At 67.7% G+C, this 43,051-nt stretch carries 34 protein-coding genes and 1 riboswitch; of the genes, 16 read left to right on the top strand and 18 right to left on the bottom strand.

Annotation, left to right across the window (positions count from 1 at the left end; all coding sequences use genetic code 11):
* Positions 1–47 precede the first annotated feature (47 nt).
* From VI08_RS11345 to VI08_RS11315, 7 genes are all read right to left on the bottom strand, one after another.
* Positions 48–656, bottom strand: coding sequence for a hypothetical protein (locus VI08_RS11345; RefSeq protein ID WP_045829694.1), 609 nt, complete (start codon positions 654–656; stop codon positions 48–50).
* Positions 657–758: 102 nt separating this feature from the next.
* A complete protein-coding gene (gene queF / locus VI08_RS11340) occupies positions 759–1,586 on the bottom strand; it encodes an NADPH-dependent 7-cyano-7-deazaguanine reductase QueF (protein WP_045829693.1) in 828 nt (275 codons plus the stop codon).
* Positions 1,587–1,608: 22 nt separating this feature from the next.
* Positions 1,609–2,601, bottom strand: a complete 993-nt coding sequence (locus tag VI08_RS11335; protein WP_045829692.1) for an aldo/keto reductase — start codon at positions 2,599–2,601, stop codon at positions 1,609–1,611.
* On the bottom strand, positions 2,598–3,005 hold the full coding sequence (locus tag VI08_RS11330; protein WP_045829691.1) for a MerR family transcriptional regulator: 408 nt from the start codon (positions 3,003–3,005) through the stop codon (positions 2,598–2,600). The genes VI08_RS11335 and VI08_RS11330 overlap by 4 nt, the downstream gene beginning before the upstream one ends.
* Positions 3,006–3,154: 149 nt before the next feature.
* Positions 3,155–3,562, bottom strand: a complete 408-nt coding sequence (locus VI08_RS11325; RefSeq protein WP_232309531.1) for an acyl-CoA thioesterase — start codon at positions 3,560–3,562, stop codon at positions 3,155–3,157.
* Between the two features lie 135 nt (positions 3,563–3,697).
* Positions 3,698–4,726 (bottom strand): ribonucleotide-diphosphate reductase subunit beta, encoded by a 1,029-nt coding sequence (locus VI08_RS11320; protein WP_045829690.1) that lies wholly within the window; start codon positions 4,724–4,726, stop codon positions 3,698–3,700.
* 113 nt (positions 4,727–4,839) lie between these two features.
* Positions 4,840–7,359: a ribonucleoside-diphosphate reductase subunit alpha gene (locus VI08_RS11315; protein WP_045829708.1), complete on the bottom strand. Its 2,520-nt coding sequence runs from the start codon at positions 7,357–7,359 to the stop codon at positions 4,840–4,842.
* Positions 7,360–7,519: 160 nt separating this feature from the next.
* A riboswitch (cobalamin riboswitch) is annotated at positions 7,520–7,735 on the bottom strand.
* Positions 7,736–7,913: 178 nt separating this feature from the next.
* Here VI08_RS11315 and VI08_RS11310 point away from each other — a divergent pair.
* Positions 7,914–9,857: a response regulator gene (locus tag VI08_RS11310; RefSeq protein WP_052697841.1), complete on the top strand. Its 1,944-nt coding sequence runs from the start codon at positions 7,914–7,916 to the stop codon at positions 9,855–9,857.
* Positions 9,858–9,866: 9 nt separating this feature from the next.
* Here the strand turns inward: VI08_RS11310 and VI08_RS11305 are convergent, their stop codons facing one another.
* Complete coding sequence (locus VI08_RS11305; protein WP_045829689.1) at positions 9,867–10,382, bottom strand: DUF2501 domain-containing protein; 516 nt, start codon at positions 10,380–10,382, stop codon at positions 9,867–9,869.
* A 109-nt stretch (positions 10,383–10,491) separates the two neighbouring features.
* Here VI08_RS11305 and VI08_RS11300 point away from each other — a divergent pair, with 109 nt between their 5' ends.
* The 4 genes from VI08_RS11300 to VI08_RS11285 all read left to right on the top strand — a co-directional run bounded on the left by VI08_RS11300 (position 10,492) and on the right by VI08_RS11285 (position 18,325).
* The gene (locus VI08_RS11300) at positions 10,492–13,038 is read left to right on the top strand and encodes a family 78 glycoside hydrolase catalytic domain (protein WP_052697840.1); all 2,547 of its coding nucleotides are present in this window, start codon (positions 10,492–10,494) and stop codon (positions 13,036–13,038) included.
* A 91-nt stretch (positions 13,039–13,129) separates the two neighbouring features.
* The gene (locus VI08_RS11295) at positions 13,130–14,794 is read left to right on the top strand and encodes a methyl-accepting chemotaxis protein (RefSeq protein ID WP_045829705.1); all 1,665 of its coding nucleotides are present in this window, start codon (positions 13,130–13,132) and stop codon (positions 14,792–14,794) included.
* 109 nt (positions 14,795–14,903) lie between these two features.
* A complete protein-coding gene (locus VI08_RS11290) occupies positions 14,904–15,746 on the top strand; it encodes an NAD(P)H-binding protein (protein ID WP_045829688.1) in 843 nt (280 codons plus the stop codon).
* A 152-nt stretch (positions 15,747–15,898) separates the two neighbouring features.
* On the top strand, positions 15,899–18,325 hold the full coding sequence (locus tag VI08_RS11285; RefSeq protein WP_232309530.1) for a membrane-bound PQQ-dependent dehydrogenase, glucose/quinate/shikimate family: 2,427 nt from the start codon (positions 15,899–15,901) through the stop codon (positions 18,323–18,325).
* 73 nt (positions 18,326–18,398) lie between these two features.
* Here VI08_RS11285 and VI08_RS11280 read toward each other — a convergent pair whose 3' ends face one another.
* Positions 18,399–19,604 (bottom strand): MFS transporter, encoded by a 1,206-nt coding sequence (locus tag VI08_RS11280; protein ID WP_045829686.1) that lies wholly within the window; start codon positions 19,602–19,604, stop codon positions 18,399–18,401.
* A gap of 98 nt (positions 19,605–19,702) precedes the next feature.
* Between VI08_RS11280 and VI08_RS11275 the strand changes: the two genes are divergently transcribed.
* On the top strand, positions 19,703–20,470 hold the full coding sequence (locus VI08_RS11275; protein ID WP_045829685.1) for an AraC family transcriptional regulator: 768 nt from the start codon (positions 19,703–19,705) through the stop codon (positions 20,468–20,470).
* On the opposite strand, the gene VI08_RS11270 is transcribed toward VI08_RS11275, so the two are convergent.
* Positions 20,455–20,958, bottom strand: coding sequence for a gluconokinase (locus VI08_RS11270; protein WP_045829684.1), 504 nt, complete (start codon positions 20,956–20,958; stop codon positions 20,455–20,457). The two genes, VI08_RS11275 and VI08_RS11270, sit on opposite strands and share 16 nt — an antisense overlap.
* An 86-nt stretch (positions 20,959–21,044) precedes the next feature.
* Between VI08_RS11270 and ltaE the strand changes: the two genes are divergently transcribed.
* Positions 21,045–22,058, top strand: a complete 1,014-nt coding sequence (gene ltaE / locus VI08_RS11265; RefSeq protein WP_045829683.1) for a low-specificity L-threonine aldolase — start codon at positions 21,045–21,047, stop codon at positions 22,056–22,058.
* 61 nt (positions 22,059–22,119) lie between these two features.
* On the opposite strand, the gene VI08_RS11260 is transcribed toward ltaE, so the two are convergent.
* From VI08_RS11260 to VI08_RS11245, 4 genes are all read right to left on the bottom strand, one after another.
* Complete coding sequence (locus VI08_RS11260) at positions 22,120–22,890, bottom strand: N-acetylmuramoyl-L-alanine amidase (protein WP_045829682.1); 771 nt, start codon at positions 22,888–22,890, stop codon at positions 22,120–22,122.
* Positions 22,887–23,336 carry a hypothetical protein gene (locus tag VI08_RS11255; RefSeq protein ID WP_045829681.1) on the bottom strand — a complete coding sequence of 150 codons (450 nt, stop codon included), beginning with the start codon at positions 23,334–23,336 and terminating at the stop codon, positions 22,887–22,889. Before VI08_RS11255 ends, VI08_RS11260 begins: the two co-directional genes overlap by 4 nt.
* A gap of 91 nt (positions 23,337–23,427) precedes the next feature.
* On the bottom strand, positions 23,428–24,546 hold the full coding sequence (gene zapE / locus VI08_RS11250; RefSeq protein ID WP_045829680.1) for a cell division protein ZapE: 1,119 nt from the start codon (positions 24,544–24,546) through the stop codon (positions 23,428–23,430).
* Positions 24,543–25,244 carry an alpha/beta hydrolase gene (locus VI08_RS11245; RefSeq protein ID WP_045829704.1) on the bottom strand — a complete coding sequence of 234 codons (702 nt, stop codon included), beginning with the start codon at positions 25,242–25,244 and terminating at the stop codon, positions 24,543–24,545. Before VI08_RS11245 ends, zapE begins: the two co-directional genes overlap by 4 nt.
* A gap of 21 nt (positions 25,245–25,265) precedes the next feature.
* Here VI08_RS11245 and VI08_RS11240 point away from each other — a divergent pair, with 21 nt between their 5' ends.
* Positions 25,266–25,856, top strand: a complete 591-nt coding sequence (locus VI08_RS11240; RefSeq protein ID WP_045829679.1) for an ACP phosphodiesterase — start codon at positions 25,266–25,268, stop codon at positions 25,854–25,856.
* A 36-nt stretch (positions 25,857–25,892) separates the two neighbouring features.
* Here VI08_RS11240 and VI08_RS11235 read toward each other — a convergent pair whose 3' ends face one another.
* Entirely contained in the window at positions 25,893–26,426 is a 534-nt protein-coding gene (locus tag VI08_RS11235) for a c-type cytochrome (RefSeq protein WP_045829678.1), read from the bottom strand.
* A 286-nt stretch (positions 26,427–26,712) separates the two neighbouring features.
* Here VI08_RS11235 and VI08_RS11230 point away from each other — a divergent pair, with 286 nt between their 5' ends.
* The 6 genes from VI08_RS11230 (at position 26,713) to VI08_RS11205 (ending at position 38,902) form a co-directional block, all read left to right on the top strand.
* Positions 26,713–27,969 carry an efflux RND transporter periplasmic adaptor subunit gene (locus VI08_RS11230; protein WP_045829677.1) on the top strand — a complete coding sequence of 419 codons (1,257 nt, stop codon included), beginning with the start codon at positions 26,713–26,715 and terminating at the stop codon, positions 27,967–27,969.
* A 73-nt stretch (positions 27,970–28,042) separates the two neighbouring features.
* The gene (locus tag VI08_RS11225; protein WP_045829676.1) at positions 28,043–31,285 is read left to right on the top strand and encodes an efflux RND transporter permease subunit; all 3,243 of its coding nucleotides are present in this window, start codon (positions 28,043–28,045) and stop codon (positions 31,283–31,285) included.
* Between the two features lie 115 nt (positions 31,286–31,400).
* Positions 31,401–34,523, top strand: coding sequence for an efflux RND transporter permease subunit (locus VI08_RS11220; RefSeq protein WP_045829675.1), 3,123 nt, complete (start codon positions 31,401–31,403; stop codon positions 34,521–34,523).
* Positions 34,524–34,575: 52 nt separating this feature from the next.
* Entirely contained in the window at positions 34,576–35,670 is a 1,095-nt protein-coding gene (locus tag VI08_RS11215) for a type IV toxin-antitoxin system AbiEi family antitoxin (protein WP_084621452.1), read from the top strand.
* A complete protein-coding gene (locus VI08_RS11210) occupies positions 35,663–36,505 on the top strand; it encodes a nucleotidyl transferase AbiEii/AbiGii toxin family protein (RefSeq protein WP_084621451.1) in 843 nt (280 codons plus the stop codon). Before VI08_RS11215 ends, VI08_RS11210 begins: the two co-directional genes overlap by 8 nt.
* Positions 36,506–36,670: 165 nt before the next feature.
* The gene (locus VI08_RS11205) at positions 36,671–38,902 is read left to right on the top strand and encodes an NADP-dependent isocitrate dehydrogenase (protein ID WP_045829674.1); all 2,232 of its coding nucleotides are present in this window, start codon (positions 36,671–36,673) and stop codon (positions 38,900–38,902) included.
* A 53-nt stretch (positions 38,903–38,955) separates the two neighbouring features.
* Here the strand turns inward: VI08_RS11205 and VI08_RS11200 are convergent, their stop codons facing one another.
* From VI08_RS11200 to VI08_RS11190, 3 genes are all read right to left on the bottom strand, one after another.
* On the bottom strand, positions 38,956–40,206 hold the full coding sequence (locus tag VI08_RS11200) for an SGNH/GDSL hydrolase family protein (protein WP_045829673.1): 1,251 nt from the start codon (positions 40,204–40,206) through the stop codon (positions 38,956–38,958).
* A 109-nt stretch (positions 40,207–40,315) separates the two neighbouring features.
* Positions 40,316–41,263 carry an aldo/keto reductase gene (locus VI08_RS11195; protein WP_045829672.1) on the bottom strand — a complete coding sequence of 316 codons (948 nt, stop codon included), beginning with the start codon at positions 41,261–41,263 and terminating at the stop codon, positions 40,316–40,318.
* Positions 41,264–41,338: 75 nt separating this feature from the next.
* Entirely contained in the window at positions 41,339–41,545 is a 207-nt protein-coding gene (locus tag VI08_RS11190; RefSeq protein ID WP_045829671.1) for a hypothetical protein, read from the bottom strand.
* Positions 41,546–41,666: 121 nt separating this feature from the next.
* Between VI08_RS11190 and VI08_RS11185 the strand changes: the two genes are divergently transcribed.
* Positions 41,667–42,575 (top strand): LysR substrate-binding domain-containing protein, encoded by a 909-nt coding sequence (locus VI08_RS11185; RefSeq protein WP_045829670.1) that lies wholly within the window; start codon positions 41,667–41,669, stop codon positions 42,573–42,575.
* Between the two features lie 260 nt (positions 42,576–42,835).
* Positions 42,836–43,012, top strand: coding sequence for a hypothetical protein (locus tag VI08_RS21770; protein ID WP_157006647.1), 177 nt, complete (start codon positions 42,836–42,838; stop codon positions 43,010–43,012).
* Positions 43,013–43,051 lie beyond the last annotated feature (39 nt).

Raw genomic sequence — 43,051 nt, 5'->3', positions numbered from 1 at the left:
AGGGCGCGGCATATGCCGCGCCCTTTTTCATCACCACGTGTGGTGGCTTACTTCTTCTTGATGTCGAATGCCGTGTCGCCGGCCGGCTTGCCGTTGAGCGAGATGGCGACCTTGTACTTGCCTTCCGGCCACTCGTTCGGGTTCTGGATCTTGAACGTGGTGACGGCCGGGCCATCGGTGCTGATCGACTGGCTGATGTCGCTGACCGTGGTGGTGGTCTCGCCATCCTGGAAGGTCCACTTCGCGTTCAGCGTGGCGCCGGCGCTGGTGCCTTCGGTGGCGACCGAGGCGTAGATGGTCTTTTCGTTCGGGGCGAAGGCGGTCTTGGCCTTGGCGACCTTCTTGTCGGCGCCGACGGCGCTGCCGAGGGTGACCGTGCCCACCTTCAGGGTGTCGGCGGCGGCCGGGGCCGGGGCGGCGGACGGGGCGGCCGGGGTGGCGGCGGCAGCGGCGGCCGAGGTCGGCGAAGCCGGGGCGGCGGCCGGGGCCGTGCTGGCGGCGGCGGGCGCGGCGGTGGCGGTGCTGGCGGCGGCCGGGGCGGTCGACGAGGCGGCCGGGGCGTTGGTCTGCTCTTCCTTCTTGCCGCAGGCGGTGAGGACCAGGAGGCCGGCGAGGGTCGCCGTGGCGAGGACAGGCGTGCGGAAGGAAAGCTTCATGTCTGGATTCCGGAGTTAGAACGGTCGAATACGTGGGCGGGCAGGTTACAGGCTACACAACTAAAGGCAATACCAATGAAGAGTGCATGAATGCACGGTTCATCATTGGCGGGCGCCGCGCGGATTACCGGGCTGGGCGCCGGCGGCCGTGCTGCGGAAGGGGTTGATGTCCAGGCCGCCGCGGCGCGTGTAGCGCGCATAGACCGAGAGTTCGCGCGGGGCGCAGCGTTCGCGCAGGTCCATGAAGATGCGTTCCACGCATTGCTCGTGGAACTCGGTGTGCCGGCGGAACGAGACGAGGTAGCGAAGCAACCCGGCGCGGTCTATGGGCGCGCCCGTATAGCTCACCTGCACGCTGCCCCAGTCGGGCTGGCCGGTGACGGGGCAATTGGAGCGCAACAGGTGCGATACCAGCACCTCGCGGGCCTCGCCCCCGTGGGTGGCGAGGAAATCGGCGCGCGGCGGCCCGTAGCTGTCGAAGTCCAGGTCCTGGTCGTCGAGCAGCACGCCCTCGGGCTCGTGGAGCGGCTCGCCGTTCAGTTCCTCCGGCGCGCGTAGCACCACGGTGGCCGGGCCGCCGGCGGCGGCCGAGAGGTCGCGCGCCAGGGTGTCGGCGAGGACGTCGCGGCTGGCGATCGTTTCCTGCGCAAAGCTGTTCAGGTACAGCTTGAACGACTTGGATTCGATGATGTGGGGCGTGGTGGCCGGGAAGCGGAATTCCGCCACGGCCACCATGGGCTTGCCCCGCGGGCCGAGCCAGCTCAGTTCGTAACCGTTCCAGATATCGACGCCGTGGAACGGCAGGGCCGCGCCATCCACGCCGATCTCGTCGCGCTTGGCCTGGCGGGGGATGGGGAAGAGCAGGCTGGCATCGTAGCGGTCGGCGTACGTGGTGGCCTTGCCAAGGGGGGAGTGGTCAGGAGACGACATCCCCCCATTATACGGCCGTGGCTCAGGCGTTGATGGAGCCCATCATGTTGGCCTGGTAGCGGTCGCCCACCGCCGCATTGGGCGGAAACACCGCGTCGATCTCGGCCAGCTCGCTCTCGCTGAGCTTCACGTCCATGGCGCCCGCGTTCTCCTCGAGGTATTTCACCCGCTTGGTGCCGGGGATGGGCACGATATCCGGCCCGCGCGAGAGCACCCACGCAAGCGCCAGCTGGCCCGGCGTGCAGCCCTTGTCGGCCGCGAACTTCTTCACTTTTTCCACCAGGGCCAAATTCTTCGTGAAATTCTCGCCGGTGAAACGCGGGTTGTGCCGGCGGTAGTCGTCTTCGGCGAAGTCGTCGGGCTTCGTGATGGCCCCGGTGAGGAAACCGCGGCCCAGCGGGCTGTAGGCCACGAAGGCAATGCCATGCTCGCGGCAGGCGGCGAGCGTGCCGGTGGTCTCCGGGTCGCGCGTCCACAGCGAGTATTCGCTCTGCAGCGCGGTAATCGGGTGCACCTTCGCCGCCCGGGCGATGCTGGCGGCCGAGGCTTCGGAGAGGCCCAGGTGGCGTACCTTGCCTTCTTCCACCAGCTTCGCCATGGCGCCCACGGTCTCTTCGATCGGCACCTCGCGGTCGACACGGTGCTGGTAGTAGAGGTCGATGTAGTCGGTCTTCAGGCGGCGCAGGCTGCCCTCCACGGCCTGGCGCACGTACTCCGGCCTGCCGCTGACGCCGCGCGCCGCCGCGTTGTTCGGGTCGCGCACGATGCCGAACTTGGTGGCGAGGAACACCTTGTCGCGGCGCCCCTGCAGCACGCGGCCCAGCAGTTCTTCATTGGTATGCGGGCCGTAGGCGTCCGAGGTATCCCAGAACGTGATGCCCAGTTCCAGCGCGCGTTCCAGCGTGGCGATGTTCTGTGCTTCGTCGCCGGGGCCGTAGAACTCGCTCATGCCCATGCAGCCGAGGCCTTGCGCGGAAACGTCCGGGCCGTGTGCGCCGAGTTTGCGGGTGATCATGCTTGCTTCCTCCGGGGAGTGGGGGTGGCGATGGTTTCGCCGTACATGGAGCGGTAAAGGGCGATCTTTTCGTCCAGGCGGGCGATGGTCTCGGTGAGCGAGGCCAGCTCGTCGCGCATGTGCTGCGCGTGGCGCTCGAGCAGGTCGCCGCGTGCGCTGATGCTCTCGGGGGTTTCGCCGAGGCGGCGCAGGCGCGAATACTCCTGGATATCGCGCATCGGCATGCCCGTGGCGCGCAGGCGCAGCACGAACTGGATGGTGCGCATCTGGGCCTCGCCATAGATCCGCTGGCCACCCCGGCGCGGCACCGGGTCGATCAGGCCGATCTGTTCGTAATAACGCAGCGTATAGGCGGTGAGGCCGGTGGCGGTGGCCGCCTCGGCGATGGTCAGGGATAGGGTCATGGGGGAAGCGTACGGCTTAGAGTGCGCTCTAAGTCAACCCCGGATGACGCTTTCTCGCCCCTTGTGGGAGCGGGCTTGCCCGCGATGCCCTTATAGAAGCCTCCCCCGTGGGCGAAATCGCGCGCAAGCGCGCTCCCACAGGGCTGCCGTCAGCCGACGGGGAGCGATTCCACGGCCGTGGGCTTGTGGTTCTCGTCCAGGGCGATCATGACGAAGGTGCCGCGCGTGCAGAGCTCGCGCTCGCCGGTGATCAGGTCCTCGGTAAACATGGCGACATCCACGTTCATGGAGGTGCGGCCCACGGAGACCACGGTGGCGATCAGCTCGACCATCTGGCCCTTGCGCACCGGCACATGGAAATCCACCTGCTCGGAGCGTGCCGTGACCACCACCTTGCGCGAGTACCGCGAGGCGGCCAGGAAGGCGGCCTTGTCCATCCACGCCAGTGCCTGGCCGCCAAAGAGGGTGCCGAGGTGGTTGGTGTGGTCCGGGAATACGATCTCGAGGACACGGGCCTCGGTCGGGCGGGCGATGGGGAGCATGGTGGGCTTGGGCATGGTGGCGCCGATTTTACTGCATTGCAACAAGTCGTGCTGGGGCGTGCTGATGTAGGAGCCCACCCCTGTGGGCGACAGCTTTTCGCGAAGAGCTGTCGCCCACAGGGGTGGGCTCCTACAGCAGCCGCTGCGGGCCTAGAACGACTGGTCGAAAGCCACTTCGCCCTGGACGCCCACCTGATAGGACGAGACGCGGCGTTCGAAGAAGTTGGTCACTTCCTGGACATCCTGCAGGTCCATGAAATCGAATGGGTTCTTCGCGCCGTATTTCTTCGGCATGTCGAGCTGCACCAGGCGCTGGTCGGCGCAGTACTCGAGGTACTGGCGCATGTCGTTCACCGACAGGCCGGCCACTCCGCCAGAGAGCACGTCGGCCGCGAACTGCGTTTCGCAGGCGATGGCGTCTTCGAGCATCTCTTCCACCTGCAGGCGCATCTCGTCGTCGAACAGGTCGGGTTCTTCCTCGCGCACGGTGCGCACCACGTCGAAGGCGAACGCCATGTGGCCCGACTCGTCGCGGAACACCCAGTTGGTGCCCGAGGCAAGGCCATGCAACAGGCCGCGCGAGCGCAGGTAGTACACGTACGCGAACGCGGCGAAGAAGAACAGGCCCTCGATGCACGCGGCGAAGCAGATCAGGTTCAGCAGGAACTGGCGGCGGTGCTCGCGCGTTTCGAGGCGCTGCAGGTCCTGGATCGAGTCGATCCACTTGAAGCAGAACTCGCCCTTCTGGCGGATCGACGGGATCGTCTCGATCGCGGCAAACGCCTTGTTGCGCTCGGCCGGGTCGGGGATGTAGGTGTCGAGCAGCGTGAGGTAGAACTGCACATGCAGTGCTTCCTCATACAGCTGGCGCGACAGGAACATGCGTGCCTCGGGCGAGTTCACGTGCTGGTACAGGTTCAGCACCAGGTTGTTCGAGACGATGGTGTCGCCCGTGGCGAAGAACGCCACCAGGCGGTGGATGAGGTGGCGGTCCGCGTCCGACATCTTCGACTTCAGGTCGGTGGTATCGAGCGAGAAATCCACTTCCTCCACGGTCCACGTGTTGCGGATGGCCGCGCGGTACATCTCGTAGAACTTCGGGTAGCGCATCGGGCGCAGCGTCAGCTCGAAGCCCGGGTCGAGCAGGTGGCTGTCGCGGGTGATGGGGTGGGCGGACATATCGTTGCCTCTGGCATGCATTGGATCACCTGTAGGAGCCCACGCTGTGGGCGACAGTGTTTCGCTAGGAGCTGTCGCCCACGGGTGTGGGCTCCTACAGGGGGGCTAGTTCGTTACTGGCAGGCTTCGCAGTACTCGGGGTTCTCGAGCGAGCAGAACACCGCGGCTTCGGCCTGTTCCTGCGTGTTGGCCACCGGCGCCGTGGGCGCGGGGGCGCTGGCGGCGGCGGTCACCGTGGTCTTCGCGATGCGGGTGGCCGGGCGCGAGCGCAGGTAGTAGGTGGTCTTGATGCCGGCCTTCCACGCGTACATGTACATGGACGACAGCTGGCCGATGTTCGGGTTTTCCATGAACAGGTTCAGCGACTGGCTCTGGTCGATGTATGCGCCGCGGGCGGCGGCGAGGTCGATCAGCGCCTTCTGCGGCAGTTCCCACACGGTGCGGTACACGGCGCGCAGTTCCGCCGGGATGGCGGTGACGCCCTGCACCGAGCCTTCGGCCAGCTTGATCTGGTCGCGCACGTCGGCGGTCCACAGGCCCAGCGTCTTCAGTTCCTCCACCAGGTAGCGGTTCACCACCAGGAAATCGCCCGACAGCGTCTCGCGCTTGAACAGGTTCGATACCTGCGGCTCGATGCACTCGTAGCAACCGGCGATGGACGCGATGGTGGCGGTCGGCGCGATGGCGATAAGCAGCGAGTTGCGCAGCCCCTTGGCCTTGATGGCCTCGCGCAGCGCGGCCCAGCGTGCATCCTTGCCGTTGGGTGCCGCGGCCGGCCAGTAATCGAACTGCAGCTCGCCGTTGGCGGCGCGGCTCTCCTCGAAGCCCGGGTGGGCACCGTCGCGTTCGGCGATCTCGTTCGACTGCGACAGCGCGTGGAAGTAGATCTCCTCGGCGATGCGCGTGGACAGCGCCAGCGCCTCATCGGCATCAAAGCGCAGGCGCAGCTTGAAGAAAACGTCCTGCAGGCCCATCACGCCAAGGCCCACCGGGCGCCACTTCATGTTCGCCGTGCGCGCGGTATCGATCGGGTAGAAGTTCAGGTCGATGACGCGGTTGAGCTGGCGCACGGCCGTGCGCACGGTGGTGGCGAGCTTGTCGAAATCGAACGCGCCATCCACCACGTGGCGGGAGAGGTTGATCGAGCCGAGGTTGCACACCGCCGTCTCGCCCTGGTTCGTCACCTCGAGGATCTCGGTGCACAGGTTCGAGAGGTGGATGACGTTTTCCGGGCGCGCCGTCTGGTTGCTGGTGGCGTTGGAGCGGTCCTTGAAGGTCATCCAGCCGTTGCCCGTCTGGGCCAGCGAACGCAGCATGCGGGCGTAGAGCTCGCGCGCCTTCACCTTCTTCACGGCCAGGCCGTCGGCCTCGGCCTTCGCGTAAGCGGCCTCGAACGCCTCGCCCCAGGTATCGACGAAGTGCGGCACGATCTTCGGGTCGAACAGCGACCAGTCGCCGTCGGTCTCCACGCGGCGCATGAAGAGGTCGGGCACCCAGTTGGCGAGGTTGAGGTTGTGCGTGCGGCGCGCGTCGTCGCCGGTGTTCTCGCGCAGCTCGAGGAATTCCTCGATGTCGGCGTGCCAGCTTTCCAGGTAAACACAGGCCGCGCCCTTGCGCTTGCCGCCCTGGTTCACGGCGGCGACCGACGCATCCAGCGTCTTCAGCCACGGCACCAGGCCATTCGAGTGGCCGTTGGTGCCGCGGATGAGCGAGCCGCGCGAGCGGATGCGGGAGTACGCCAGGCCGATGCCGCCGGCGAACTTCGACAGCTGGGCCACGTCGCCGTACTTCGCGTAGATGGAGGCGAGGTCGTCCTGCGGCGAATCCAGCAGGAAGCACGACGACAGCTGCTCGTGCGCGGTGCCGGCGTTGAACAGCGTCGGCGAGCTGGCCAGGTATTCCAGCGACGACAGCATGCGGTACAGCTCCAGCGTCTCGCCGACCTCGTTGCCGCCCAGCGCGCAGGCGATGCGCATGAAGAAGTACTGCGGCGTCTCGATCACATGGCGCTTGGTCGGGTGGCGCAGCAGGTAGCGGTCGTACACCGTGCGCAGGCCGAAATACTCGAAGCGGCGCGAGGCGGTGAGGTCGATCGCGTCGTTGAGCTTGCGCGCGTTGGCCTGCACGAAGTCGCGCAGGCGGTGGTTGAGGATGCCCAGCTCCACGCCCAGGTTGATCGACTGCGAGAACGACTGGATATCCTGGCCACTCACTTCCTTGTCGACGAAGGCCGACAGCAGGCGGGCCGCAAGCTGGCCGTATTCGGGTTCCTCGGCGGTGAGCGCCGCGGCGGTGCGGATCGAGAGCTGGTCGAGCTCCTGGGTGGTGGCGCCGTCGTACAGGCCGCCGATGGTCTTCAGGGCGACGCGCATGGGGTCGACCGCGAACAGGCCATCGGCGCTGCGGGTCACCGCGCGCACGATCTTGTTCACGTCCACGGTTTCCTGGCCGCCGTTGCGCTTGGTGACGCGCATCTGGCCGGGGTTGTGCGGCGGGGTGAGGGCGAAGGCCGGCGGCGGCGCGTCCTGGCGGTAACCCGCGGCGGGGGCCTTGTCGGTGCTGGTGGTGGAGGGGGTGGCGGCCGCGTCGGCCGTCTCGGTGCGCTCGCGCGCTGCGGAATCCATCGTCGTCATACTGGCGTGCCCCAGGGCCTGGTCCAAACTCCCGTTCCCTCGGACGGGGCTAGGCCGCGGTGGCACCTTGGGCGGGAAAGCCGGGGACGAAGCCACGCAAGGGGGCTTCGGTCCGCGACGTGCTTCCCCGCGGAAGCCGTCACCACGAACCGGGGCCGCTTCGGGCCACCGGCTGCTGGCAGGTCTTCGGACTCGTGGACGAGGAGGGCTTGCGCCGACCGGCCTACCCGCCGCTTCCCAGCCCCCGGGGGGCCAGTGCATTGAACGGGGTCGTTTCCACTTACCGCTGCGGGGCAGTTCCGGATTCGCACCGGATTCCCTATTAAGTCCGACGGGCAGTCGCGCCGCCTCGGACACCAGCGGGACACACGATATAGGCCGCCTTGGGGCAGGTCAACACAAGATATAGGGGAATTTTTCCAATGCGCTGCTTGTTCAATGGCTTGTGTGAATCGTCGAACAGGGATGTGAAGGCGGCCTACACATTCGTTATCGGGCCCGGCGGCTAAGATTCCGGCTCGTTCGATCCCAAGACGCAGGAAACGCCCAGTCAGATGCCATCGACTTTCGCGCTGCAGGACCATGCGCTGCTCAGCCAATCGCTAGACGCCGTGCCCTTCGGGCTCGTCGCCCTGGCCCCCAACGGCGACACCCTCTACGCCAACGCATGGGCGCGTAGCCGCCTGCGCGAGGGGTTCATGCCGTTCTGGAACGCGGCCGGGCGCTCGGCGCTCGGGAACATGCTGCCCACGCTGGGTGCCCGCGGCATCCGTGACCTCGAGGTCACCGGCGTGGACGGCCTGGCGTGGCGCGTGGCCGTGGAAGCATGGGGTGGCGCGCCTGCGGGCGAAGGCACGGTGCTGGCCACGTTCCGCCCGGCCACCAGCGATGCCGCCTGGCTTGCCGGGCATGGCACGGCCGCCGTGGATATCACCCAGGACCAGCTGCGCCAGGCGCAGAAGATGGATGCCATCGGCAAGCTCACCGGTGGCGTGGCCCACGATTTCAACAACCTGCTGCAGGTCATCAGCGGCAACCTCCAGCTCCTGACCGCCGATGTCTCGGGCAACGCGCGCGCCGAGCGCCGCGTGGCCAACGCCATGGCCGGCGTCACCCGCGGCTCCAAGCTCGCGGCCCAGTTGCTGGCCTTCGGCCGCCGCCAGCCGCTGGCGCCCAAGGTGGTGAACATCGGCCGCTTCGTCCGCGACATGGACGACCTGCTGCGCCGCGCGCTGGGCGAGGCCATCGAGGTGGAAACCGTCATCGCCGGCGGCCTGTGGAACACGCTGGTGGACGTGGGCAACGTGGAGAACGCGTTGCTCAACCTGGCCATCAACGCGCGCGACGCGATGGAGGGCCAGGGCAAGCTCACCATCGAAGCCGGCAACGCGCTGCTCGACGAGGCGTATGCCAAGGCCCATGGCGACCTGCGCCCGGGCCAGTACGTGATGCTGGCGGTGACCGATACCGGCATGGGCATCGCGCCCGAGGTGCTGGCGCAGGTGTTCGAACCGTTCTTCACCACCAAGCCCGAGGGCCAGGGCACCGGCCTTGGCCTGTCGATGGTCTACGGCTTCGTGAAGCAATCCGGCGGCCACGTGAAGATCTACAGCGAGCCGGGCCATGGCACCACGGTGCGCATCTACCTGCCGCGCTCCACGCAGAGCGAGGACCGCCTCGTCGCCGTGGATGGCGGCGGGGTGCGCGGTGGCGACGAAACCATCCTCGTGGCCGAGGACGACGACGAAGTGCGCGAGACCGTGGTGGTCATGCTGGCCGACCTCGGCTACCGCGTGCTCAAGGCGCGCGACGCCGAGAGCGCCTTGTCGATCATCGACAGCGGCATCGCGATCGACCTGCTGTTCACCGACGTGGTGATGCCTGGCCCGTTGCGCAGCCCCGACCTGGCCCGCAAGGCCGTCGAGCGCCAGCCGCGCATGGCCGTGCTGTTCACCTCGGGCTACACCGAGAACGCCATTGTCCATGGCGGCCGCCTCGACGAGGGCGTGGAACTGCTCAGCAAGCCCTACACCCGCGAGGCGCTGGCGCGCCGCGTGCGCCACGTGCTGGCGCAGCGCGCACCGGCCACGCCGGTGGAAACGCCGCGCTCGCCTGCACCGTCGATGCCGCCGCCGCAGCAGCCCGCGCGCCTGCGCGTGCTGGTGGTGGAAGACGATGCGCTCATCCGCATGAGCATCGCCGAGATGCTCGAAAGCCGCGGCCACACCGTGTTCGAGGCGGGCGACGGCAACGAGGCCCTGCGCGTGCATGAAAACGAGGCTATCGACGTGTTGCTCGCCGACGTGGGCCTGCCGGGCATGAACGGGGTGGAAGTGGCCGAGCGCATGCGCGAGACACGCCCCGAACTGCCGGTGCTGTTCGCCACGGGCGACCAGACCGCGAATGGCGTGGTGCGCGATGCGCGGACGGCGGTGATCGTGAAGCCCTATGGCGTGGCCGACCTCACCGACGCCATCGGGCGCATCACGCGGGACTAGGCGCGGGGTTTACATCCCCACCAGCTTCTTGCCCTGTTTCAGCACGGCGTCGCAGGCCTTGTGCACCAGCTGGCCCTTCATGTCGCCGCTGTTGCCGCTATCGCCGCCGGTGAGGTTCACCGTCTTGCCATCGCCCGTGGTGAGCAGGCCCTTGGCCCCGTCGAGGTAGCCCTTGTCCTTGGTGGGGTCGGCGCTGGTGGTGGCGGTGCCCTTCTTCGACTTGCCGCCGAACTTGCCCAGCAGGCCCCCGGCCGAGCTGCCGCCCGCATCGGTGTTGGCCGCGTTCTGGTCGCCCGAGAGGCTGCCCAGCAGCTTGTCTTTCACGCCCGTGGCACCCGAGCTGCCGCCCAGGTAGTTGTTGTTGACGCAGTACTGGATGATGCCCGCGGCATTGCTGGCGCTGCCGGAACTCAACCCGCCACCGGCGCCGCCCATCAGGCCGCCGAGCTTGTCGAGCTGCATGGCGGGCGCGGCGGTGCTGGCGATGGCGAGGCACAGGGCGAGGCCGGCAAGGGAGGTCTTCATGACGATGGCTCCGGTTGGCTTGGGGTCGCTACTGTGTAGACCCGGCGGCGTTAGATGGATGTATGCGGGTATGCTCGGTGGTTGACGCTTCGCCACCGGGAACCGACCCTTGCCGCCACGCGCCCTGCTGCTCGCGCTCATCCTCGCGCCCACGCCCGCCCTCGCCGCCTCGCTCGCGCACCTTCGCGTGGAGCGCCTCGATACCCCGCTCTACGTCGATGCGGCCAAACCGCGCTTCGGCTGGGTGGTGCATGCCGGAAAGGACGGCACCGTGCAGCAGGGTTATCGCCTGCGCATCAGCCAGGGCGGCAAGGCCGTCTGGGATAGCGGCGAGGTAACCACGGCGCAGTCGTTCGACGTGCCCTATGGCGGCCCGCCGTTGCAACCGGGCGAACGCTACGACTGGCGCGTCGATGTGCGCACCAGCGAGGGCAACGCCACCGCGTCGGCGGCGTTCGGCACCGCGCTGGACGATGCCGGCTGGGGTGGCGCGCGGTGGATCGGCAAGGCGGATGCCGCGAGCCTGCCGGCGCCACTGCTGCGCCGCCCGTTCCATGTCGCGGGCCCGGTCGCGCGCGCCACGCTCTACGTGGCGGCGGGCGGTTACGCGGACATGACGCTGGATGGCAAGCCGGCCAGCGATGCCGTGCTCTCGCCCGGCTTCACCAACTATGCGAAGCGCGTGGAGGTGCTGGCCACCGACGTGGCGCTGGCACCGGGCGACCACGTGCTGGGCGCCGAGCTGGGCCGGGGGTTCTACGGCATGACCAACCCCAATGTATGGCATTGGGAAAAGGCGCCGTGGCACGGCCAGCCGCGGGTCAAGGCCGTCCTCGTCATCCAGTACAAGGACGGCACGGTGCAGCGCGTGCGCACCGATGCGGGCTGGCAGTTGGCCGACGGCCCCACGCGCCTCGACGACCTGTATGGCGGCGAGGCGTACGACGCGCGGGCCGCCGTGCCCCCGGCGTGGGCGGCCGCGGCCGAATTGCCCGCGCCCGCCGGCCGCCTCGTGCCGCAGATCGAGCAACCCATCCGCGTCACCGGCCGCCTCGATGCGGTGGAGGTGACCGAGCCGAAGCCGGGCGTCTATGTGTTCGCTTTCCCGCGCGTCATCGCCGGCTGGGCCGAATTCGACGTGGCGGGCCCCGCCGGCACCACCATCACCGCGCACTACGGCGAGAAGCTGCTGCCCGATGGCACGGTGGATGCGCGCGACGAGCACCACTACTTCAAGCACGGCTTCCAGACCGACAGCCTGACGCTCGACGGCCGGCGCACGCAGTGGCACCCGCGGTTCTCGTACAAGGGCTTCCGCTACGTGCAGGTGGACGGGTGGCCCGGCACGCCCACGAAGGAGGCGGTGAAGGCCGCGGTGGTGCACAACGATGTCGCGATCACCGGCCGTTTCGACAGCGCCAACGACCTGCTCAACTGGATACACCAGGCGGCGGTCGACACCATGCTCAACAACTTCTACGGCATCCCCACCGACACGCCGATGTACGAGAAGAACGGCTGGACGGGCGACGGCATGCTTGGCGCCGACATGTTCCTGCGCAATGTCGATGCCGGCGCGCTGTTGACGAAGTGGGAGCGTGACATCGCCGACACGCGCGGCACCGATGGCGCGCCGCTCGTCACCGCGCCGAACGCGGGCTGGGCGCTCGACGTGCATGCGCCCACGTGGCACTCCGCGTACATCCTCGTGCCATGGTCCATCTACACGTTCACCGGCGACCGCGCGCCCATCGACGAGCACCTCGACGGCATGGCGCGCTACGTGGCCATGGAGGACGCGCGCTCGCCCGGCGGCATCGCCAACACCGAGCTGGGCGACTGGGTCAGCCCGGAGACCGACCCCTCCGGCGAGAACGCGCCGGAAGACAAACGCGTTGCTGGCACGGCGTACCTCTACCGCATGGCGCGCGTGGTGGCCGACATGCAGCGGCTCGCCGGCACGCCGGCGCAGGCTGCGCGCTTCGACCGCATGGCCGATACCGTGCGCGATGCCTTCAACGCGCGCTTCCTCGACCGCGGCAAGGCGGTATACCGCGGCGACGGCGACCAGGGCTATCGCCAGGCGCACAACCTGCTGGCGCTGGGCTTCGGCATGGTGCCCGCCGACCTGCGTGGCCGCGTGGCCGCGCAGGTCGCCGCCGATGCGAAGGCGCGCGGCGACCACCTTGATACCGGTGCCCTGGCGACCAAGCTGATCCTGCCGGTGCTCACCGCCACCGGCCACGCCGACGAGGCGTGGGCCATCGCCAACCAGGTCACCTTCCCGAGCTGGGGCTTCTGGCGCGCCAACGGTGCCACCAGCCTGTGGGAGCACTGGAAGGCGGCGTCGCGGTCGCGCGGCCACTACTTCCTCGGCACCATCGACGACTGGCTGTTCGAGGATGTGGCCGGCCTGCGGCCGCTGTCGCCGGGCTGGAAGCGCATCGGCGTGCGGCCGGCGCTGACGGCCTGGCTCGACCACGCGTCGGCGTCGGTGATGACCCCTTACGGCGAGGCCTCGGTGGCCTGGCGTAAGGTCGGCGGCAAGGTGGTGGCCGAGGTCGAGGTACCCGTGGGTGCCGAGGCCGAGGTGGGCCTGCCGGGCGCCAAGCCCGTCGTGGTGGCCAGTGGCCACCACCGTCTCACGCTAAACTGACATCGCGCCCGGCCCATAAAGCGCCGCAGGAATTTGCCGATAAGCCACCTACGGGGTTGGTCTCGAGGGTGATGGTGGTATGTCGGTCGTCATGAATTGGTTCGGTCGCACGACGCTCAACGCGCGCGTGTGGATGGTGATGTCGATCGTTGTCCTCGGCCTGGGTGGCCAGGCCGTGATGTCGGCGCTCGAAAGCCGCGATGCGCAGATGCGCGGGCTGGAAAACTCGTTGCAGCAGCACGTCATGGCGGCCAGCGCCATCGCGGAGTCGTTCCACGCGCGCGCCGAAAAAGGCGAGATGGCCGATGCCGACGCACGCGCCGCCGCGCTTCGCGATATCGAGGCCATGCGCTGGGACAACGGCAGCGGCTACGTGTTCGCGTTTGATTCCACGCTGGCGCTGCGCATGCATCCGCTGCGCCACGGCGAGGTAGGCAAGAACATCCGCGAGGACGTGGACGGCAACGGCTTCCACCACTACGTGGCCATGCTCGAGGCCGACACCAGGGAAGGGCACGGCTTCACCCGCTACACGCAGGTGATGCCGAAGACGAAGGAACTGAAGGACAAGATCAGCTACTCCGGCTTCTACAAGCCGTGGGACCTGCACTTCATCTCCGGTGCCTATTTCTCCGACATCAACGCCGCGTTCCAGCAGCAGCTGCGCAACGACCTGCTGAAGTCGGGCCTCATCGCCGCGCTGGCGCTGTTCGTGGTGTGGTTCTCCATGCGCAGCATCCGCGCCACCATCGGTGGCGAACCGCGCGACGCGCAGCACATCGCCAGCCGCATCGCAGGCGGCGACCTGCGCCACGACGGCAGGGCCCATGATTTCGCGGCGGAAAGCCTGCTGGGTGCGCTGGAGCGCATGCGCGGCACGCTGGCCTCCATCGTGGCCGAGGTGCAGCAGGGCGCGCACGTGGTATCCACCACCGCGGGTGAGATCGCCCGCGGCAACGACGACCTGTCGCAGCGCACGCAGGAGCAGGCCTCCAGCCTGGAGGAAACCGCGGCCTCGATGGAGGAAATGACCGCGACGGTGAAGCAGAACGCGGAGAACGCCAACGCCGCCGACCGCCTGTCGCGCCACGCGCGCGGCGAGGCGGAGCAGGGTGGCGAGGTGGTGGCGCAGGCCATGGACGCCATGCGCGACATCGGCGATTCCAGCCGCCGCATCGCCGATATCGTGGGCATGATCGACGAGATCGCGTTCCAGACCAATCTGCTTGCGCTCAACGCCGCCGTGGAAGCGGCGCGTGCCGGCGAACAGGGCCGTGGCTTCGCGGTGGTGGCCGCGGAGGTGCGCCGCCTGGCCCAGTCCAGCGCCGCCGCCTCGAAGCAGATCAAGGCGCTCATCACCGAAAGCGGCGAGCGCGTGGAAGCCGGCAGCGAACTCGTGTCGCGTTCCGCCGATGCGCTGCGCGATATCGTGGGCAGCGTGAAGAAGGTCACCGACATCGTCGCCGAGATCGCCGCGGCCAGCGCCGAGCAATCCGCCGGCGTCGACCAGGTGAACGTGGCCATCGCGCAGATCGACCAGGTGACGCAGGAGAACGCGGCGCTGGTGGAAGAGGCTGCGGCCGCCGCCAAGTCCATGCAGGACCAGGCGCAGTCATTGCGCGACCAGGTGGCGTTCTTCACGGTCGATGGCGGGGCACCCGTCGCCGTCGCCACGGCGCCCGCCGCGCACGACCTGCGCTTCGGCCAGAAGCAGGCCGCACCCGCCGATGCCTCGGCATGGGTGGAATTCGCCTGACGAAGAATCGTGATCGAAAGTCATCAATAAGCTGAGATAAAGTCGCTTCACTCACGACTGCCGCGCGCCTAGCCTGTGCTCCGTCCCTTCTGAAAGACGGAGCCATGCCATGTACGCCATCACCGGAATCACCGGCCAGGTCGGTGCCTCGCTCGCCGAGGCCCTGCGCGCCGCCCACAAGCCTTTCCGCGCCATCGTCCGCGATGCCGCCAAGGCCAGCCGCTTCGAGCACGCGGCCATCGCCGAGCTCGACGACACCGCCGCCCTGGCCCAGGCCTTCGAGGGCGCCGAGGCCGTGTTCATCCTGCTGCCGCCGCTGTTCGATCCCACGCCGGGGTTCCCCGAATCCACCCGCACCATCGCGTCGATCAAGGCCGCGCTGGCCGCCGCGCGCCCCGATCGCGTGGTGGTGTTGTCGACCATCGGTGCCGATGCGACGGAAGAGAACCTGCTCTCGCAACTTGGCCACATGGAGAAGGCGCTGGGCGAACTGCCCATGCCGGTCGCGTTCTTGCGTGCCGCGTGGTTCATGGAGAACAGCCAGTGGGACGTCGCCCAGGCCCGCGACACCGGCGTCATCGACAGCTACCTGCAGCCGCTCGACCGTCGCATCGCCATGGTCGCGACGCGGGATATCGGCCAGCGCGCCGCGGCATTGCTGGGTGAGCACTGGGACGGCGTCCGCATCGTCGAACTCGAAGGCCCCACGCGCACCAGCCCCAACGACATCGCCGCCGCGCTGGCCGAGGCCCTCGGCCGCGACGTGGTCGCCCGCGTCGTCCCGCGCGAGACATGGGAGGCCCGCTTCCGCGAGCAGGGCATGCAGCATCCCGGCCCGCGCATGCGCATGGTCGATGGGTTCAATGAGGGCTGGATTGATTTTGGCCCGGGGGCGACGAAGGGGGTGGTGACGCTTGGGGAGGTGATCCGCGAGTTGGTTCCTCGGGGCTAGTGCCTGTCGCGCGCAAGCGCGCTCCTACAAGAGCGGGAGCGACCCCTGCACCACGGCTTCACGCTCGCGATCACACTCTGCCGCACGGGGAAACACCGCCAACCCATGTGAGGTCGCCAGTGATCAGGGCCCGTAGGTTCCATCCCGCCACGTTGTTCACGGCGTTCGTTTTCGTCCTCGCGGGCGCGGCCATGCTGTACGGCGGCGCCCGGCTCGTCGAGGCCGGTGGTTCGCCGTATTTTACGATCGCCGGCGCGTGGCTCTTGCTGGTGGCGCTGTTGCTGGCCGTGCGCGTGCGCTTCGCCGTGCCGCTCTACACGCTGTTCCTGCTGGGCAGCACCGGATGGGCGGTGTGGGAGGTGGGTTTCGACTGGTGGCAGCTGCTGCCGCGACTGGATGTGTGGTTCGCGCTGGGCCTGTGGCTGTGGCTGCCCTGGCCACGCCGCGGCCTCAGCCGCGACCCATACCTTGAAACCGCGCGCGGCACCGGCGGCGGTTTCCTGTTCGTCGGCCTGCTCATCGTTGCCATCGTCGGCGTCGTCGCCGTCGCCATGCCGGTGCCCGACCTGAAGGGCGAGCTGCCCATGGCGGATGTTTCCGGCCCCCAGGGCGATCGCGCCTCGCTCGCCGACGGCGATTGGGTCGATTACGGCGGCTCCGCGTGGGGCCAGCGTTATTCGCCGTTGAAGCAGATCACCCCGGAAAACGTCGCCCAGCTGCAGGTGGCGTGGAAAATCCAGACCGGCGACATGCCCGGCCCCGGCGACCCGACCGAAACCACGGCGGAGAACACGCCGTTGAAGGTGGGCGATACGGTGTTCCTGTGCACGCCGCACAGCCGCGTCATCGCGGTGGACGCCACCACGGGGCAGAAGCGCTGGGAGTTCGATCCGAAGATCCAGAGCCCGGTGGGCTTCAAGCACTGGGAGCACATGACCTGCCGCGGCGTGTCGTACCACGACGACGCACGTTACGCGGCCGCGCTGATCCCCGCGCCCGCCACCACGGCGGCCGGCGTGCCCGCGCCGGCATCCACCGCGCCGCTGCCCACCAACGTGCTGGCCGCGGGCACATGCCCGCGCCGCCTGTTCCTGCCCACGGCCGATGCGCGCCTCATCGCGCTCAACGCCGACAACGGCCAGGTGTGCGACGACTTCGGCAACAAGGGCACCGTCGACCTGCGCGCCAACATCGGCCCGTTCACGCCGGGCGGCTACTACTCGACGTCGCCGCCGGCGGTGACGAAGGACCTTGTCATCATCGGCGGCCACGTCACCGACGATGAATCGACCAACGAGCCCTCGGGCGTCATCCGTGCGTTCGACGTGCACGATGGCCACCTCGTATGGAACTGGGACCCGGGCAAGCCCGACGACACCACCCCCATCGCCGCCGACGGCACCTATACGCGCAACGCGCCGAACATGTGGTCGCTCTTCAGCGTCGACGAGAACCTCGGCATGGTGTACCTGCCGATGGGCAACCAGACACCCGACCAGTTCGCGGGTGGCCGCACGCCCACCTCGGAGAAATACGGCGCCGGCCTGGTCGCGCTCGATATCGCCAGCGGCAAGGTCAAGTGGAACTACCAGTTCACCCACCACGACCTGTGGGACATGGACGTGGGCGGCCAGCCCAGCCTGGTGGACCTCACCACGGACAAGGGCGTGAAGCCGGCGATCATCGCATCGACGAAGCAGGGCAGCCTGTACGTCCTCGACCGCCGCGACGGCACGCCCATCGTGCCCATCCGCGAAGTGCCGCGCCCACAGGGTGCCGTCGAAGGCGACCACGCGGCCCCCACCCAGCCGATGTCGGACATGAACATGGCGCCGCCCGACCTGCGCGAGCCGGATATGTGGGGCACCACGCCGTTCGACATGCTGTGGTGCCGCGTGCGCTTCCGCTCGTTGCGCTACGACGGCATGTACACGCCACCCTCGTTGCAGGGCTCGCTGGTGTATCCAGGCAACTTCGGTGTTTTCGACTGGGGCGGTGTCTCGGTCGACCCGACACGGCAGCTGCTGCTCGCGAATCCCAGCTACATGGCCTTCCAGTCGAAGCTGATCCCGAAGGACCAGCTGGCGCACATGGAGGTCGTCGAAGCAAAGAGTGAAACGCAGGGCATCAAGAAGGCCGAAGGCATCCCCTACGCCATCGAGCTGAACCCGTTCCTGTCGCCGCTGGGCATCCCCTGCCAGGCACCGCCGTGGGGTTATGTAGCGGGCGTGGACCTGCGCAGCGGCAAGACGATGTGGAAGCACCGCAACGGCACCATCGTCGACAGCGCGCCGCTGCCGATCCCCATGCCGCTGGGCGTGCCCAGCATGGGCGGCATGGTGACGACCGCAGGCGGCGTCACGTTCCTCAGCGGCACGCTGGACTACTACCTGCGCGCCTACGACGTGCACACGGGCCGCAAGCTCTGGGAGTCGCGCCTGCCCGCGGGCGGCCAGGCCACGCCGATGACGTATGCGGACAAGGATGGGCGGCAGTACGTGCTTGTCGTCGCCGGCGGGCATGGGTCGCTGGGGACGAAGCAGGGGGATTGGGTTATCGCGTACGCCTTGCCCAAATAGGCGCATCGCGCGCAAGCGCGCTCCCACAACGCATCGACACACCCCGTGGGAGCGCGCTTGCGCGCGATAGCTCTTATTTTTTCGGGTTAGGAAGAAACGCCGCCAACAACCCAATCAACGGCAGGAACGCGCAGATCTGGTACACGGCATCGATGCCGTAGTGATCCGCCAGCTCGCCTAGCACCGCGGCGCCGATGCCGCCCATGCCGAACGAGAAGCCGAAGAACAGGCCGGAGATCATCCCCACCTTCCCCGGCACCAGCTCCTGCGCGAACACCACGATGGCGGGGAACGCCGAGGCGAGGATGAGGCCGATCGCGATCGTGAGCGGTGCCGTCCAGGCCAGGCTCGCGTGCGGCAGCAGCAGCGTGAAGGGCAGCGTGCCGAGGATCGAGAACCAGATGACGCGCTTGCGGCCCACGCGGTCGCCGATGGGGCCGCCCGCGACGGTGCCGACGGCCACGGCGCCGAGGAACACGAACAGGTGCAGCTGCGCGGTTTCCACCGAGACGCTGAATTTGTGGATGAGGTAGAACGTGAAGTAGCTCGTCAGGCTGGCGAGGTACACGTACTTGGAGAAGATCAGCGCCAGCAGCACGGCGATGCCGCGGGTGGCGTCGCGTGCCGGTGGTGCGCTCGCCGTGTGCGCGGCGTGCGCGGCCTGCAGCCGTGGCAGGCCGTGGTGGCGGTACCACTGGCCCACGTTCCACAGGATGGCGCACGAGAGCAGCGCCAGCAGCGCGAAGAAGGCCAGGCTCGACTGGCCCCAGCGCACGACCACCACCGCGGCGGCCAGCGGGCCCAGCGCCTGGCCGGCGTTGCCGCCCACCTGGAACAGCGACTGCGCGAGGCCATGCTTGCCGCCCGAGGCCATGCGCGCCACGCGCGAGGATTCAGGGTGGAACACCGACGAGCCCATGCCAAGCAATGCGGCACCCGCGAGCAGCACCGGGTACGCGTGCGCTTGCGACAACACCACCAGCCCCGCGAGCGAGAACAGCGTGCCACCGGGCAGGGCGAGCGGCGTGGGGCGGCGGTCGGCATACAGGCCGATCAGCGGCTGCAGGATCGAGGCGGTGATCTGGTAGGTGAGCGTGATCAGGCCCACCTGGCCGAAATCGAGGTGGAAGTCGCTTTTCAGTGCCGGGTAGATGGCCGGCAACAGCGACTGCATCATGTCGTTGAGCAGGTGGCAGAAACTGATGGCGAAGATGACGCCATACACGGTGGGGGTCGCGGCGCGGTTGCCCGGCGCCGCCGCGCTTGCGGGGGCAGACATGGGACGGTCCTGGGGAACGGGATGCCTTATGAGACCACGGCGCTGCGTGGCCCGCGCTAGAATGCGGGTCAGAAGCCTTTGAGTTTGGGACAGCCGCTATGCCGCCCAGTGATGCCATCGCTTTCGAGGCGACGCCGCGCCCGGTCGTATCGCGGGGCGGCACCTACCCGCCCGCGTTCGAGCTGGCGACGCACCAGCATCGCCGCGGCCAGCTGCTTTATGCCTCCGAGGGCACCGTCGCCATCACCACGCCGTTCGGCGCCTGGATCGCACCGCCCGAGCGCGCGGTATGGATCCCTTCGGGCACCCCGCACGCGGTAAGGATGATCGGCGCCGTGAACACGCGCAGCGTCTACATCGAGCCCGAGGTCACGGGCGAGGCCGGGCAGGCGTGCCGCGTCATCGCGGTATCGCCCCTGCTGCGCGCGCTGCTGGTGGAGGCTGTGCTCGTTCCACGCGAATACGACGTGGGCGGCCGCGACGGGCTGCTCATGGCGCTGCTGGTGGAGGAGGTCAACCGGGCACCCAGCGTGCCGCTGGCGCTGCCGCTGCCCATGGATGCCGGCCTCGCGGCCTTGAGCGCCGCGTTCCTCGAGCACCCCAGCGTGGCCGAGGGCATCGATGCCTGGGCCGCCGCGCTGGGTATGCACCGGCGCAGCTTCACCCGCCTGTTCCGCCGTGAAACCGGCATGAGCTTCGCCCGCTGGCGCCAGCAGGCGTGCCTGCTCGCCGCGCTGCCAAAGCTCGCCTCGGGCGAACCGGTGACAGAGGTGGCGCTCGACCTCGGCTACGAAAGCGCCACCAGCTTCTCGACGATGTTCCGCCGCGCGCTGGGCAAGCCGCCGTCGGATTACCGCGCCGCCTGAGCGCAGCCGGCGCGGATCACTTTCTCCACGATGGCCGCGGGCGAATCGGTGATCTCCACCCAGGCGGCTTCGTCATGCGTGGGTTCCTCCAGCGTGGCGAGCTGGCTGTCGAGCAGGGCGGGGTTGAAGAAGTGCCCCGGCCGCTGGCCCAGCCGCGCGGCCAGTACCTCGCGCGTGCCGTGCAGGTAGACGAAGCGCACGTCGTCGTGGCCGCCGCGCAGGAACACGCGGTAGCGCCGCTTCAGCGCCGAGCAGGCCAGCACCAGCGATTGCCGGCGCTCGCGGTGCGCGTCCATGGTCGCGACGATGGCTTCGAGCCAGGGCTGGCGGTCGGCGTCGTCGAGCGGGGTGCCGCGGGCCATCTTGTCGCGGTTGGCCTGGGGGTGCAGGGTGTCGCCGTCGATGAAGGGCAGCCCGAGATGGGCGGCGAGGTCGCCGCCGATCGTGCTCTTGCCACTGCCCGAGACGCCCATGACGATGGTGATCATCCATGGAGCATGGCGTGCGGTGGGCCACGGAATCGTGAACGGGCTGGCGTACCATCCACGGCTGGCCCCACCACGTCACCAAGCCCATGCGAACCATCGACCTGCGCAGCGATACCGTCACCCAGCCCACCGAGGCCATGCGCGAGGCGATGCTGCGCGCGCCGGTCGGCGATGACGTGTACGGCGAAGACCCCACGGTGAACGCCCTGCAGGACCGCCTCGCGGCCGATCTCGGCTTTGCCGCGGCGCTGTTCGTGCCTACCGGCACGCAAAGCAACCTGCTGGCGCTGATGGGCCACTGCGAGCGCGGCGACGAATACATCGTGGGCGCCGATGCGCACACCTACCGTTTCGAAGGCGGTGGCGCCGCGGTGCTCGGTTCCATCCAGCCGCAGCCGATACCGCAGGCGGCCGACGGCACCTTGCCGCTCGACAAGGTGGAGGCGGCCATCAAGCCCGTGGACCCGCACTTCGCGCGCTCGAAGCTGCTGGCGCTGGAGAACACCTGGCATGGCCGTGCGCTGCCGTTCGGGTACATGGCGGCCGCCCGCGAGCTCGCCACCCGCCGCCACCTCGGCCTGCATCTCGATGGCGCGCGCCTGTACAACGCCGCCACCGCCTACGGCCGCCCCGCGCGCGACGTGGCGGCCGGCTTCGACAGCGTCTCGGTCTGCCTGTCGAAGGGCCTGGGGGCGCCGGTGGGTTCCGTCTTGCTGGGCAGCGCCGAACTTATCGAGCGCGCGCGCCGGTGGCGCAAGGTGGCCGGCGGTGGCTGGCGCCAGGCCGGCATGCTGGCCGCCGCGGCCATGCACGCGCTGGACCACCACGTGGGGCGCCTGGCCGACGACCACGCGCGCGCCAGCCGCCTGGCCGAGGCGCTCGGCGCCATCGACGGCCTCACGTTGCAGGGCTGCCATACCAACATGGTGTTCGTGGACGTGCCCGCCGCGCGCCTGAAAGACCTCGCGAAGCACACCGCCGCGAAGGGCATCCGCCTCAGCATCGGCTACCTGCCGTCGATCCGCCTGGTAACCCACCTCGACATCGACGACGAAGGCATCGACCGCACCATCGACGCCTTCAAAACCTTCGCCTACTAACCCGGCCACCAACCTGTGGCTGACCCACCACCCTGTGGGAGCGCGCTTGCGCGCGATGCTTCTACCGAGGCGCCATCAACTTCCGCTGCAACGAATAAAGGATCGCCGCATCGGTGTTATCCAGCACATCCGTCTCCATCGCCCTGAAATGCCGATGGAACGCGATGATGGCGGTACGCGGGTTCGATACGTCGTACCCCACCAGCCGCATGGCGGCCAGGCTGTCGAAGCCCGGCGGCGCCGGCACCAGCGGCGCGTCGTACCACAGGCCGAAGCCATAGCTGGCCAGCGTGGCCCACGGGAACTGCACGCTTGGGTCGTCCTTGCGGCCCGGTGCGATATCGCCATGCGCGACGATGGCCGTCTTCGGGATGCCCTGGCGCGCGGTGATGTCGGCCAGCAGGCGGACCAGCGCCTGGATCTGCGGTTGCGTGAACGGAGAATGCCCGTCGTTATCGATCTCGATGCCGATGGACGAGGAATTGATGTCGGTCATGTCGCCCCAGTGGGCGGCGCCGGCGTGCCACGCGCGCTCGCCTTCGTCCACGAGCTGGTCGATATGGCCATCCATCTCAACGAGGTAGTGCGCGCTGACCTCGCCCTGGCTGTTGCGCGTCTTGAGGACGCGGAGCGATTGCGCCGCGTCGCCGATGGACGTGTGGTGCAGCACGATGAGTTGCGCCTTGCGCGCGTTGAAGTTGGGCGACGGCGACCACTGGGCCAGCGTGCTGCGCTGGGGTGCCACCCGGGGGCCGCTGGCGCAGCCGGCCAGGGTGGCGAGGATGAGTGCCACCGCCACGAGGCGAGGCCAGGTGGCGGGGCGGGCGGTCACGCGTCCTCGACCTTGAAATCGGCGCTGGTGATGACCCATTCGATGCGGTCGCCACCGGGCTCGCCGACATCGTCGCCGGTGGCGACGACGATCTGCAGGTCGATGCAGTCGCGGCCGTCGCTGAGCCACTCGGTTTCGTCCTCGACGACGAGGCCGACGTTGTGCAGCACGTCGCGCAGCGTGCGGATATCGGTGTTCTTCAGTTCCATGCCATCGTAGGCCAGCGTGCCGCCGAGCACTTCGATGTCGCGGAGCTTGCCATCGAGGAAGCGCAGGCGGAGCCAGTCCTCGCCATCGCGGCTGTAATCGTCTTCGTCTTCCCACATGCTCTCGCCGCCGGGCTTGTAGCCGAGGGCGGTGCGCAGGACGCTCCGCTGCGTGTCGAAGAAGATATCCGTGCCGGCGTGGCGGATGCCTTTGCCGGGGATCAGTTCGCAGTGTTCCATGGGCGTTTCTCTCTCAATGGGCGCGGCATTTCCGCCCGCACAGCTTCGGTGGCACGGCGCTGTTGCGACAGGCGGCCTCGCCCACGCCAAACTACAGTTTATGGCTACGGCTCAGGTAGTCCTCGCTCTGCATCTCGATCAGACGCGACTCCGTGCGACCAAATTCCGCGCGTACGCGCGTGCCGTCGTACAGCTCCGTGATCGGCGCGGCGGCCGATAAAGCCAACTTTACGTGGCGGTCGTAGAACTCGTCCACCAGCAGGACGAAGCGCTTGGCTTCGTTTTCGGTGAAATCGGTGAACTGCGGTACGCCCGAGAGGATGACCGTGGGGTACGCGCGGGCCAGTTCGATGTAATCCGTGACGGCGCGCGGCCCTTCGCACAGCGCGGCGAAGTCGAACCAGATGACGTTGGCGGCCCGCCGGCGCACGGGGATCTCGCGGCCGTTGACGGTGAGCGTGCCGCCGTCCTCGATGTCGCCCTGCGCCTGCGTCGTGAATATTTTCGTAAGCGAGCGCTCGGCCTCGGGCCCGGGCGGCACGAGGTACACCGAGGCCTGGCTCAGCACCCGCAGCCGCCAGTCGCGTGGCGAGGCGAGGTCGTGCACCACGCAGTGCTTCTCGATCGCCGCGATGGCGGGGAGGAAGCGCGCGCGCTGCAGGCCATCCTTGTACAGGTTGGCCGGCACCGTGTTCGAGGTGGTGACGAGCGTGACGCCGCGCGAGAACAAGCCCTCGAGCAGGGCCGAGAGGATCATGGCGTCGCCGATATCGGTGACCAGGAATTCGTCGAGGCACAGCACGCGGTACTTCGCGGCGATGCGCGCGGCCACCTCATCGAGCGGGCTTTGCCGTTCACCCAGCTCGCGCAGCGCGGCGTGGGTCTCCTGCATGAAGCGGTGGTAGTGGCGGCGTAGCGCGAGGCCCGGCGACAGGCTGGACACGAACAGATCCATGAGGAACGTCTTGCCGCGGCCCACGCTGCCCCACAGGTACAGGCCCTTCACGGGCTCGCGCGGGCCGTCGCTGCCCAGCATCGATTTCAGTCGGCCGAACAGGCCGCCGCCGCTGGCTTCCACCGGTTGGCAAAGCGCGGCGTGCATGCGGTCGAACTCGGCCACCGCGCTGAGCTGTGCCGGATCGGATTCCCAGCGGTGCCCGGTGACGCCATCCCGGTAACGCTCGCCCGGGGTGAGCTCGTTGCAGCTCATGCCTCGCCGCCGCCTGGCTGGGGCGGCCAATCCTTCACGGCATGCTTGATGACCCCGCGCAGATCCATGAGCCGGCGGTGGAAGAAGTGGCTGGTCTCTTCCATCTTCACCAGCACGGGGCGCTGGCCCTCGGGCAGGCTGGCCACCCAGTCGTACACGGCCTGGGGCTCGACGATCTCGTCGGCGTCGCCCATCACCACCAGCCAGGGGCAGGTGGGCAGCTCGATCGGCGCGAAATCCCAGCCGCGGCCCGCGGCCGGTGGGGCGATGCTGATGAGGGCGTCGGCCTTGAGCGGCACCGCGTTGCGCAGCGAGACATAGCTGCCGAACGAGAACCCGGCGAGCCACAGCTTCGCGCCGGGCCTGGCCTGGCGGGCCCAGGCCACGACGGCGGCCAGGTCGTCGCTTTCGCCGTTGCCGTGGTCGAAATCGCCCTCGGAGCCGCCGACGCTGCGGAAATTGAAGATGACGGTGTCCACACCGGATTCGCGCAGCGCGCGCTCCACCATGGTCACCACCTTGTTGTGCATGCTGCCGCCATCGGTGGAGAGCGGGTGGCAGATGACGGCGATGGCGTCGCGGTGGCCCTCGGTGGCGGGCCTGGCCTCGCATTCGAGCTTGCCCGCCGGGCCCATGAGCGCGAAGCTTTGCGTTTCGCCGGGGAACGACACCGGCGCTGTCGATAGAAGATCAGTCATGCCCGCCATGATACCCGCCCCATGAATGTCCTTGCCCACGCCCTGCTGGCGGGAAACGACGCCGGGCTGCGCCTCGGGGGCGTCCTGGGCGACTTCGTCCGCGGCACGCCCGATGCCACCCTGCCGCCCCGCGTGCGCGACGGCATCTACCTGCACCGGGCGATCGACGGCTATACGGATACCCATCCGGACGTCCGCGCGGCCCGCGAGGCCATGCCGCCGCCGTTCCGCCGCTATGCGGGCATCTTCCTCGACGTGTGGTTCGACCACTGCCTGGCGCGGGACTTTGCCCGCTACTGCCCCGTGCCGCTCAAGGTGTTTTCGGACAACCTGCGGGCCGAGCTGCACGCCGCCGGCCCCCTGCTGCCCGACGGGCTGAAGCGCTTCCTCGGGTATATGGATGCGAACGACCTGCCGGCGGGGTATGCCGAGCTGGACCGGGTCGCCGCGGCGCTGGGCGGGCTCTCCCGGCGGCTGTCACGGGCGAACCCGGTGGGGGAGTCGGTGCCGCTGCTGGTGGCGCACGATGCGATGCTGCGGGAGACCTTTGCCAGGTTTTTCCCGCAGCTTCAGGGGTTTGCGGCTGAGTGGGTGAGGGCGAGGGTCGCTTGATCGCGCGCTAGCGCGCTCCCACAGCAGGCGGCCGGGTTATTTGGCCTGGTCGACCATCCACTTCACGGTATTGCCCACCTGTTCCTCGGTGAGGGCCGGGTTGCCGCCCTTGGGCGGCATGTGGTTGCCGTCGGGGCCGGTGTAGCCCTCGATGGCGTGCTTGATGAGGGTGGCCGTGCCCTCGGCGATGCGGGAGCCCCAGGCGCCCTTGTCGCCAAGTTTCGGCGCGCCCGCCACGCCCGCCGTGTGGCAGCTGTGGCAGAGGTTGTCGTAGATGGTCTTGCCATCCTTGGTGCCGCCGTAGGCCACCTGCGAGGCCGCGGCCTTGGCGGCGGCCTCCTGGGCGGCCAGCATGGCCGCGCGGCCGGTATCGCCGGCGTACACGGCACCGACGGGGGCGATCCGCTGCGCCGTGCGCCTGGCGACGGCCGGATCCTGCTCCTTCGGGATGTTCGAGTAGATGGCGTAGGCGACGACCATCAGCACAAGGGCGAGAAGACTTAAGCCGGCCGTAAGCCACGAGAACTGACGGACGAAGTTCTGGTCGGACTTGCTCGGAGAACCGCTCACGCATTGACTCCCGTCGGGATTGGGTGTGCCGGCCCCTCCCCGGGCCCCGGCATGCCTGCCGCCTTTTGGCGGTCGAACCGCCCGAGTATAACGGAACCTTCGCGTTCGTCAGCGGCCATGCCGTCAGTCATGGTGTACCCCTGTCAACCGGCATTGTTCAATGCCGTTCCCCTACACCTATATTGTCGCCGCCGAACCTTAACGTTTTCAGGGTATAAAGCCCGCGGCGCAAGGCGCGCCCGGTCGCTAGTCGGTGCCGTCGACCGGATCTCATTGGGAGTTTTACATGTCGCGTTTTTGGAAAATCGCGCTGGCCATCATCGCCGTCCTGGTGATCGCGGCCATCGTCATCGTCCCCCGCATGCACAAGGGCGGCGACAACGCCCAGGATGCGTCGGCCCAGGCCAATGGCGAAGGGCAGGGCAAGGACCAGCCCCCGGTCCCCGTCACGGTCGTGCCTGTCGTCGCACAGGACGTGCCCGTGTACCTCAGTGCCACCGGCACGGTGCAGGCGCGCAACCAGGTCACGGTGAACCCCCAGGTGGGCGGCCAGCTCATGAAGCTGAATTTCACCGAGGGCCAGGAGGTGAAGCAGGGCGACGTCATCGCCGAGATCGACCCGCGCACCATCCAGTCGCAGTACGACCAGGCGCTCGCCAAGCTCAAGCAGGACCAGGCCCTGTCGGCCACCGCCAAGAACAACCTCGAGCGTTCGCAGAACCTCGTGAGCAAGGGCGGCCAGCAGTACGTCTCCAAGCAGGACCTGGATAACCTCAAGAACACCCTCGACCAGGCCAACGCCACGGTCGTGGCCGACCAGGCCTCCATCCGCGCCGCGCAGGTGCAGCTGGGCTTCACCAAGGTCATCGCGCCGATCACCGGCCTGGCCGGCATCCGCGGCGTGGACGTGGGCAACATCGTCACCACCACCACCTCCATCGTCACGCTGACCGAGGTGCACCCCATCTACGTGTCGTTCACCCTGCCCGAGAAGAACCTCGACCTGGTGCGCACCGGCATGGCGGAAGACCCGGCCACCCCGCTGGTGGTCGATGCGCTCGATCGCATCGATGCCCACGTGGTGACCAGCGGCCACCTCGAGGTCATCAACAACACCATCGACACCACCACCGGCACCTTCCGCCTGCGTGGCCTGTTCGATAACCAGAAGACCGAGCTGTGGCCCGGCCAGTTCGTCAATGCGCGCCTGAAGGTGCGCACCGTGAAGGGCGGCCTCGTCATCCCGGCGCAGGCCGTGCAGCGCGGCCCCGATGGCGATTACGTCTACCTCGTGCAGGGCGACAACACGGTCAAGATGCAGGCAGTGGAATCCGCCGCCGAGGTGGGCGACAGCCACGTCATGATCACCAAGGGCCTGAAGCTGAACGACAAGGTCGTCACCGAAGGCCAGTTCCGCCTCAAGCCGGGTTCGAAGGTGCAGCCGCTGGCCCCGGGCCAGGTGCCGGCCGCGCCCACCGCGGAAGAACTGCAGAAGGCGAAGGCCAAGAACGGACGCCAGGGCGGCGGTCGCCGCGGCGGCTAAGCCCTCGCTCGCGGCGCGTCCATGAAGGACGCGCCGCCCACGGGCCGCGTGGCCCAGACACCAGGATCGCATCGTGGGTTTCTCGACACTCTTCATTCGCCGGCCGATCGCCACCTCGCTGCTCATGGTGGCGGTGCTGCTGCTCGGCATCCTCGGCTACCGGCAGCTGCCGGTGTCGGCGCTGCCCGAGATCGACGCCCCCAGCCTGGTCGTGACCACGCAGTACCCGGGCGCCTCGGCCAGCACCATGGCCGCGCTGATCACCACGCCGCTCGAACGCAACTTCGGCCAGATCTCGGGCCTGGCCTCCATGAGCTCGGATTCGTCGGCGGGCCTGTCGACCATCGTGCTGCAGTTCAACATGGACCGCGACATCGATATCGCCGCGCAGGACGTGCAGGCGGCCATCAACCAGGCGCGCGGCACGCTGCCCAACAACCTGCCGTACCCGCCCGTCTATAACCGCGTGAACCCGGCCGATGCGCCGATCATGACCCTGATGCTCACGTCCGATACGCTGCAGCTGCGCGACGTGAACAACTACGCGGATTCGATCATCGCGCAGAAGCTGGCGCAGGTGCAGGGCGTGGGCCTTGTCTCCATCGCCGGCAACGTGCGCCCGGCCGTGCGCATCCAGATCAACCCCGCGCAGCTGGCCAACCTCGGCCTCACCATGGAGGACGTGCGCAGCTCGCTCACCCAGGCCAACGTCAACGCCCCCAAGGGCACGCTGAACGGCAAGACCCAGTCGTACAGCATCGGCACCAACGACCAGCTCGCCACGGCTGCCGAGTACAAAGACACCATCATCAGCTACACCAACGATGCCCCGGTGCGCCTCAAGGATGTCGCCAACGTGGTCGACGGCGTGGAGAACGACCAGCTGGCCGCGTGGGCCAACGGCAAGCCCGCCGTGCTGCTCGATATCCGCCGCCAGCCGGGCGCGAACATCGTGCAGACGGTGCAGTCCATCCGCCAGACCATCCCCGACCTGCAGAAGGTGCTGCCGGCCGACGTGCACCTGAAGGTGTTCTCCGACCGCACCATCACCATCCGCGCCTCGGTGGAGGACGTGCAGTTCACGCTCATCCTCACCATCTGCCTCGTGGTGGCGGTCATCTTCGTCTTCCTGCGCCGCCTGTGGGCCACGGTCATCCCGTCGGTCGCGGTGCCGCTCTCGCTCATGGGCACGTTCGGCGTCATGGCCTTCGCGGGCATGTCGCTCGATAACCTCTCGCTCATGGCGTTGGCGGTGGCCACCGGCTTCGTGGTCGACGACGCCATCGTGATGATCGAGAACATCGTCCGCTACATCGAACAGGGCCAGGACGCGAAGACCGCGGCCGAGGTGGGCGCCAAGGAAATCGGCTTCACCGTGCTTTCGCTGACGGTCTCGCTCATCGCCGTGTTCCTGCCGCTGCTGCTGATGCCCGGCGTCACCGGCCGCCTGTTCCACGAGTTCGCCTGGGTGCTCACCATCGCGGTGGCCATCTCCATGCTGGTGTCGCTGACCCTGACGCCCATGATGTGCGCCTACCTGCTGAAGGCCGACCAGCTGCCCGACGCCGACGATGCCCACGAGCACGCGGCGGCCAGCGGCAAGCACAACCTGTGGTCGCGCACGGTGGAGGGCTACGGCCGCAGCCTCGACTGGGTGCTGGCGCACCGCCCGCTCACCATGCTCATCGCCGCGGCCACCGTGGCGCTCACGGTGGTGCTGTACATCATCATCCCCAAGGGCCTGCTGCCCGAACAGGATACGGGCCTCATCACCGCCGTGGTGCAGGCCGACCAGAACGTGGCGTTCCCGCAGATGGAGCAGCGCACCAAGGCCGTGGCCGATGCGCTGGCGAAGGATCCGGCCGTCTCCGGCGTCGCCGCGTTCATCGGCGCCGGCTCGATCAACCCCACGCTCAACCAGGGCCAGCTCTCGCTGGTGCTGAAGGACCGCGGCGACCGCGACAGCCTCGACGACGTGTTGCCGCGCCTGCAGAAGGCCGCCGCCAACATCGCCGGCGTGGCCCTGTACCTCAAGCCCGTGCAGGACGTGACGCTCGATAGCCAGGTGTCCGCCACGGAGTACGCCTATTCGCTCTCGGACGTGAACTCCACCGAGCTGGCCGGCTATGCGCAGCAGATGACCTCCGCGTTGCGCAAGCGCAAGGAGCTGGCCGACGTGGACAACAACCTGGCCGACCAGGGCACGGCGCTGAAGCTCACGATCGACCGCGATACCGCCAGCCGCCTCGGCGTGCCGGTGCAGACCATCGACGATACGCTCTACGACGCGTTCGGCCAGCGGCAGATATCCACCATCTTCACGCAGCTCAACCAGTACCGCGTGGTGATGGAGGTCTCGCCGGAGTTCCGCAACAGCGCGGACCTGCTCAACAAGCTGACGGTGCGCGGCAACGGCAACGGTGCGCTCACCGGTTCCAACGCCACCAGCTTCGGCCAGGTCGCCTCGAGCAACTCGGCCACGCCGGCGGGCATCGGCAACACGGGCAACGTGGGCTTCCAGGTCGGTGGGGGCGGCACCATCCCCATCGCCTCGCTCGCCGCCGCCCAGGTCAGCACCGCGCCGCTGGTGGTCACCCACCTGCAGCAGCTGCCGGCCGTCACCATCTCGTTCAACCTGGCGCCGGGCTATTCGCTCTCCGAGGCGGTCTCGGCCATGCACGAGGTGGAGAAGGAACTGAACTTCCCGCCGCAGGTGCGCGGCCAGTTCATCGGCAAGGCGGCGGAGTTCTCGTCGTCGGTGGGTGATGAAGTCCTGCTGCTGCTGGCGTCCATCATCGTCATCTACATCGTGCTGGGCGTGCTGTACGAGAGCTACATCCACCCGCTCACCATCATCTCCACGCTGCCGCCCGCGGGCGTGGGCGCGCTGCTGGCGCTGCTGATGTGCGGCATGACGCTGTCGGTCGACGGCATCGTGGGCATCGTGCTGCTCATCGGCATCGTCAAGAAGAACGCGATCATGATGATCGACTTCGCGATCGAAGCGCAGCGCACCGGCATGAACGCCGCGGACGCCATCCGCCGCGCGTGCCTGCTGCGCTTCCGCCCCATCATGATGACGACGGCCGCGGCGCTGCTTGGCGCCCTGCCGCTGGCGCTGGGCAACGGCATCGGTTCGGAGCTGCGCAAGCCGCTCGGCGTATCGATCGTCGGCGGCCTGCTTTTGTCGCAGCTGGTGACGCTGTACACCACGCCGGTCATCTATCTCTACATGGAGCGTTTCTCGGATTGGCTCGCGGAGCGCAAGCGACAACGCGCCCTCGTACACCCCGCCCACCCGCGGCCTGCGGAGTGAGTGGCAACCCCCTTCTTCGCCGGACGGCCTGCCGCCCGGCGAAACCTTTTTCCGGGTCACGCGTTAGAAGCAGGATGCCACGCGCCATTCCCCGCCTCGTGAAGCCCCCTGTTCGATGAATATCTCCGGCCCGTTCATCCGCCGCCCCATCGGCACCTCGCTACTCGCCATCGGCGTCTTCGTGTGCGGGCTTATCGCGTATTCGCTGCTCGGCGTGGCGGCGCTGCCCAACATCCAGTTCCCGGCCATCTTCGTGCAGGCCCAGCAGAGCGGCGCCGATGCCAGCACCATGGCGTCCACGGTGGCCGCGCCGCTGGAGCGCCACCTTGGCCAGGTGCCGGGCGTGGAGAGCATGCGTTCGAACAGCTCGGAGGGCAGTGCGTTCGTGCTGCTGTTCTTCCAGAACGGCACCAACATCGACGCGGCGGCGCGCGACGTGCAGTCGGCGATCAACGCGGCACAGCCCGACCTGCCCAGCGGCCTGCTGAACGCGCCCTCGTACCAGAAAGCCAACCCCAACGACGACCCGGTGGTGGTGCTGGCGCTGACATCGGATACCACCTCGCCGACCGCGCTGTACAACATCGCGGATTCCATCCTCGCGCAGCGCCTGCGCCAGCAGGAGGGCATCGCCTCGGTGGATATCGCGGGCAGCGCCACGCCCGCCATCCGCGTCGACGTGAACCTGCGCGCGCTCAATGCCATGGGGCTGTCGCCCGACCAGCTGCGCAACGCGCTCACGGCCGCCAACGTCACCTCGCCGCAGGGCTTCCTCTCCAACGGCATCACCACGATGGCGGTGACGGCGAACGATTCGCTGCACACGGCCGAGGAATTCTCGCGCCTGGTCATCGGCGTGAACAACAACACGCCCATCCACCTCTCCGACGTGGCGAAGGTGTACGACGGCCAGCAGGATGCCTACCAGGCAGCCTGGTTCAACGGCAAGCCCGGCATCCTGATGTACGTGTTCCGCAAGCCGGACGCCAACGTCATCGAAACGGTGGACCGCATCAAGACCATGATGCCCACCATGCAGGCCTGGCTGCCGAACGGCGTGCAGCTGCATTCGTTCTTCGACGGCACGCCCACCATCCGCGCCTCGCTGCACGAGGTGCAGGCCACGCTGATGATCAGCCTGGCCATGGTGATCATGACCATGGCGTTGTTCCTGCGGCGCCTGGCGCCCACGGTGATCGCGGGCCTGGCGGTGCCGCTGTCGCTCGCGGGCGGCTTCATCGTCATGTACTTCTTCGGGTACACGCTGAACAACCTGACCCTGCTGGCGCTGGTCATCGCCATCGGCTTCGTCGTGGACGATGCCATCGTGGTGATCGAGAACGTCATCCGCCACATGGACGAAGGCATACCGCGGTTCGAGGCGGCGCTGCTGGGTGCGCGCGAGATCGGCTTCACCATCGTGGCCATCACCAGCTCGCTCATCGCCGTGTTCATCCCGCTGCTGCTGGCGCCCGGCATCATCGGCATGTTCTTCAAGGAATTCACGGTGACGCTCATCGCGGCCATCGTGGTTTCGATGCTGGTGTCGCTTACCCTCACCCCGTCGCTGTGCGCCCATTTCCTCACGGCGCACGCATCGGATGAGCCCGAGTCGCGCCTGGGCCGCGCGCTCGAGCGCGGCCAGGAGCGGCTGCTGGCCTTCTATCGCGTCTGCCTCGACTGGACACTGCGCCATGCGCTGCTGATGGCGCTGACGCCGCTGGTGCTCATCGGCATCACGGTCCTGCTCGCCGGCATGGTCAAGGGTGGCTTCTTCCCGCCGCAGGACACCGGCCTGCTGGCGGCCCGCGCCACCTCCAGTTCCACGGTCTCGTTCGGTGAAATGAAGGCGCGCCAGGCGCGCCTCACCGAGATGCTGCTGGCCGATCCCGACGTCAAGTCGGTGGGCTCGCGCCTGGGCACCAGCCGCACCGGTTCCACTGGCAGCTTCAACATCGAACTGAAGACCGTGGCCGACGGCCGCCAGGACACCACGTTCGACGCGCTCGACCGCCTCTCGGCCAAGGCCAACAAGTACCCCGACCTCAACCTGCGCATGCGCCCCATCCAGGACCTGCCCACGGGCGGCGGTGGCGGCAGCTCGCAGGGCGGGCAGTATTCGGTGTCGCTGAAGGGCAACGACATCACCGAACTGCAGGCCTGGCTGCCGAAGCTGGTCGATGCGCTGAAGAAGAACCCCATGCTGAAGGACGTGGGCAGCGACATCGACGCGGCGGGGCTGCGCCAGAACATGATCATCAACCGCGATACGGCCGCGCGGCTGGGCGTCTCCATCGGCAACATCGATGGCGCGCTGTACAACGCGTTCGGCCAGCGCGCGGTATCCACCATCTACTCCGACATCAACCAGTACCGCGTCATCGTCAACGCGCTGCCCACGCTGGCCGCCACGCCCGAGGCGCTGAACCAGATCTACGTGCGCTCCGATAGCGGCAACATGGTGCCGATCTCGGCGGTGACGAAGCAGGAACCGGGCCTCGCGCCCACCCAGATCGTGCACGAGGACCAGTACACGAGCATGGGCGTCAGCTTCAACCTCGCGCCCGGCGTCAGCATGGGCGAGGCCATGGAGGTGATCCAGAAGACGATCGACGGCATGCGCATGCCCGGTGATATCCGGCTCGACGCGGGCAGTGATTTCCGCCGCTTCCAGCAGTCGCAGAGCGACATGCCGCTGCTGATCCTCGCCGCCATCATCGTCGTGTACCTGCTGATGGGCATGCTCTACGAGAGCCTGATCCACCCGGTGACCATCCTCTCGACGCTGCCCGCCGCGGGCGTGGGCGCCCTTGCGGCGCTGGTCATCACCGATACCGAGCTATCGGTGGTGGCGATGATCGCGCTGGTGCTGCTCATCGGCATCGTGAAGAAGAACGCGATCATGATGATCGACTTCGCCCTGGTGGCGCAGCGCGACCACGCCTCGAACCCGAAGGACGCGATCCGCGAGGCCTGCCTCGTCCGCTTCCGCCCGATCATGATGACCACCATGGTGGCCATCCTGGCGGCACTGCCGCTGGCCATCGGCCTGGGCGAGGGCTCGGAGCTGCGCCGCCCGCTGGGTATCGCCATGATCGGCGGCCTGCTGATCTCGCAGACCCTGACGCTGCTGTCGACCCCCGCCCTGTACGTGATCTTCGCCTGCCTCTCCGACCGCTGGAAGGCGCGCAAAGCGCGGCGGAAGGAGCGGAAGGCATTGAAGGCTGCGCGGGCGTAGATTTATGTGATGAAAAACATGTAGTTAGACGGCACTTGTTCAGAAAATCAGAATGTTTTATAAAAATGAACACTCTGAAAAAATGAACAAGCGCATGAGCGTAGACGAGGAAGCCCTGGTGGAGCAGGCCACGCACGCTGTTGGGAGCCTTACTGGGCTTACCTTCAACGCAAGCCCGTGGCCGTCACATGCCGGCCGGCGTGCACAACACGCCCCGGATTGCGCTCTATCGCTCTTCCAGGAACAACGTCCCATCGAATTCGCGGTCGAGTGCAAGCGTCATATCACCGGAGCGTCGCAGCTTGGTTTGATCAAGCAGCAAATGGCCACGTGGGGCGTAGAGGCTCGCCCGCTTCTGGTGACCCAACACATGCCCCCGCGCTTGATTGATCACTGCCGCGAGATCGATCTCGACTTCATCGACGTGGGTGGAAATTGCCTGATTCGGATTTCCCCCGTCTGGATCATGATTCGAGGTAACAAGCCGCCCGCCGATGCGGTGTCGGTTTCGCGCCCATACCAAGGGTCTGCAACCTACGCGGCATTGCGCCTTATCTACGTGCTCTTGTGCGTCCCCGAGCTGCTTTCTGCTTCGTACCGGGAGATGGCTTCGGCGTCCGGTGTGTCGGTAGGGTCGGTTGCCATGATCCTCGCAGACCTGGAAGAGCGCGGCATGCTGTCGCCAAGGGATAGCCACAAACGACGCAGGTTGCAGGATGTAACCCGGCTGGAGTCGGAATGGGCGACAAACTATCCGAACAAGCTGCGTCCTCGCCTTGGCATCAGGCGATTCAGTGCCTCGTCACACGACTGGTGGCGCCACGCCGAGATCGGTCCGAATGCCTACTGGGGTGGTGAAGTAGCCGCCTTTAGGCTTTCCGGTTACCTGCGGCCCGAAACGCAAACCATCTATGTCGACGAGGCGCTGGCGAGCGATACGGTGAGCCGGTTGGTGCGGCAGCATCGCTTGCGCGCCGATCCCAAGGGCCCCATTGAGATCCTTGATGCCTTCTGGACAACTACCGTTCAACCCAGCAGCACAGAGACTGTCAGCCCGCTCCTCGTCTACGCGGATCTTCTGGGTATCAAGGACTCGCGGGCCCAGGAAGCAGCCTCGATGATTCGCAAAGCGTTCCTGCATGCTTGAGCTACGGCAGGATGCCCCGCTTGATCCCGCAAGCGTCGCGATCGTAGGTGCGGTCGCCGCTGCGGCGACGGCGGCTGGCACGAGCGCGGTGCTTGTCGGAGCGACAGCCCGGGACATCGTCCTCGGCCACGTCCATGGCATTCCGCTGCGCCGAGCGACTGCCGATCTCGATTTTGCCATCGCGATTCCGGGATGGGATGCCTTCGAGCGAGTGGTCAAGCATCTGGCGGCCGATCGACGATTTCGCGTGTCGGGTGAACTTGTCCATCGCTTGTACTTTCAGCACGCCTCGATCACATACGCCATACCCGTCGACATTGTTCCCTTCGGCGACGGTGTGGGCGGTATCAAGTTCAGATGGCCCGGTGACCCCGATGTTGAAATGAACGTCACCGGATACGTCGAAGCCGCGAACGCGGCGTTGGAAGTGAGCATTGCAGGTGCAAACATTCGGGTACTTAGCGCCGCGGGTCTTGCCCTGCTGAAAGTATTCGCCTGGAAGGATCGGCATGCCCAGACGAGAAAGGATGCCAGCGATCTGCTGGTGCTGATTCGTCACTATCCTGCCATCGGTAACGAGCCTCGAATGTATGACGAGGCGCGACTTATGGATGAGGTGGACTTTAATTACGAACGGGCAGGGGCCCGACTGCTCGGACGAGACGTCCGCGACATCTGCGAAGAAGGCACGCGCCAGGCATTGGTGGCCCTGCTAACCGCGCAGGAGGTTGAAAACATGGCAGCGGCTGCTTACCGCGAGAACGGCAACGATGGGCTGACGTTCGATACAGTAGCCGAGTTGTTCAGGGATTTTACCGTCGGCGTGGCGGGCTAGGCCGGGGAGCTGGCGCCCACGGGTCCTGATTTCGACCCCTTGGTTTCCCGTTTCGGGTATTCCGGGCCACAATGGATGGGTTAGCCGCCTTGCGCACGGCGCTCTTGAAGCGTTTGCCGCCTGGCCCAATGACCTTGCCCACTCAAGCACAAGGCACGCCTCCCCATGTCCAACTCGCCCAAGATCATCTACACGCTCACCGACGAAGCGCCCTTCCTGGCCACGGCGTCGTTCCTGCCGATCATCGAGGCCTTCGCCGGCACGGCCGGTGTCGCCGTTGAAACCCGCGACATCTCGCTCGCCGGCCGTATCCTGGCCCAGTTCCCCGACCGCCTGACCGACGCCCAGCGCATCGGCGACCACCTCGCCGAGCTGGGCGAGCTGGCCACCACGCCGGACGCCAACATCATCAAGCTGCCCAACATCAGCGCCTCCGTGCCGCAGATGAAGGCCGCCATCCGCGAGCTGCAGGCGCAGGGCTACGACCTGCCCGATTACGTCGACGCCCCCTCGACCGACGCCGACAAGGAAACCAACGCCCGCTATGGCAAGGCCATGGGCAGCGCCGTGAACCCGGTGCTGCGCGAAGGCAACTCCGATCGCCGCGCGCCGCTCTCGGTCAAGAACTACGCCCGCAAGCACCCGCACCGCATGGGCAAGTGGTCGCCGGAATCGAAGTCGCACGTCTCCCACATGGAAGGTGGCGATTTCTACGGCAGCGAAAAGTCCGCCACCATCGAAAAGGCCGGCAACCTGCGCATCGAGTTCACCGGCAAGGACGGTGCCACGAAGGTGCTGAAGGAAAAGGTCGCGGTGAAGGCGGGCGAGATCGTCGACGCCGCCACCATGAGCCGCAACAAGCTCGCCGCCTTCATCGGCGCGCAGGTGGAAGACGCGAAGGCGAAGGGCGTGCTGTTCTCGCTGCACTTGAAGGCCACCATGATGAAGGTCTCCGACCCCATCATGTTCGGCATCGCCGTGCGTGAGTTCTACAAGGACGTGCTGGCGAAGCACGCCGATGCCCTGAAGCAGGTGGGCTTCGATGCCAACAACGGCATCGGCGACCTGTACGCGCGCCTCGACAAGCTCGATGCCGCCACGCGCGACGCCATCGATGCCGACCTGAAGGCCGAGTACGCGAAGCGCCCGGCGCTGGCCATGGTGAACTCCGACAAGGGCATCACCAACCTGCACGTGCCCAGTGACGTCATCATCGACGCCTCCATGCCCGCCATGATCCGCGACAGCGGCGGCATGTGGAACGCCGAAGGCAAGCTGCAGGATGCCAAGGCCGTCATCCCCGACCGCAGCTACGCGGGCGTGTACGCCGTTGTCATCGAAGACTGCATCGCGCACGGCGCGTTCGATCCGGCCACCATGGGCAGCGTGCCCAACGTGGGCCTCATGGCGCAGAAGGCCGAGGAATACGGTTCGCACGACAAGACCTTCCAGGCGCCCGCCGACGGCAGCATCCGCGTCGTGGCCGAAGACGGCAGCGTCGTGTTCGAGCATGCGGTGGAGCAGGGCGATATCTGGCGCATGTGCCAGACCAAGGACGCCCCCATCCAGGATTGGGTGAAGCTCGCCGTGCAGCGTGCGCGCCTGTCCGAGACCCCGGCCGTGTTCTGGCTGGACAAGCAGCGCGCGCACGATGCCCAGGTCATCGCCAAGGTGGAGCGCTACCTGAAGGACCACGACACCGCTGGCCTCGACCTGCGCATCCTGTCGCCCGTGGACGCCACGAAGTTCTCGCTCGAGCGCATCCGCAAGGGCCAGGACACCATCTCGGTCACCGGCAACGTCCTGCGCGATTACCTCACCGACCTGTTCCCGATCATGGAGCTGGGCACCTCCGCGAAGATGCTCTCCATCGTGCCGCTGATGGCCGGCGGTGGCCTGTTCGAAACCGGCGCGGGCGGTTCGGCGCCGAAGCACGTGCAGCAGTTCGTCGAAGAGGATTACCTGCGCTGGGATTCGCTGGGCGAATTCCTGGCGCTTGCCGCGTCGCTCGAGCACCTGGCCGAGCGCTACGACAACAAGCACGCCCGCGTGCTGGCGAAGACGCTGGACCAGGCCAATGGCCGCTTCCTCGACAGCAACAAGAGCCCGGCGCGCAAGGTCGGCGAGATCGACAACCGTGGCAGCCATTTCTACCTCGCCATGTATTGGGCCGAGGCGCTGGCGAACCAGGACGACGATGCCGACCTCAAGGCGAAGTTCGCCCCGGTGGCCAAGGTGCTTACCGAGAACGAAGGCAAGATCGTGGGCGAGCTCAACGGCGCCCAGGGCAAGCCGGTGGAGATCAAGGGCTATTACCACCCGGACATGGCTCTCGTCAGCGCCGCCATGCGCCCCAGCGCCACGTTCAACGGCGTCATCGACGGGCTGCGCCGCTAAGCGCCTTGCTGGCAACGCAACCGGAAAAGGCCGCCCACCGGGCGGCCTTTTCTTTAGCGCAAGCCCCACCCCGCAGGCAGGTCGGCCAGTACCCATTGCGAGATCAGCGCGTGCGCCTGCGTCGTGGGGTGCAGCAGGTCCCAGAACACGTACCGTCGCGGATCGCACCCGGCGCGCACGGGGTGCGGCAGGAGGTAAGCGCTCGCGTTACGCGTGCGGATATCGAGGCAGGCTTTGTCGACATCGGTAAACCCATGCGCGCCCGGGTCGGCCAGCAGCGCGTCGAAGCGGGCTGCGGTATCGACCCACACCAGTTCCGTGCCCACCGTCGCCCCGGCGAGCCGGCGCACCATCAGCGGCATCGCCGCATTGAACGCGCTGACCTTCGCGTGCACGGCCTCGCCATCGTCGCGGCCCGCGTCCACCACGCCAGGCAGCGGGCGGAACGTCGGTGCGCGCGTGAGATCGGGCAGGCCCACCACGACGACCTTGCGTGCGCCGAAATCCAGCAACGTGCGCAGTGCCTTCTCGACATCCGCCACGACGGCGTCGGGCGAGCGCCCGGCGTTGACGAAATCGTTGCCGCCGATGAGCAGGGTGAACATCGTGCGCGCAGGGTCGTACGGGTTCACGCCCATGCGCGCGTAGCGCATGAACGACTTCACCTGGTCTTCGATGCTGGCGATGACGCCGTGCGCCCGGTCGCCCTGCGCGCCGCCCGTGGCCCACGTCGTCAGGGTGAGCCCGGTGCGCCGCGCAAGGTGTTCCGTCCATACCGGCCCGTTGCTGAAGCGCCCGAGCAGCCACGACGCATGGATGGGCATGGTCTGCTGCGATTCGGTGTAGATGTTGCCGTTGTCGCTGAGGCTGTCGCCGAACGCCACCATGCGCTCCACGGGCTGGCCGCGGCGCGTGTCGATATCGGTGTCGTACCAGACCGGGAAGTTCTTGCCCGCCCACGTCGAGGCCGCGCTGGCCTGCACGAACTCGCCCAGCCCGCGCAAGGCGAGTGTGCGCCGGCAGGCGTCTTCCACCTCTTCGGGCTCTTGCAGGGTGAAGAACAGCGCGCCGCTGTAGAACGAATTGACCGAGCGCCAGTGGCCGCGCAGCCGGGTTGCGTCGGCCTCCACGTAGGTCGTGTCGAGCCGGGCGGGGTCGGGGGATATCTTGTACCAGCAGCGGACCTGGACGGTCAGTTCGCGGTCAAAAGCGTCTTCCTGTGCACGGGAGGGTGCCGCAACGGTCATGGCGCACAGTGCGACGGCAAGCGCCGGCACGGCGGCACGGGGGAGGGTCGTTTTCATGGTGGCTCCTTGCCATGGGGGCGTCGGCATCCCGCCGACGCCCGCATCATGCGCCCCCATGCTACCGTGCTGCTGTCAGCGCATGCCTCGCCAGCGTGTAGGGGAAATCCTATGGAGCACTGGCCGCCGTGAGCGCGTCGAGCTCGGCGGGGGCGAGTACCAGCGTGGCCGCACGGGCCAGGTCGGCCAGCTGTTCCACCGTGGTAGCGCTCGCGATGGCCGCCGCGATCGACGGCTGCGCCATCACCCACGCCAGCGAGACCTGCGCTGGCGTGGCGCCGTGGGCTTCAGCGACCTTGTCGAGCGCCTCCAGCACGCGCATGCCGCGCGCATTGAGGTAGCCCTTTACCTTGGGCGCGCGGGCCTTGCTCTTGGCCAGGTCGGCCTCGCCGCGGTACTTGCCGCTGAGGAACCCGCTGGCGAGCGAGTAGTAGCTGATGACGCCAACCTGCTCCTGCACGCACAGCGGCTGCAGCGCGGCCTCGAAGCCCTCGCGGTCCATGAGGTTGTATTCCGGCTGCAGGGTCTCGTAGCGCGCGAGGCCCTTTGCCGCGCTGGTGTCGAGGGCGTCCTTCAGGCGCGGCGCCTCGTAGTTGGACGCACCGATGACGCGCACCTTGCCGGCCTGTACCAGGTCGTCGAAGGCGCGCAGCGTTTCTTCCAGCGGCACCTTCGGGTCATCCGCGTGCGCCTGGTAGAGGTCGATGTGGTCGACCTGCAGGCGGCGCAGCGAATCCTCCACCGCTTCCCTGATGTTGGTGGGCGAAAGCCCCGCGTAGCGCGGCCACTTGCCCACCTTCGTGGCGATGACCACCTTGTCGCGCTTGCCGCTCTTCTTCAGCCAGCGGCCGATGATGGCCTCGGATTCGCCGCCTTCGTTGCCGTCGACCCACGCCGAGTAGACGTCGGCGGTGTCGACGAGGTTGAAGCCGTGGTCCACGAAGGCGTCCAGCAGCTCGAACGAGCGCGCCTCATCGGCGCTCCATCCGAACACGTTGCCGCCGAACGCCAGGGGGGCCACCTGCAGGGGCGAGCGGCCGAGTTGACGAAGCTTCATGCGTGGGTCTCCATGGACGAAAGCCCCATGGTGGCCCACGCACGGTGGCCGTCGCGTCAAGCGCGGCGATGTGCCTCAGCCACAGGTGCCGTGGGCGCACGCCGCGCCCGGTACCAGCGGTTGGCGCGGCGAGGGCGCCAGGCGTGGCTGGGTGGCCCGGGCAGGGGCCTGCGCCCCCTTGCCGCCGCCCGCCTTTTCCTCCGCGGCGCCCAGCCGCAGCACCAGTTCTTTATCCACGATGTGGCCATGCATGAAGGCGAGGCCGGTGAAGATCGAAACCATGACACCCTCCAGGTCGGTGAGGCGTCGCAGGAGCCTGCGACTTGCCGTGCATTAAAGGTTGGCCTTTCCGCGGCCCCGGAAAAAGCGATATGTTTGCAACCCGGACTTGAGGGAAATTCACGTGTCCCGTCTGCCGCTCAGCCAGCTCCAGGGGTTCGTGCTTGTCGCGAGGACAGGCAAGCTGGCGCGCGCCGCCGAGCAGCTCAACCTTACGGTCAGCGCCCTCAGCCACCAGATCCGCAACCTCGAAGAACGGCTTGGCCGTTCGCTGTTCGATCGCGGCCCGCGCGGCGTCACGCTGACCACCGACGGCGCCAGCCTGCTCGAGGCCATCGGCCACCACTTCGAGGGCATCGAACACGCGCTGGGCCGCTTCGAGGGCCGCCACCAGGATTCGGTGACGTTGAGCGTGCTGCCCTCGGTGGCGTCGAGCTGGCTGGTGCCGCGCCTGCCCAGGTTGGTCGCCGCGCACCCCGAGCTCGAACTCAGCCTGCACTCGTCGGTGAGCGTCGTCGATTTCGACCGCGACGCCACCATCGACTGCGCGTTCCGTTACGGCCTGGGCTCGTGGCCACGCACCAAGGCCGATCGCCTGTTCGGCGAATTCATCGTGCCCATCGCCAGCCCTTCGCTGGTACGCAAGATGGGCGGGCTGCCCGATACCTCGCTGAAGGGGTGGCCGCTGCTGGGCGACCCCTCCGGCCGCTGGAACGACTGGGCCGAGCAGTTCGGCATGCCGCTGCCCTCGCGCTATGTCGCCCGCTTCGACAACACCGAGCACCTGCAGCGCGCGGTGCTCGAAGGCCTGGGTGTGGCCCTGGGCCGCCTGGTGATGGCGCGCTCGCTCATCGAATGCGGCGCGCTCACCGTGCTGTGCACGGAACGCATGCGCGTGGCCGAGGCCTATTACCTTGTCTACCCCAAGCGTTCCGAGGCCCACACGGGCTTTGGCCGGCTGCGTGAATGGCTGCTGGCCGAGGCGGCCGATTACGAGGCGGGCATCGCCGAAAACCGGCCACTGCCGGCTTGACCCGCTCGCGTTGCGGCGCGACAATTATCCGGCTTCCCGGGCTGGCTTCATTGTGCCTGGGCGGCACCCTCCTTAGCTTATCCAGGCATATGGACGTTCACCCTAGTAAACGCGCCGGCGTCCGCTCGCATCGGGTCCCGGCGTTCGAAAACCACCTCGCCAGCGGCGACCGCACCCGGTCGGCCGGCGCTTTCTCCTACTAGGGAAAGTCCGGCTCGCCTCGTCGGTAGCCGTGGGCTACCGCATTCGAGGATTGAGCCATGAACCAGCAGCTCGACAAGACCGGCCCGCGCATGTTCGGCCGCCGTCTCGCCTTCGCACTCGCCAGCCGCCGCCCCGCGCCGCAGCCGGCCAAGCGCACCATCACCGTGCCGCGCTCGCTCGATACCGCTGAAAGCAACGTGAAACCGGTCGACGGCAAACTGCCGCAGCCATGAATAGCGACATAGACACTACGGCGCCGCTCTCGCGGTCCG

The organism is Luteibacter yeojuensis (assembly GCF_000964085.1).
GTDB classification, from domain to species: Bacteria; Pseudomonadota; Gammaproteobacteria; order Xanthomonadales; family Rhodanobacteraceae; genus Luteibacter; species Luteibacter yeojuensis_A.
This window is presented reverse-complemented; position numbering and strand designations above follow the sequence as displayed.

Coding starts and splice junctions, on each gene's coding strand:
- VI08_RS11295 (WP_045829705.1), top strand. CDS start 13,130: ATGAATTGGTTCGGTCGCACGACGCTCAACGCGCGCGTGTGGATGGTG.
- VI08_RS11315 (WP_045829708.1), bottom strand. CDS start 7,359: ATGACGACGATGGATTCCGCAGCGCGCGAGCGCACCGAGACGGCCGAC.
- VI08_RS11320 (WP_045829690.1), bottom strand. CDS start 4,726: ATGTCCGCCCACCCCATCACCCGCGACAGCCACCTGCTCGACCCGGGC.
- VI08_RS21770 (WP_157006647.1), top strand. CDS start 42,836: ATGAACCAGCAGCTCGACAAGACCGGCCCGCGCATGTTCGGCCGCCGT.
- VI08_RS11210 (WP_084621451.1), top strand. CDS start 35,663: ATGCTTGAGCTACGGCAGGATGCCCCGCTTGATCCCGCAAGCGTCGCG.
- VI08_RS11305 (WP_045829689.1), bottom strand. CDS start 10,382: ATGAAGACCTCCCTTGCCGGCCTCGCCCTGTGCCTCGCCATCGCCAGC.
- VI08_RS11245 (WP_045829704.1), bottom strand. CDS start 25,244: ATGACTGATCTTCTATCGACAGCGCCGGTGTCGTTCCCCGGCGAAACG.
- VI08_RS11220 (WP_045829675.1), top strand. CDS start 31,401: ATGAATATCTCCGGCCCGTTCATCCGCCGCCCCATCGGCACCTCGCTA.
- VI08_RS11230 (WP_045829677.1), top strand. CDS start 26,713: ATGTCGCGTTTTTGGAAAATCGCGCTGGCCATCATCGCCGTCCTGGTG.
- VI08_RS11190 (WP_045829671.1), bottom strand. CDS start 41,545: ATGGTTTCGATCTTCACCGGCCTCGCCTTCATGCATGGCCACATCGTG.
- zapE (WP_045829680.1), bottom strand. CDS start 24,546: ATGAGCTGCAACGAGCTCACCCCGGGCGAGCGTTACCGGGATGGCGTC.
- VI08_RS11330 (WP_045829691.1), bottom strand. CDS start 3,005: ATGACCCTATCCCTGACCATCGCCGAGGCGGCCACCGCCACCGGCCTC.
- VI08_RS11335 (WP_045829692.1), bottom strand. CDS start 2,601: ATGATCACCCGCAAACTCGGCGCACACGGCCCGGACGTTTCCGCGCAA.
- VI08_RS11275 (WP_045829685.1), top strand. CDS start 19,703: ATGCCGCCCAGTGATGCCATCGCTTTCGAGGCGACGCCGCGCCCGGTC.
- VI08_RS11290 (WP_045829688.1), top strand. CDS start 14,904: ATGTACGCCATCACCGGAATCACCGGCCAGGTCGGTGCCTCGCTCGCC.
- VI08_RS11215 (WP_084621452.1), top strand. CDS start 34,576: ATGTTTTATAAAAATGAACACTCTGAAAAAATGAACAAGCGCATGAGC.
- VI08_RS11205 (WP_045829674.1), top strand. CDS start 36,671: ATGTCCAACTCGCCCAAGATCATCTACACGCTCACCGACGAAGCGCCC.
- VI08_RS11325 (WP_232309531.1), bottom strand. CDS start 3,562: ATGCCCAAGCCCACCATGCTCCCCATCGCCCGCCCGACCGAGGCCCGT.
- queF (WP_045829693.1), bottom strand. CDS start 1,586: ATGTCGTCTCCTGACCACTCCCCCCTTGGCAAGGCCACCACGTACGCC.
- VI08_RS11195 (WP_045829672.1), bottom strand. CDS start 41,263: ATGAAGCTTCGTCAACTCGGCCGCTCGCCCCTGCAGGTGGCCCCCCTG.
- VI08_RS11280 (WP_045829686.1), bottom strand. CDS start 19,604: ATGTCTGCCCCCGCAAGCGCGGCGGCGCCGGGCAACCGCGCCGCGACC.
- VI08_RS11240 (WP_045829679.1), top strand. CDS start 25,266: ATGAATGTCCTTGCCCACGCCCTGCTGGCGGGAAACGACGCCGGGCTG.
- ltaE (WP_045829683.1), top strand. CDS start 21,045: ATGCGAACCATCGACCTGCGCAGCGATACCGTCACCCAGCCCACCGAG.
- VI08_RS11345 (WP_045829694.1), bottom strand. CDS start 656: ATGAAGCTTTCCTTCCGCACGCCTGTCCTCGCCACGGCGACCCTCGCC.
- VI08_RS11200 (WP_045829673.1), bottom strand. CDS start 40,206: ATGAAAACGACCCTCCCCCGTGCCGCCGTGCCGGCGCTTGCCGTCGCA.
- VI08_RS11310 (WP_052697841.1), top strand. CDS start 7,914: ATGCCATCGACTTTCGCGCTGCAGGACCATGCGCTGCTCAGCCAATCG.
- VI08_RS11255 (WP_045829681.1), bottom strand. CDS start 23,336: ATGGAACACTGCGAACTGATCCCCGGCAAAGGCATCCGCCACGCCGGC.
- VI08_RS11270 (WP_045829684.1), bottom strand. CDS start 20,958: ATGATCACCATCGTCATGGGCGTCTCGGGCAGTGGCAAGAGCACGATC.